General features: G+C 54.9%; 56 protein-coding genes, 3 tRNA genes, 1 other RNA gene and 1 other annotated feature (1 of these 61 cut by a window edge). Of the genes, 26 read left to right on the plus strand and 34 right to left on the minus strand.

Features of this window, described 5'->3' with window-relative positions; translation table 11 throughout:
* Window positions 1-9: 9 nt before the first annotated feature.
* Window positions 10-243, plus strand: coding sequence for a DUF4060 family protein (locus ACO6VX_RS05800; RefSeq protein ID WP_010245542.1), 234 nt, complete (start codon window positions 10-12; stop codon window positions 241-243).
* Between the two features lie 46 nt (window positions 244-289).
* Here ACO6VX_RS05800 and anmK read toward each other — a convergent pair whose 3' ends face one another.
* Window positions 290-1,411 (minus strand): anhydro-N-acetylmuramic acid kinase, encoded by a 1,122-nt coding sequence (gene anmK / locus ACO6VX_RS05805; RefSeq protein WP_033767108.1) that lies wholly within the window; start codon window positions 1,409-1,411, stop codon window positions 290-292.
* A gap of 282 nt (window positions 1,412-1,693) precedes the next feature.
* On the opposite strand from anmK, the gene slyB reads away from it, so the two are divergent.
* Window positions 1,694-2,161 (plus strand): outer membrane lipoprotein SlyB, encoded by a 468-nt coding sequence (slyB, locus tag ACO6VX_RS05810; protein WP_010245548.1) that lies wholly within the window; start codon window positions 1,694-1,696, stop codon window positions 2,159-2,161.
* 40 nt (window positions 2,162-2,201) lie between these two features.
* Here slyB and slyA read toward each other — a convergent pair whose 3' ends face one another.
* The gene (gene slyA, locus ACO6VX_RS05815) at window positions 2,202-2,639 is read right to left on the minus strand and encodes a transcriptional regulator SlyA (RefSeq protein ID WP_010245551.1); all 438 of its coding nucleotides are present in this window, start codon (window positions 2,637-2,639) and stop codon (window positions 2,202-2,204) included.
* Between the two features lie 150 nt (window positions 2,640-2,789).
* On the opposite strand from slyA, the gene ACO6VX_RS05820 reads away from it, so the two are divergent.
* Genes ACO6VX_RS05820 through ACO6VX_RS05830 form a run of 3 tightly spaced genes read left to right on the plus strand, consistent with a single transcriptional unit; the run spans window position 2,790 to window position 5,886 of the window.
* Entirely contained in the window at window positions 2,790-3,026 is a 237-nt protein-coding gene (locus tag ACO6VX_RS05820; protein ID WP_010245554.1) for a DUF1656 domain-containing protein, read from the plus strand.
* Between the two features lie 5 nt (window positions 3,027-3,031).
* Entirely contained in the window at window positions 3,032-3,889 is an 858-nt protein-coding gene (locus tag ACO6VX_RS05825) for an HlyD family secretion protein (RefSeq protein ID WP_033767106.1), read from the plus strand.
* Complete coding sequence (locus ACO6VX_RS05830) at window positions 3,886-5,886, plus strand: FUSC family protein (RefSeq protein ID WP_422457893.1); 2,001 nt, start codon at window positions 3,886-3,888, stop codon at window positions 5,884-5,886. Before ACO6VX_RS05825 ends, ACO6VX_RS05830 begins: the two co-directional genes overlap by 4 nt.
* Here ACO6VX_RS05830 and ACO6VX_RS05835 read toward each other — a convergent pair whose 3' ends face one another.
* The 4 genes from ACO6VX_RS05835 to ACO6VX_RS05850 all read right to left on the minus strand — a co-directional run bounded on the left by ACO6VX_RS05835 (window position 5,887) and on the right by ACO6VX_RS05850 (window position 8,292).
* The gene (locus ACO6VX_RS05835; RefSeq protein WP_010245563.1) at window positions 5,887-6,354 is read right to left on the minus strand and encodes a hypothetical protein; all 468 of its coding nucleotides are present in this window, start codon (window positions 6,352-6,354) and stop codon (window positions 5,887-5,889) included.
* A gap of 130 nt (window positions 6,355-6,484) precedes the next feature.
* Entirely contained in the window at window positions 6,485-7,003 is a 519-nt protein-coding gene (gene sodC / locus ACO6VX_RS05840) for a superoxide dismutase [Cu-Zn] SodC (RefSeq protein WP_256849310.1), read from the minus strand.
* Window positions 7,004-7,087: 84 nt separating this feature from the next.
* On the minus strand, window positions 7,088-7,984 hold the full coding sequence (locus ACO6VX_RS05845) for an aldo/keto reductase (protein WP_033757493.1): 897 nt from the start codon (window positions 7,982-7,984) through the stop codon (window positions 7,088-7,090).
* A gap of 68 nt (window positions 7,985-8,052) precedes the next feature.
* A complete protein-coding gene (locus tag ACO6VX_RS05850; protein WP_010245573.1) occupies window positions 8,053-8,292 on the minus strand; it encodes a DUF1289 domain-containing protein in 240 nt (79 codons plus the stop codon).
* Window positions 8,293-8,466: 174 nt separating this feature from the next.
* Between ACO6VX_RS05850 and ACO6VX_RS05855 the strand changes: the two genes are divergently transcribed.
* From ACO6VX_RS05855 to rnt, 4 genes are all read left to right on the plus strand, one after another.
* Window positions 8,467-9,063, plus strand: a complete 597-nt coding sequence (locus ACO6VX_RS05855) for a TetR/AcrR family transcriptional regulator (RefSeq protein ID WP_010245576.1) — start codon at window positions 8,467-8,469, stop codon at window positions 9,061-9,063.
* A gap of 49 nt (window positions 9,064-9,112) precedes the next feature.
* Entirely contained in the window at window positions 9,113-10,210 is a 1,098-nt protein-coding gene (locus ACO6VX_RS05860) for an alkene reductase (protein WP_010245578.1), read from the plus strand.
* Window positions 10,211-10,326: 116 nt separating this feature from the next.
* Window positions 10,327-10,734 carry a lactoylglutathione lyase gene (gene gloA, locus ACO6VX_RS05865; protein WP_010245580.1) on the plus strand — a complete coding sequence of 136 codons (408 nt, stop codon included), beginning with the start codon at window positions 10,327-10,329 and terminating at the stop codon, window positions 10,732-10,734.
* A gap of 120 nt (window positions 10,735-10,854) precedes the next feature.
* Window positions 10,855-11,523, plus strand: coding sequence for a ribonuclease T (gene rnt / locus ACO6VX_RS05870; protein WP_010245582.1), 669 nt, complete (start codon window positions 10,855-10,857; stop codon window positions 11,521-11,523).
* Window positions 11,524-11,566: 43 nt separating this feature from the next.
* Here the strand turns inward: rnt and ACO6VX_RS05875 are convergent, their stop codons facing one another.
* The gene (locus ACO6VX_RS05875) at window positions 11,567-11,902 is read right to left on the minus strand and encodes a Grx4 family monothiol glutaredoxin (protein WP_170933470.1); all 336 of its coding nucleotides are present in this window, start codon (window positions 11,900-11,902) and stop codon (window positions 11,567-11,569) included.
* A gap of 365 nt (window positions 11,903-12,267) precedes the next feature.
* Between ACO6VX_RS05875 and ACO6VX_RS05880 the strand changes: the two genes are divergently transcribed.
* Window positions 12,268-13,065, plus strand: a complete 798-nt coding sequence (locus ACO6VX_RS05880; RefSeq protein WP_010245589.1) for a C40 family peptidase — start codon at window positions 12,268-12,270, stop codon at window positions 13,063-13,065.
* Window positions 13,066-13,110: 45 nt separating this feature from the next.
* Here ACO6VX_RS05880 and ACO6VX_RS05885 read toward each other — a convergent pair whose 3' ends face one another.
* Window positions 13,111-13,200 carry a YnhF family membrane protein gene (locus tag ACO6VX_RS05885; protein WP_010245592.1) on the minus strand — a complete coding sequence of 30 codons (90 nt, stop codon included), beginning with the start codon at window positions 13,198-13,200 and terminating at the stop codon, window positions 13,111-13,113.
* 281 nt (window positions 13,201-13,481) lie between these two features.
* Between ACO6VX_RS05885 and purR the strand changes: the two genes are divergently transcribed.
* Complete coding sequence (gene purR / locus ACO6VX_RS05890) at window positions 13,482-14,507, plus strand: HTH-type transcriptional repressor PurR (RefSeq protein ID WP_010245595.1); 1,026 nt, start codon at window positions 13,482-13,484, stop codon at window positions 14,505-14,507.
* Here purR and punR read toward each other — a convergent pair.
* Window positions 14,504-15,409, minus strand: coding sequence for a DNA-binding transcriptional activator PunR (punR, locus tag ACO6VX_RS05895; RefSeq protein WP_010245598.1), 906 nt, complete (start codon window positions 15,407-15,409; stop codon window positions 14,504-14,506). The two genes, purR and punR, sit on opposite strands and share 4 nt — an antisense overlap.
* Window positions 15,410-15,516: 107 nt before the next feature.
* Here punR and punC point away from each other — a divergent pair, with 107 nt between their 5' ends.
* The gene (punC, locus tag ACO6VX_RS05900) at window positions 15,517-16,719 is read left to right on the plus strand and encodes a purine nucleoside transporter PunC (RefSeq protein ID WP_050680542.1); all 1,203 of its coding nucleotides are present in this window, start codon (window positions 15,517-15,519) and stop codon (window positions 16,717-16,719) included.
* Between the two features lie 310 nt (window positions 16,720-17,029).
* A complete protein-coding gene (cfa, locus tag ACO6VX_RS05905) occupies window positions 17,030-18,178 on the plus strand; it encodes a cyclopropane fatty acyl phospholipid synthase (RefSeq protein ID WP_418795663.1) in 1,149 nt (382 codons plus the stop codon).
* A gap of 336 nt (window positions 18,179-18,514) precedes the next feature.
* Here cfa and ACO6VX_RS05910 read toward each other — a convergent pair whose 3' ends face one another.
* Window positions 18,515-19,174, minus strand: coding sequence for a riboflavin synthase (locus tag ACO6VX_RS05910; protein ID WP_010245607.1), 660 nt, complete (start codon window positions 19,172-19,174; stop codon window positions 18,515-18,517).
* Window positions 19,175-19,376: 202 nt separating this feature from the next.
* Here ACO6VX_RS05910 and ACO6VX_RS05915 point away from each other — a divergent pair, with 202 nt between their 5' ends.
* The 6 genes from ACO6VX_RS05915 (at window position 19,377) to ACO6VX_RS05940 (ending at window position 23,445) form a co-directional block, all read left to right on the plus strand.
* Window positions 19,377-20,750, plus strand: coding sequence for an MATE family efflux transporter (locus tag ACO6VX_RS05915; protein WP_022625743.1), 1,374 nt, complete (start codon window positions 19,377-19,379; stop codon window positions 20,748-20,750).
* Between the two features lie 152 nt (window positions 20,751-20,902).
* A tRNA-Val gene (locus ACO6VX_RS05920) sits at window positions 20,903-20,979 on the plus strand.
* 3 nt (window positions 20,980-20,982) lie between these two features.
* Window positions 20,983-21,059: transfer RNA gene (locus ACO6VX_RS05925), tRNA-Val, on the plus strand.
* 11 nt (window positions 21,060-21,070) lie between these two features.
* Window positions 21,071-21,147, plus strand: a tRNA-Val gene (locus ACO6VX_RS05930).
* 344 nt (window positions 21,148-21,491) lie between these two features.
* Window positions 21,492-22,904, plus strand: a complete 1,413-nt coding sequence (pykF, locus tag ACO6VX_RS05935) for a pyruvate kinase PykF (protein ID WP_010245613.1) — start codon at window positions 21,492-21,494, stop codon at window positions 22,902-22,904.
* Window positions 22,905-23,208: 304 nt separating this feature from the next.
* On the plus strand, window positions 23,209-23,445 hold the full coding sequence (locus ACO6VX_RS05940) for a major outer membrane lipoprotein (protein ID WP_003853216.1): 237 nt from the start codon (window positions 23,209-23,211) through the stop codon (window positions 23,443-23,445).
* An 81-nt stretch (window positions 23,446-23,526) separates the two neighbouring features.
* Here ACO6VX_RS05940 and ACO6VX_RS05945 read toward each other — a convergent pair whose 3' ends face one another.
* The 7 genes from ACO6VX_RS05945 to sufA are packed head-to-tail and all read right to left on the minus strand — an operon-like array spanning window position 23,527 to window position 30,252.
* Complete coding sequence (locus ACO6VX_RS05945) at window positions 23,527-24,615, minus strand: L,D-transpeptidase family protein (RefSeq protein ID WP_422457901.1); 1,089 nt, start codon at window positions 24,613-24,615, stop codon at window positions 23,527-23,529.
* Window positions 24,616-24,671: 56 nt separating this feature from the next.
* Window positions 24,672-25,088, minus strand: coding sequence for a cysteine desulfuration protein SufE (gene sufE / locus ACO6VX_RS05950; RefSeq protein ID WP_010245623.1), 417 nt, complete (start codon window positions 25,086-25,088; stop codon window positions 24,672-24,674).
* Between the two features lie 21 nt (window positions 25,089-25,109).
* A complete protein-coding gene (gene sufS, locus ACO6VX_RS05955) occupies window positions 25,110-26,333 on the minus strand; it encodes a cysteine desulfurase SufS (RefSeq protein WP_163851868.1) in 1,224 nt (407 codons plus the stop codon).
* Window positions 26,333-27,613 (minus strand): Fe-S cluster assembly protein SufD, encoded by a 1,281-nt coding sequence (gene sufD / locus ACO6VX_RS05960; protein WP_033786191.1) that lies wholly within the window; start codon window positions 27,611-27,613, stop codon window positions 26,333-26,335. The genes sufS and sufD overlap by 1 nt, the downstream gene beginning before the upstream one ends.
* Window positions 27,588-28,334: a Fe-S cluster assembly ATPase SufC gene (sufC, locus tag ACO6VX_RS05965; protein WP_010245631.1), complete on the minus strand. Its 747-nt coding sequence runs from the start codon at window positions 28,332-28,334 to the stop codon at window positions 27,588-27,590. The genes sufD and sufC overlap by 26 nt, the downstream gene beginning before the upstream one ends.
* 42 nt (window positions 28,335-28,376) lie before the next feature.
* Window positions 28,377-29,870 carry a Fe-S cluster assembly protein SufB gene (gene sufB, locus ACO6VX_RS05970; protein WP_010245634.1) on the minus strand — a complete coding sequence of 498 codons (1,494 nt, stop codon included), beginning with the start codon at window positions 29,868-29,870 and terminating at the stop codon, window positions 28,377-28,379.
* Between the two features lie 7 nt (window positions 29,871-29,877).
* A complete protein-coding gene (gene sufA / locus ACO6VX_RS05975; RefSeq protein WP_010245637.1) occupies window positions 29,878-30,252 on the minus strand; it encodes a Fe-S cluster assembly scaffold SufA in 375 nt (124 codons plus the stop codon).
* A gap of 388 nt (window positions 30,253-30,640) precedes the next feature.
* Here sufA and ACO6VX_RS05980 point away from each other — a divergent pair, with 388 nt between their 5' ends.
* Window positions 30,641-31,045 carry a hypothetical protein gene (locus ACO6VX_RS05980; protein WP_010670035.1) on the plus strand — a complete coding sequence of 135 codons (405 nt, stop codon included), beginning with the start codon at window positions 30,641-30,643 and terminating at the stop codon, window positions 31,043-31,045.
* Window positions 31,046-31,078: 33 nt separating this feature from the next.
* Here ACO6VX_RS05980 and ydiJ read toward each other — a convergent pair whose 3' ends face one another.
* On the minus strand, window positions 31,079-34,132 hold the full coding sequence (gene ydiJ / locus ACO6VX_RS05985; RefSeq protein ID WP_010670034.1) for a D-2-hydroxyglutarate dehydrogenase YdiJ: 3,054 nt from the start codon (window positions 34,130-34,132) through the stop codon (window positions 31,079-31,081).
* Between the two features lie 205 nt (window positions 34,133-34,337).
* Between ydiJ and ydiK the strand changes: the two genes are divergently transcribed.
* Window positions 34,338-35,456, plus strand: a complete 1,119-nt coding sequence (gene ydiK / locus ACO6VX_RS05990; protein WP_010670033.1) for an AI-2E family transporter YdiK — start codon at window positions 34,338-34,340, stop codon at window positions 35,454-35,456.
* Window positions 35,457-35,748: 292 nt separating this feature from the next.
* Window positions 35,749-35,856, plus strand: an RNA gene (gene rprA, locus ACO6VX_RS05995) — antisense sRNA RprA.
* A gap of 69 nt (window positions 35,857-35,925) precedes the next feature.
* On the opposite strand, the gene ppsA is transcribed toward rprA, so the two are convergent.
* Window positions 35,926-38,310 (minus strand): phosphoenolpyruvate synthase, encoded by a 2,385-nt coding sequence (ppsA, locus tag ACO6VX_RS06000; RefSeq protein WP_346437283.1) that lies wholly within the window; start codon window positions 38,308-38,310, stop codon window positions 35,926-35,928.
* Between the two features lie 437 nt (window positions 38,311-38,747).
* Between ppsA and ppsR the strand changes: the two genes are divergently transcribed.
* Together ppsR and ACO6VX_RS06010 are read left to right on the plus strand one after the other, a co-directional pair.
* Window positions 38,748-39,575 carry a posphoenolpyruvate synthetase regulatory kinase/phosphorylase PpsR gene (gene ppsR, locus ACO6VX_RS06005; protein WP_010245652.1) on the plus strand — a complete coding sequence of 276 codons (828 nt, stop codon included), beginning with the start codon at window positions 38,748-38,750 and terminating at the stop codon, window positions 39,573-39,575.
* A 151-nt stretch (window positions 39,576-39,726) separates the two neighbouring features.
* Window positions 39,727-40,773: a 3-deoxy-7-phosphoheptulonate synthase gene (locus ACO6VX_RS06010; RefSeq protein WP_010670032.1), complete on the plus strand. Its 1,047-nt coding sequence runs from the start codon at window positions 39,727-39,729 to the stop codon at window positions 40,771-40,773.
* Between the two features lie 7 nt (window positions 40,774-40,780).
* Here ACO6VX_RS06010 and ACO6VX_RS06015 read toward each other — a convergent pair whose 3' ends face one another.
* The 15 genes from ACO6VX_RS06015 to ACO6VX_RS06085 all read right to left on the minus strand — a co-directional run bounded on the left by ACO6VX_RS06015 (window position 40,781) and on the right by ACO6VX_RS06085 (window position 54,585).
* Entirely contained in the window at window positions 40,781-42,232 is a 1,452-nt protein-coding gene (locus ACO6VX_RS06015) for a protein adenylyltransferase SelO (protein ID WP_418795669.1), read from the minus strand.
* Window positions 42,233-42,312: 80 nt separating this feature from the next.
* Window positions 42,313-43,059, minus strand: coding sequence for an EAL domain-containing protein (locus tag ACO6VX_RS06020; protein ID WP_033757480.1), 747 nt, complete (start codon window positions 43,057-43,059; stop codon window positions 42,313-42,315).
* 295 nt (window positions 43,060-43,354) lie between these two features.
* Window positions 43,355-43,813: a C40 family peptidase gene (locus tag ACO6VX_RS06025; RefSeq protein WP_010245666.1), complete on the minus strand. Its 459-nt coding sequence runs from the start codon at window positions 43,811-43,813 to the stop codon at window positions 43,355-43,357.
* 68 nt (window positions 43,814-43,881) lie between these two features.
* Window positions 43,882-44,631 (minus strand): vitamin B12 ABC transporter ATP-binding protein BtuD, encoded by a 750-nt coding sequence (gene btuD, locus ACO6VX_RS06030; protein WP_418795672.1) that lies wholly within the window; start codon window positions 44,629-44,631, stop codon window positions 43,882-43,884.
* A complete protein-coding gene (locus tag ACO6VX_RS06035; protein WP_010670029.1) occupies window positions 44,632-45,177 on the minus strand; it encodes a glutathione peroxidase in 546 nt (181 codons plus the stop codon).
* Window positions 45,178-45,227: 50 nt separating this feature from the next.
* Window positions 45,228-46,211, minus strand: a complete 984-nt coding sequence (gene btuC, locus ACO6VX_RS06040) for a vitamin B12 ABC transporter permease BtuC (protein WP_010670028.1) — start codon at window positions 46,209-46,211, stop codon at window positions 45,228-45,230.
* Window positions 46,212-46,390: 179 nt separating this feature from the next.
* The gene (gene ihfA, locus ACO6VX_RS06045; protein ID WP_003853259.1) at window positions 46,391-46,693 is read right to left on the minus strand and encodes an integration host factor subunit alpha; all 303 of its coding nucleotides are present in this window, start codon (window positions 46,691-46,693) and stop codon (window positions 46,391-46,393) included.
* 4 nt (window positions 46,694-46,697) lie between these two features.
* Window positions 46,698-49,085 carry a phenylalanine--tRNA ligase subunit beta gene (pheT, locus tag ACO6VX_RS06050; RefSeq protein ID WP_191919313.1) on the minus strand — a complete coding sequence of 796 codons (2,388 nt, stop codon included), beginning with the start codon at window positions 49,083-49,085 and terminating at the stop codon, window positions 46,698-46,700.
* A gap of 14 nt (window positions 49,086-49,099) precedes the next feature.
* A complete protein-coding gene (gene pheS / locus ACO6VX_RS06055; protein WP_010245680.1) occupies window positions 49,100-50,083 on the minus strand; it encodes a phenylalanine--tRNA ligase subunit alpha in 984 nt (327 codons plus the stop codon).
* A 71-nt stretch (window positions 50,084-50,154) separates the two neighbouring features.
* Window positions 50,155-50,280, minus strand: a sequence feature (Phe leader region).
* Window positions 50,231-50,275, minus strand: coding sequence for a pheST operon leader peptide PheM (gene pheM / locus ACO6VX_RS06060; RefSeq protein ID WP_106120997.1), 45 nt, complete (start codon window positions 50,273-50,275; stop codon window positions 50,231-50,233). (Overlaps the previous feature by 45 nt.)
* Before the next feature lie 117 nt (window positions 50,281-50,397).
* Window positions 50,398-50,754 (minus strand): 50S ribosomal protein L20, encoded by a 357-nt coding sequence (gene rplT / locus ACO6VX_RS06065; RefSeq protein WP_003853267.1) that lies wholly within the window; start codon window positions 50,752-50,754, stop codon window positions 50,398-50,400.
* Between the two features lie 42 nt (window positions 50,755-50,796).
* Entirely contained in the window at window positions 50,797-50,994 is a 198-nt protein-coding gene (gene rpmI / locus ACO6VX_RS06070) for a 50S ribosomal protein L35 (RefSeq protein WP_010245683.1), read from the minus strand.
* A 99-nt stretch (window positions 50,995-51,093) separates the two neighbouring features.
* On the minus strand, window positions 51,094-51,645 hold the full coding sequence (infC, locus tag ACO6VX_RS06075; RefSeq protein WP_029519030.1) for a translation initiation factor IF-3: 552 nt from the start codon (window positions 51,643-51,645) through the stop codon (window positions 51,094-51,096).
* A 3-nt stretch (window positions 51,646-51,648) separates the two neighbouring features.
* Window positions 51,649-53,577, minus strand: coding sequence for a threonine--tRNA ligase (gene thrS, locus ACO6VX_RS06080; protein WP_010245687.1), 1,929 nt, complete (start codon window positions 53,575-53,577; stop codon window positions 51,649-51,651).
* A gap of 246 nt (window positions 53,578-53,823) precedes the next feature.
* Window positions 53,824-54,585 carry a DUF481 domain-containing protein gene (locus ACO6VX_RS06085; RefSeq protein ID WP_010245689.1) on the minus strand — a complete coding sequence of 254 codons (762 nt, stop codon included), beginning with the start codon at window positions 54,583-54,585 and terminating at the stop codon, window positions 53,824-53,826.
* Window positions 54,586-54,935: 350 nt separating this feature from the next.
* Here ACO6VX_RS06085 and ghoS point away from each other — a divergent pair, with 350 nt between their 5' ends.
* On the plus strand, window positions 54,936-55,253 hold the full coding sequence (gene ghoS / locus ACO6VX_RS06090; protein ID WP_010670025.1) for a type V toxin-antitoxin system endoribonuclease antitoxin GhoS: 318 nt from the start codon (window positions 54,936-54,938) through the stop codon (window positions 55,251-55,253).
* Window positions 55,254-55,331: 78 nt separating this feature from the next.
* On the plus strand, window positions 55,332-55,925 hold the 5' portion of the coding sequence (locus ACO6VX_RS06095; protein WP_060680081.1) for a fructosamine kinase family protein. It continues 300 nt past the right edge of the window; the window shows 594 of its 894 coding nt (coding positions 1-594); the start codon lies at window positions 55,332-55,334; its stop codon lies beyond the right edge, outside the window.

Below are 55,925 nucleotides of genomic sequence, written 5' to 3' on the forward strand. Positions count from 1 at the left end.
AGGAACTGAATGAAGCAAATCATCCGCGGTGATAAAGAACCCTCCCATATTCTCGCAGCGACCCGTGCGCTTGAAGCGCACTACTCCCGCTACGGAGAAGGTAATAAGTACCATCCCGTTATCTATTCCATCGCCTACCGCAGCCGGTTTTATCAGGTTGAGGTGATTACCCGACGTGAAACCATGGTTGCCTCGGTGATTACTGGCGTTCGCAACCTGACGCATCTCTCCGGCGCCGCCTGACGGCCACCTGTCATCCTGCGGGGGCAGATTGCCCCCGACTCCCCGCTTAGCGTCGGTAGAGTGAATTCGCCGGAAAGATTGCGCCAATCACGCTTTTTTCCCGTGCGCCCGTTACCGCAGGCAGATTGCCCGGCAGGCCGGAGAGCGTGCGGAAAGCCAGCCAGGCAAACGCCAGCGCCTCCATATCGTCACCACTGACACCCGCCGCATCGGTAGTCGTTACTTCCGTTCCCGGAAGATGCGCTGCCAGTCGTGCCATCAGCAGCGGATTGCGGCTGCCGCCGCCACACACCAGCAGACGGTCGCAGCCATCATTGAGTAACACCTGCTGCGTGATGGTGATGGCGGTCAGCTCGACCAGCGTAGCCTGCACGTCCTGCGCAGCCAGACCCGGGAAATAGCGCAGATGCTGCTCCAGCCAGCTGAGGTTGAAGTGTTCGCGCCCGGTGCTTTTCGGCGGCGGCAACGCAAACCAGGGCTCACGTAGCAGCGCCTCCAGCAGTGCCGGAATCACCGACCCGCTGCGCGCCCACTGCGCATCTTTGTCATACGGCTGAGCCTGATTACGCCAGATCCAGGCGTCCAGTAGCATATTGCCGGGGCCGGTATCGAAGCCGCGCACCGGTTGACCCGGGATCAGCAGCGAGAGATTGGCGATGCCGCCAATATTCAGCACCATGCGGCGTTCCGTAGCATCCATCAGCAGCGCCTGATGAAAGGCAGGCACCAGCGGCGCGCCCTGCCCGCCCAGCGCCATGTCACGGCGGCGGAAATCTCCTACCACGGTGACGCCGGTGGCCGCCACGATCTGATTATGATCGCCAATCTGCAGCGTATTGGGTGCGTCACTCTGTGGCTCATGCCAGACGGTCTGACCATGACAGCCAATCGCCGTGATATCGCTGGCGTCAAGCGATTCGCGCTTCATTAATGTCACTACCGCTTCAGCAAACAGCTGGCCGAGGCGGGTATCAAGCTGGCCGAGCTGCGACAGCGTCAGGGACTGTCCCTGACATATCGCCAGAATCGCCTGACGCAGTTCTGGTGGCATCGGATGGCAGTAGCTCGCCTGCTGCGCCACCATATTTTCATCAATGGCAGCCAGCACCACATCCACTCCATCCAGGCTGGTGCCTGACATTACCCCAATATAGCGTCCTGATTTCATAGCCATTCCTTACTTCCGGCGGGAAGTGCGATTCATCTGCGGTTAGCCTGACAAATAATGATCGCTAATTCTATGATTAAATTCTTTTTATCCAATCGTGCTGACTGATAACGTAATGGGACTATTTTTAGTCCACGATTGAATTATTGTTGATCCTGCATAGTCTATGCTTCGTCCAGCCGTGTTTTATTCGGACAGGGATTAATTTGCCAGGTTTGTGTCTTATACTGTGAGCAGGATACAGCGGTAAACGTGGCACCTTCTCGACTAAAGGAGTTTCAAATGATTAAGCGTGTAATTGTGGTCGCTCTGGCCGGTGTGATGCTGGCAGGTTGTAGCAATACCAGTACGCTGTCGGGTGATACCTACAGTGCCAGTGAAGCTAAGCAGGTGCAGAGCGTTTCGTACGGTACCTTAGTCTCAGTACGTCCGGTGAAAATCCAGGGCGGCGATGAGAGCAATGTCATCGGTGCTATCGGTGGTGCGGTGCTGGGTGGCTTCCTGGGTAACACCATTGGTGGCGGCAGCGGACGTAGCCTGGCGACAGCCGGTGGTGCGGTTCTGGGTGGCGTAGCAGGCCAGGGCGTACAGGGCGCAGTCAATAAAACCGATGGCGTTGAGCTGGAAATCCGTAAGGATGATGGCAACACCATCATGGTGGTTCAGAAACAGGCCGCCACGCGTTACTCTGTTGGCCAGCGTGTTGTGATGGCATCCAACGGCAGCCAGGTGACGGTTTCACCTCGCTAATGAAGCTAAACAAAAAACCGACGCCTGGGCGTCGGTTTTTTTATTTCTCTTTATGCTGAAGTTCGAGAATGTTTTTCTCAAGCCGGGCGATCAGCGTCACCATCTGACTGATCTCTTCCCGACTGATGCCGGACAAAATGTCGTCCCGCGTCTCATCAATCACACTCTCAACCTGTTCGATTATCGGCTCGGCCTGCTGCGTCAGCTTAATGCGCTTGGCACGACGATCGTTGGCGCAGGTCGAACGGGTGATTAATCCTTTCTCTTCCAGCTGATCCAGCGTGCGCACCAGCGAAGGCTGTTCAATACCAATCGCCTTGGCTAACTGAATCTGCGACTGTTCGGGCGGCAGTTGATGAATATTGTGCAACGTCACCCAGTGAGTCTGAGTCAGCTCAAGCGGCTTCAGCCGCTGATCAATCAACGCGCGCCAGATGCGCACCAGGCGAGATAAATCCGTTCCGAGGGGCGTATCCATTTCATCTCCTTATAATTAGCTTGCTAGCTATCAAGCCAGATTTTACACTATTCTGCGAGTTTACAGGACAAATTACAAATCCCGGACCAGGCCACGATAACGTGGCAGCGCTTTCACTCTGACGTTTGGGTTAACGAAGGATGTTATCACGTGCTCACTCCTGCTTTTTCAGGTGCGAATCCGCTGACCGATCTGGTGGTGGGTGCCTCACTGTTTTTCCCGCCGATATTCAAAGCGGTGATCCTCGGCTTCTTTTTCTGGCTGCTGATCCACCCTCTGGTGCGTGGCTGGATCTACTCCGGCGATGTCTGGCATCCCACCCTGTTTGATCTCTCCCTGTTTGTGCTGTGCGTTACCGCCGCACTCTGGCTCATCGGTCACGGATAATCGATATGAAATTTAACGCGGTAAAATACTTCTCCACGCTGATTGTGTTTGCCCTGGCGCTGCTGGCCGGTGGCTGGCTCTGGAACTACTATATGCAGTCGCCCTGGACCCGTGACGGGAAAGTACGGGCAGAGCTGGTGGATATCACGCCTCAGGTGTCGGGACGAATTACGCAACTGAAGGTCAAAGACAATCAGTTTGTGCATCAGGGCCAGCAGCTGTTAACGCTGGACCCGGTGCCGTGGCAGATCGCGCTCGACAATGCCGCCGCCCAGCTCAGCAAAGCGCAGGCGGATCTCGCGAAAGCGCAGCATGAATTTAACCGTCGCAGCAGCCTGCCGCGCAACATCATCTCCGCAGAGGACCTTGATGCCGCGCGATTAAGCGCCGGCGCGGCGGCCGCCAGCACCAAAGCGGCACAGGCGGAGTGGGAACGGGCGCGCTGGAATCTGCAGCAGACGACGCTGACCGCACCGGCGGATGGCTGGATCACCAATCTGACGCTGCGTCCCGGCAACTATGCCACCGCGGGTTCGCCTCTGTTTGCTCTGGTCGACAGCCACTCTTACTACGTAATGGGCTACTTCGAAGAGACCAAACTGCGCCATATTCACCCAGGCGCAGCGGCCCAGGTGGTGCTCTACAGCAATGGCATGCGGCTGCAGGGTCAGGTGGATAGCATTGGCCGCGCCATCTATGACCAGAGCATTGAGACCGACAGCGGCCTGGTGCCCGATATCAAACCCAACGTGCCCTGGGTGCGGCTGGCGCAGCGGGTGCCGGTGCGTATTCGTCTCGACCCGCTTCCTGCCGATGCAGAGCTGGTTGCGGGAACCAGCTGCACCATCACCATCCAGCCATGAATTTTCAGTGGCTGGCCTGGGATCAACTGCCCTGGATTAAGGCGAACGCCGGCCAGTGGCGCTATGCGTTGCGCAACGCTATTGCGATGTGCCTGGCGCTGAGCATCGCCTACGCACTGGATCTGGATGAGCCGTACTGGGCAATGACCTCTGCTGCCGTGATTAGCTTTCCCACCGTCGGCGGCGCGATCAGTAAAAGTCTGGGGCGCATCGTTGGCAGTCTGATGGGGGCCAGCGCTGCGCTGCTGATCGCCGGACATACGCTTAATGAGCCGTGGCTGTTTACCTTTGCCATTGCCGGCTGGCTGGCGCTCTGTACCGGCATAGCGAACCACTACCAGAATAATGTTGCCTACGCCTTTTCGCTGGCGGGCTACACCGCCGCCATCATCGCCTTTAGCAGCGTTAACATCACCGATATCACCTCGCTATGGACCATCGCTCAGGCACGGGTTTGCGAGGTGATCTCCGGCATTCTCTGCGCCGGATTAATGATGATGGTACTGCCGAGTACCTCCGATGGTGAGACGCTGATTACCTCACTGAAACAGATGCATGCCAGGCTGCTGGAACATGCGGTATTACTGCTGCAGCCCTCAGCCAGCGAGACCATCCGGACCGCGCATGAAAATGTCATCAGCCAGATCCTGACCATGAATCTGCTGCGGATTCAGGCGTTCTGGAGCCACTACCGCTTTCGCCGACAGAACAACGTGCTGAACTATGTGCTGCACCAGCAGCTGCGACTCACCAGCGTGCTCTCCAGCCTGCGACGCATGCTGCTGAACTGGCCCGACGCGCCAGAGGCGCTGTTTGACGCGCTGCAACAACTGCTGGCGGAGCTGGCGAAACCGGCGTGTGATAAATATCGTCTGGCGCAAATCCTGCGCAGCGTGACCCCGGCAGCGGATGGCGACTACCGGCAGCGCGCTTTTTGTCAGCGGCTGCGCTACTTCTGCTGGATGTACCTCAACGTGCTGCGCTGGATCCGCCTGCTGGATCGCGCCGATGCCGACACCCGCTTTCAGCCACCGCCGGTTCCGGCGCTGGCGCGCGACAGTGACAGCGCCGAGGCGGGCTGGAGCGCCCTGCGTACCTTCTGCGTTATCGTGCTGGGCTGCGCCTTCTGGATCAATACGCAATGGTCTTCCGGTGCCGCCGCGCTCACCTTAACCGCCATTGCCTGTGTGCTCTACGCTTCATCACCCTCACCTGGCGGCAGCGTCACGCTGCTGCTGAAGACCCTGCTGTGGCTGTTTGCGTTTAGTTTTGTGATGAAGTTTGGGCTGATGGTGCAGATCAGTCAGCTGTGGCAGTTTTTACTGTTTCTGTTCCCGCTGCTGGTGACGCTGCAACTCTTTAAGCTGCAGCAGAAGCAGCGCGCCGGGATGTGGGGACAGTTCATCGTCTTTATGGGTTCGTTTATCGCGGTGACTAATCCGCCCACATGGGATTATCAGGACTTCTTTAACGATAACATCGCCAAAGTCTGCGGGGTGCTGCTCGCCTGGCTGGCGTTCCAGATTCTGCGACCCAGCTCCGATGCGCGGCGCAGCCGACGGCATATCCGGGCGCTGCGGCTGGCGTTTCTCGATCAGCTGCGGCAGCGGCCCCGGCTCAGCGAGAGCCGCTTCGAATCGCAGATTTACCACCGTATCAGCCAGCTCAGTCACAGCCGGGACGAGCAGGCACGCGTCTGGCTACTGCGCTGGGGCGTGGTGCTGCTCAACTGCTCGCATATCGTCTGGCAGCTGCGTGAATGGCGCGCCGGTTCAGCCGCACTGATGGGGTTTCGCGATCACTGCCTGCAAGACTTACAGCAGATTATCAGCAGCCGCGGCGTGCGCCACAGCTCGCTGGATCGAATTCTGACGCAACTGGAGGAGACCATCACCGCGTTACTGGCACTGGAAAGCAACGAGGCCAGCGAGCTGGCGGGGATTATCTGGCGGTTACGCTGTTCACTGGCACAGCTGAAGCAGGCGGTGCCGGAGTGATCACTGGCAATATTGCTGCTGTTGCCGGTTAAAATCATCCTGCAGCTGTTGCAGCGTTTTATGGCCTTCGAAGCGGGTTTTATCCATTTCGGTCATCGGTTCAATCACCAGCACTTTCTCATCGGGTGAGAAGATAAACCGGCGTGTCAGTTCGGTACCGGTAAAACTCTGACCATGAATGCCACCGCACACCATAGTCATGGTACGGCGATAAATAGTGCTATCCGTGAAATTGGTTTCGGTGGCGCTGCGAAAGACCTGATCGCAACCCTGCGCTTCCAGCTTACGCACCATGTTGCGGCTCAGCCATTCACGACCCTTCGCGATCTTTTCACAGGTGATACGCATTGGGTTGGTATCGATGGTGCGCTGCAGTTCGCGTCCGGTTTCGGTGACCAGTTGCGTATCATTGGGTTTATCGCATCCCACCAGCAGCAGACACAGCAGTAATGCGCCCTTGAATTTCATTTTCCTGCTCCTTTCCCCATCACGCTTTCTTACCTGAATCAATATCATAGGGGGGAAATGTCAGGGATGGTACAACAATTCATAAACAGGCAGGAGAAAAGCGGGCGGCCATCGCCTGCCGCCCGGAAACTCAGATTACACCGCAGGCGTAGCGTGCCCCGCCACCGCCCAGCGGTTTAGGATGGTCAGCATGATTGTCACCGCCGACGTGCACCATCAGCGCTTTGCCTTTGATCTCTTTTAACGATTTCAGACGCGGCGCCAGCACCGGATAAGTGGCGCTGCCTTTGTCATCGACATAGACCGCGGGCAGGTCGCCCAGGTGCCCCTCTGCATAAGGCCCCAGATGTTTGCCGCTGTTGGCTGGATCAAGGTGACCACCCGCCGCACCGGCGGCGACCACTTTGCCTTCAGACTCGCCCGGTTCACAGCTGCCTTTAGCATGAACATGGAAACCATGAATGCCCGGCTGAAGGCCCTGCAGATCCGGCGTGAACTGCAGACCATACTGTGTCTCGTCAATCTTAACGGTGCCCAGCGATTTCCCAATCCCTTCAGCGGTAACCTGATGGATCGTAACCTGCTCGCTGGCAGCCAGTGCTGAGCCGCAGGCGATCAGTGCGAATAGGGCAACTACTTTCATTTTCATGGTGACTCCATTTGCATACCAGGGTTTGAGATAAGTCTGGTCGCTGTTGCACTATTTTGCCGGAGATTGACGCAGTTTTACGCTTCAGGGCACATCAAATCCCAGCGCCGCCTTGCGAATACGGAACCACTGCTGACGCGAAAGGGATAAGTTCAGTGCTCCGGCGGCTTCGCTGACCCGCGCCGTTTTACCTGAGCCGATGATTGGCAGCGGGCGCGATGGCAGCATCAGTATCCAGGCATAGACCACCTGCTCAAGGCTGGTGGCACCGGTTTCCTGCCGCACGGCTTCCAGTTCGTCACGCAGCGGCTGGAAATGGGGATCGTTAAACAGGCGACCACCACCCAGACAGGACCAGGCCATCGGACGAATACGCAGCTGCTGACACTGATCCAGCGATCCATCCAGCAGCACACTTTGCTGCACCGGTGAGATCTCCAGCTGATTTGTCACCAGCGAGAACGGCAGACGGGATTGCAGCAGGGAAAACTGTGATGGTGTGAAGTTAGAGACGCCAAAATGCAGAACCTTGCCGCTGTGATGCAGCGCCATAAAGGCTTCGGCCACCTCGTCAGCCTCCATCAGCGGATCGGGACGATGGATCAGCAGCAGGTCGAGACGATCGGTGTGAATATGCCGCAGTGAGTTTTCAGCACTCTGCAGGATATGACGTTTGTCGGTAATGTAGTGGCCTATCTGATGCTCAGGCTGGGCGCGGGTGGCGATGCCGCACTTGGTGACAATCTGTAGCTGGTCGCGCAAACCGGGTGCCAGTTTCAGTGCCTCGCCAAACGCCGCCTCACACTGGTAGTCACCGTAGATGTCCGCATGGTCAACGGTAGTGATGCCGAGCCTCACGTGGTGCTCAATAAAGGCGACCCGTTCCTGTGGCGACATCCCCCACTCCATCAGACGCCAGTACCCCATGACCAGCGGTGAAAAATCGGGCCCCTGTGAAGCGATGGCTTGCGGTTCTAACATGACGTTCTCCCTGTTGCGCGTTGGCTGAAATTAGCGTGTCAGAGAGTATAACGGAAAGCGCAAAGTCGTCAGAATAACTCCGGCTGTTGTGGCGCGTGTGGCTCCTCACCTTTCTGTTGCCGTTGCAGACGCTGACGCCGCTGCTGACAAAGACGAATGACCTCACGCTTTTGCGCATCGCTGAAGCGCAGCCAGTTGAACCGCTCATCGCGGCTGCGTAAACATCCCAGGCAGTAGCCGCGCGCATCCGTCTGGCAGATGCCGCGACAGGGGCTGGGAACCGGGAAAAACTCAAGCTGCTCGGCCACCGCGCCTCCGGATTCACAGAATAAACAGTCCAGTAAAAAGCGTAGCCTGGTTGCGCAGGAAGTAAGCCCCACCCGGTCAGAATTATCCTGTTCTTTGACTCAGGAGTGAACACTCTGTGCCAAATAGAGAGGGTTGCGTTGCAATAGACCGACTGGTCTACTAATCTCACTGCCATGAATAAGACGCTACAACGCAACGAAACCCGCGAACACCTGCTCCAGACAGGTGAGCAACTCTGTCTGCAACGCGGCTTTACCGGAATGGGCCTCAGCGAACTGCTGACGCAGGCGGCGGTGCCGAAAGGCTCCTTCTACTACTACTTCCGTTCTAAAGAGGCGTTTGGCGTGGCGTTACTGGAGCGCTATTTTGCGCGTTTCCTGCAGGATGTGGCGTTGCAGCTTAACCAGACCGAAGGCACGCCGCGGGAGCGTCTGCTTAACCACTTTCGTGCTGCCGTTGATCTGTTTGTTCAGCAGGGCCACATCGTAGGCTGTCTGGGCGTCAAAGTCTCCGCGGAGGTGTGCGATCTCTCAGAGCCGATGCGTGATGCACTGCAGCAGGGTGCCGGAAAGATCACGGCACTCTACGCCCGGACCCTGATTGCCGCAGAGCAGCAGGAGTCGCTGAGCCTGCCGCAGCCCCCCGCGCAGATGGCGGAATTGCTGTCGCTGCTGTGGCTGGGTGCCAGCCTGCAGAGCAAAATTTCCCGCGAGGCGCAGCCACTGCGTCTGGCATTGAGTACCATCGAACAGTGGCTTGAACGCCGCTGATTTTAAAAAACATGTTTGTAGACGACTGGTCTACTAATCAGGAGCTATTATGGCGAGTACCCAGCTGTTTCGTCCGCTAAAAGTCGGTGCAATTACCGTCCCAAACCGCGTATTTATGGCACCGCTGACCCGTCTGCGCAGCATTGAGCCAGGCGACATCCCTACCCCGATGATGGCTGAATATTATCGTCAGCGCGCCAGCGCCGGTTTGATCATCACCGAAGCGACCCAGATCTCTTTCCAGGCGAAAGGCTATGCCGGTGCGCCAGGCTTACATACTCAGCCACAGATTGCAGCGTGGAAAGCGATTAACGAAGGCGTGCATCAGGCTGGCGGTCACACCGCAGTACAGTTATGGCACACCGGTCGTATCTCACATAACAGCGTGCAGCCGGAAGGCAAAGCACCGGTTGCGCCATCGGCGATTGCCGCTGGCACCCGTACCTCACTGCGTGCTGAAGATGGCAGCGTCTATCGCGAAGATACCTCAACGCCACGTGAGCTGACAGTGCCAGAGATTAAGCAGATTGTGGCAGATTTTGGCCAGGCTGCGGCCAACGCGCGTGAAGCGGACTTTGACCTGCTTGAGCTGCACTCGGCGCACGGTTACCTGATGCACCAGTTCCTGGCACCTGGCTCAAACCAGCGTACTGATGAATATGGCGGCAGCATCGAAAAACGCGGCCGCTTTGCGCTGGAAGTGGTTGATGCGGTGATCGCTAACTGGTCAGCCGATCGCATTGGTATTCGCGTCTCACCTATCGGCAGCTTCCAGAATCTGGACAACGGCCCGGATGAAGAGGAAGCGGCGCTGTGGTACATCGGCGAGCTGGCAAAACGCAACATCGCCTATCTGCACCTCTCTGAGCCAGACTGGGCGGGCGGTCAGCCTTACACCGACGCTTTCCGTCAGAAAGTGCGTGATCTCTTCCCGGGTGCCATCATTGGTGCCGGTGCCTATACCGTTGAGAAAGCGGATGACCTGATTGGTCGCGGTCTGATCGATGCGGTTGCGTTTGGTCGCGATTACATTGCTAACCCGGATCTGGTTGAGCGTCTGCAGCAGGATGCCCCACTCAATCCACAGCGTCCGGAAAGCTTCTACGGCGGCGGCGCGGAAGGTTATATCGACTACCCAACGCTGTAACCGGTTCGGGCTGCCGTCCGGGATGATGACGGCAGCCATTATTCAATAGCGATTTTCATCGCTATACTTAGCGCCTGAGTCATCGGGCGATGGCGTTTTATTTAAAAGAGGATGTTATGCGTTTACTTCATACCATGCTGCGCGTTGGCGATCTGCAACGTTCAATCGATTTCTACACCCGTGTGCTGGGCATGCGCGTGTTGCGTCAGAGCGAAAACACCGAATACAAATATACCCTGGCATTTGTGGGCTACACCGACGAGAGCGAAGGTGCGGTGATCGAACTGACCTACAACTGGGGCGTCGATAAGTATGACCTCGGTGATGCCTATGGTCATATTGCGCTGGGCGTTGATGACGCAGCAGCGGCCTGCGAACGTATCCGCAAAGATGGCGGCAATGTGACGCGTGAAGCTGGCCCGGTTAAAGGCGGCTCCACCATTATTGCCTTTGTTGAAGATCCCGATGGTTACAAAATCGAGCTGATCGAAAACAAAGATGCCGGTAACGGCCTCGGCAACTAAACCTGCCTGTCAGCCTGCCCGGTCGGGTGGGCTGAATCCCCTTCTCTGCGCTTCATCTGCTGCACCCGGCCCCGTTTTTTGCCATAATACGCGCTGCCCTTTTTCTGCAACGAGATCCTGATGTCTGAATCGAATTCCCCTAATGCACTCAATCAACGTTTCCGTGGCTTCTATCCGGTGGTGATCGACGTTGAAACCGCGGGTTTCAATGCGCAAACCGATGCGTTACTGGAGATTGCCGCTATCACGCTGAAGATGGATGAAGAGGGATGGATTCAGATTGACCAGACGCTGCATTTCAACGTCGAACCTTTTGTCGGATCGCTGCTGCATCCCGAAGCCCTGGCCTTTACCGGCATCGATCCCAGCAATCCGCTGCGCGGCGCGGTCAGTGAATATGAGGCGCTGCACGCCATTTTCAAAATGGTGCGCAAGGGCATTAAAGACAGCGGCTGCAATCGCGCCATTATGGTGGCGCACAATGCCACTTTCGACCTGAACTTTATGTCAGCGGCGGCGGAACGAGCCAGCCTGAAGCGCAATCCGTTTCACCCGTTTGCCACCTTTGACACCGCGGCCCTGAGTGGACTGGTATTGGGTCAGACGGTGCTGGCGAAGGCCTGTATTGCGGCGGGAATGGAGTTTGACAGCACGCAGGCGCATTCGGCGCTCTATGACACTCAGCAGACGGCAACGCTGTTCTGCGAGCTGGTGAACCGCTGGAAACGGTTAGGCGGCTGGCCACTGCCCTTCGCGGAAGGCGATGCAGAAGCCACGACATCCGCATAAGGGATGCCGCAATGAAAAAGGCCGACGTGATGTCGGCCTTTTTTTATTCTGCTTCTTTAAATTTTTCTGCAGTCTCTTTGATCAGCGTCTGCAGTTCACCACGTTGTAACATTTCAACGATGATGTCGCATCCACCGACCAGCTCGCCATCAACCCACAGCTGCGGGAAAGTTGGCCAGTTAGCGAATTTCGGCATCTCGGCACGAATGTCCGGGTTCTGCAGAATATCCACGTAAGCAAAACGCTCACCGCAGGCTGACAGCGCCTGCACCGCCTGTGCAGAGAAACCGCAGCTTGGCAGTTTCGGGGAACCTTTCATGTACAGCAGGATCGGGTTTTCTGCGATCTGGCGCTGAATTTTTTCTACAGTACTCATAATTGCCTTCCTTAATTCGTCACATCGTGTTTGTTTATTGTAGCGACTTCGCAGCGTGACTGAAAACGAGATTTTGATCGCTGCCCGATTAAATCGCCATCATTGTTAAGTCCTGCTCCGGGACACCTGAATTCCTGATTATTAACAGCAGGTAACAGATTAATAATTCGTAATAATTTCGTTGATATAAGACGCTGAAAATGTTCATTTTCAGCGCAATTGCGTGGGTTGCAAAGATTAATATTAAAAGGCATTACAGTTTTTAAAAGAACTGGACTAGAATGGCCTGGGCGCTGATCCTGGATCAGATTAATCTCAACTTTGTCGCGGTGCGTAGTGGCCCTGACAACTTAACTAATCAACGGACTATGCGTTTAATCATTACGTTTTTCATGCTGGCCTTTGCGCAACTGTTTTTCAACATCGCCGCTGCGTCGCCTCACGCGCCGGTGAACGTCAGTACGCATAAAGCAGAGAAAAAGAGTGCGCGCGACGATGAGCGTCGCAAGCGTCGCCCGGTCAAAACGGTGACGAAAAAGACTCGCCTCAGCCCGGTTCAAAAACTAAAAACAAAAAAACTGAAAAAAGTCGAACTCACCGCAAAACAGACGCCTGCTAAAAAGACCTCGCTAAAAACCGCCCGTCTCAGTAAGAACAAAGAGAAGAAACGCTATGGTCATCAGCGCCTGCTGAAAACCGCTGAGGTCACCACCAGCGAGACCGGCACGATTAAGATGAGCAAATCTCACCGTCAGCGCTATCAGAAGGCCCGCGAAACCGCGATGACCAAGCTGATGGGTCAGTTGGGTAAACCCTATCAGTGGGGCGGCACCTCTCCCCATACCGGTTTCGATTGCAGCGGCCTGGTCTGGTACGCCTATAAAGATCTGGTGAAGTTTAAGATCCCACGTACCGCTAACGAGATGTACCACCTGCGTGACGCCGCCCCGATCAAGCGTGAGTCGCTGGAGAAAGGCGATCTGGTCTTCTTCCGTATCAATGGACGCGGTACTGCGGACCATGTCGGCGTTTACCTGGGTGATGGCAAGTTTATCCAGTCGCCACGCACCGGCAAAGATATTCAGATCAGCGCGTTAGGAGAAGATTACTGGCAGCGCCACTATATTGGTGCACGTCGGGTGATGACGCCAAAAACCATACGCTGAGCAGCAGAACAACCAGAAGAGAGCCGGGATAATCCCGGCTTTTTTTTAGTGCAGAATAGCGGTAAAACTAAAGGCCACAATCATCAGCAGACAGCCCGCGGTGGTCATTAATGCCAGTTTAAGATCGGTACTCATTGCTTGCTCCTTAGTCACACAATCAGTAGGGGTATCGCATTTTCCCACAGGGCCCGGTAAAAATCTCGTTTTATCCGTTCAGCCTTGTTAGAATCCCGCCTTTGTTGCGCAACGCGCGCAACCCTGATTCCGTTTGCGCACGTTTTCAGGCGCTTTTACGCCGCCAGCGGCCTGTTTCCTGGCCATGAATGCTGCATTTTTGCGGAAAAAACCCTGAGCAGACGCAAACGTTTAACACTACGCTTATCATAGAGTTAGATAAGCACTGGAGTCCGATTTTCATGGCAACAATTAAAGATGTGGCGAAACGCGCTGGCGTCTCAACGACCACCGTTTCGCACGTCATCAATAAAACCCGCTTTGTGGCTGAAGAGACGCGCAACGCGGTCTGGCAGGCGATTAAAGAACTGCACTACTCGCCGAGCGCCGTGGCGCGCAGCCTGAAAGTGAACCACACCAAAACGCTGGGCCTGCTTGCCACCTCCAGCGAAGCGCCCTATTTCGCTGAAATTATCGAAGCGGTTGAAAATCACTGCTTTGACAAAGGCTATACGCTGATTCTGGGTAATGCGCATAACGATCTGCAAAAACAGCGCGCCTATCTCAGCATGATGGCGCAGAAACGCGTCGATGGGCTGCTGGTGATGTGCTCTGAATATCCGGACGATCTGCTGCAGATGCTGGAAGAGAACCGCAATATCCCGATGGTGGTGATGGACTGGGGCGAGTCGCGCGCCGACTTCACCGACACGGTACTGGATAATGCTTTCCAGGGCGGCTATCTGGCGGGACGCTATCTGATTGAACGCGGACACCGGGATATTGGTGCTATCCCCGGTCAGATGGAGCGTAACACCGGTGGCGGACGTCATGCCGGTTTCCTGAAGGCGATGGAAGAAGCGGGTATTCAGCCACGCGCCGAGTGGATTGTGCAGGGTGACTTTGAGCCGGAGTCGGGCTATCAGGCGATGCAGCAGATCCTGTCGCAGAAGCAGCGTCCGACGGCGGTGTTCTGTGGCGGTGACATCATGGCGATGGGCGCGATTTGCGCCGCCGACGAGATGGGTTTACGCGTCCCCCAGGATATTTCGGTGATCGGCTATGACAATGTGCGCAACGCCCGCTATTTTGCACCGGCCCTGACCACGGTGCATCAGCCTAAAGCCCAGCTGGGTGAGAAAGCGCTGGAAATGCTGCTGGACCGCATTACCAGTAAGCGCGAAGTGTCACAAACGATTGAGGTCCATCCCACGCTGATTGAGCGCCGTTCCGTGGCCGATGGCCCGTTCCGCGACTATCGCCGTTAATGCTCGCTTAACCACTCCTGATTAAGCGTTTGCGCATCACCCAGATAGCTGAGCAACCAGCCTGTCGCCGGTGATGCGCGATCCTCTGCCCAGCTGACGCAACATGGGCTGTCCGGAAACGCCACCGGCAGCGTCAGTTCAACCAGCTCGCCACTGTCGAGCAGCGGCCTGGCCAGGTGACCGGGCACCATCGCCACACACAATCCCGCCTGCACGCACTCCAGCCCGGTTTGCCACTCCGGCACCACCAGCCGGCGCTGGTTATCCAGCGTCCATGTCATACGACGCGGCAGTGCGCGAGAAGTATCTTCCAGCACCAGGGATGGCCAGCTCCGCAGCGTGTCATCATCTATCTGGCTCGCCTGCGTCAGAGGATGGTCGGGCGCAACCACGCAGCGCCAGTTAAGCGTGCCCATATCGCGAAAAGCAAAACGTCCGCCCACCGGTATCGCCTGAGTGGCACCAATCGCTACCTCCACCCGGCCATCGGCCAGCGCATCCCAGACGCCGTTAAAGACTTCATAGCTGATGATCAGCTCCATATCAGGAAAGTGGCGATAGAAATCTTTGACCAGCTGCCGGGTGCGCTGAGGTTTAGCGATACGGTCAACGGCAATGCTTAGCTGGCCGCGCCAGCCGTTAGCCAGCTGCTGACACTGTCGCCGGGTGGCAAGCATTTTTTTGATGACGCTGCGCCCTTCCCGGACAAAATGCTCACCCGCCGGGGTCAGAACCACTTCGCGATGCTGCCGTTCAAATAGCGGTACCGCCAGCCAGTTTTCCAGCTGACGCACCGTATAGCTGATGGCAGAGGGCACCCGATGTAACTCCTGCGCGGCGGCGCTGAAGCTCCCCCCACGGGCGACAGCGTCAACCACTTCTAATGCATATTCTGACCACATAATCTGCCTTCAAAAATTTTAACAGCAATCGGCAAATATTACCGTTTCACAGCAGCAAACGCACCTTTTACACTCTGCCGCGTTTATCCTGCAAAAATGAGAATCAGATGCTGTCGAATAAAGGGTTTATGCCCTACCTTGCCCTGCTGAGCATGCTGGGCTTTTTAGCCACTGATATGTACCTGCCCGCCTTTGGTGCGATGCAGCAAACCTTTAACACTTCACCCGGTCTGATCAGCGCCAGTATGAGTCTCTTCCTGGGCGGCTTCGCCGTGGGTCAGCTCTTCTGGGGACCGCTTTCCGATCGCATCGGTCGTAAACCGGTGCTGCTGTCCGGACTGGCCATGTTTGGCGCTGGCTGCGCAGGCATGCTGTGGGTGAATGATATCTATCTGATGCTGGCGCTGCGTTTTGTCCAGGCGATTGGCGTCTGTGCCGCTGCCGTAAGCTGGCAGGCGCTGGTGGTGGATCGCTATCCTGCAGCGCGCGCTAACAAAGTCTTTGCCACCATTATGCCGCTGGTTGCGCTCTCTCCGGCGCTGGCTCCGCTGCTGGGTGCCTGGCTGATCGGCCACTTCCACTGGCGTTCGATTTTCCTGGTGCTGACGCTGATTGCGGTGGCGTTGATTCTGGCCACGCTGCGTCTGCCCACCGTGCGCAAGGCCGCGGGAGAAAAAGGTGCGCAGCCGGGCTTTTTCACGCTGCTTAAATCCCGGGTCTACAGCGGCAACGTGCTGATCTACTCCGCCTGCTCCGCCAGCTTCTTTGCCTGGCTGACCGGATCGCCCTTTATTCTGGCGGATCTAGGTCTGTCGCCCGCCGATATCGGTCTGAGTTATGTGCCCCAGACGCTCGCCTTTTTAATTGGCGGCTTCGGCTGTCGCACCCTGCTCAACCGCTTTAACGGCGCACAATTGCTGCCCTGGCTGCTGGCCGTCTACAGCCTGAGCATTCTGGCGCTGTTTGCTGTTGCGCTTGCTGGCAGCAGCACGCTGGTGAGTCTGATGGTACCGTTCTGCGGTATGGCGCTGGCTAACGGCGCGATCTATCCGATTGTGGTGTCCAGTGCGCTGATGCCCTTTCCGACCGCTACCGGTAAAGCCGCCGCGTTGCAGAATACACTGCAGTTAGGACTCTGTTTCGCTGCCAGTTTGGCGGTGTCGGCCGGCTTAACTCAGGCGCTATTTACCACCACACTGATGATGACGGTGACAATTGTGCTGGCGCTGATGGGTTACGCCATGCAGCGAGCCGCAAGCGCACAAACTGTTGTTGCCTCTGCGCAAACTGCCTGCCAGGATAATCAGTGACACACTGACTTTTTAGTTAGCGCCCTAACAATAAGTTATTGAATATTGACCCGCGTGAGAATATACTCATCCGGGTCAACAAATCTGTAATAAATCAACAATATAATAACGTAATAATCTGATTGGCACCCTGCTGCCGGGATGGTATTCGCGCGCGTTATTCTCACCTTACCCGACCTGCTGCAGGCTGTTCCAGTCCTCTGTATCACACAGATAACCGGTTTGCGGAGCCATCCGCATCGTTTCTCATTGCCTGAATAAATTGGCTACTCTTTGTTCAGGTTCAGATTGGACAGGTGGTGGAAAATCTATGAGTTCATCTTATGCAGAAGAAGTGAGCCTCGAAGAAAACCATTGGTATCGCATCGTTCATGAACTGCTGGAAAAAGCGGATATCGAAATTAATGGTTCACGTCCCTGGGATATTCATATTAATCATCCTGGTTTTTTTAAACGTGTTCTGCAGGAGGGCTCTCTTGGGCTCGGTGAGAGCTATATGGATGGATGGTGGGAGTGTGACCGGCTGGATATTTTCTTCCACCAGGTACTTAAACATAAACTCGATCAGCAGCTGCCTCATCACTTCAAAGATACGCTGCGCATTGCCGCCGCACGCTTAACCAATCTGCAGTCAAAAAGACGGGCGTGGATTGTCGGTAAAGAGCATTACGACCTGGGCAACGACCTCTTTTCACTGATGCTCGATCCCTATATGCAATACTCCTGTGGCTACTGGAAAGAGGCGACGACACTGGCGACGGCGCAGGAAGCCAAGCTGGATATGATCTGCCGTAAATTAGCGCTGGAACCCGGAATGTCACTGCTGGATATCGGCTGTGGCTGGGGCGGACTCGCGGAATTTGCCGCACGTTATTATGGCGTTAAAGTGCATGGCGTGACGATTTCCGCCGAACAACAGAAACTGGCGCAGCAGCGCTGCAGCGGATTAGACGTCACGATTCTGTTGCAGGATTATCGCGATCTGAATGAGCAGTTTGATCGTATTGTGTCGGTGGGTATGTTTGAACATGTCGGACCGAAAAATTACGCGACCTATTTTGACGTGGTCGATCGTAATTTAAAGCCTGACGGTATTTTCCTGCTTCACACCATCGGCGCGATTAAAACCGATATGAGTGTCGATCCCTGGATCGATAAATATATCTTCCCCAACGGCTGCCTGCCTTCGGTGCGCCATGTGGCCGATGCCAGCGAACCCCATTTTATTCTGGAAGACTGGCACAACTTCGGCGCAGACTACGATAAAACACTGATGGCCTGGCATGAACGCTTTTTGCAGGCCTGGCCAGAGCTGGCCGATAAATATGGCGAACGCTTTAAACGGATGTTCTCCTATTATCTGAATGCCTGTGCCGGTGCCTTCCGGGCGCGTGATATTCAGCTGTGGCAGATCGTGTTCAGTCGCGGTGTTGAGGGGGGATTACGGGTGGCGCGGTAGGGGTTAAAAAGCGGGCAATTAAGAAGGCGCTGCCCCGGCTGAACACTTGAAAAGAAGGGCCTGTTTTGCTTTAACAGGGAGCGTTGCGCAAGGAACGGGGTCAGATCGGAAAGTCGCAAAACCCGTCATCCCTGACACGCCCGGCCCACGCGATTACGCACCTCATCCCTGAGGTACGCCCGTTGCCGGGCCAACGCTTTGCGTTGTTCAAAAACGCTCCCGGCGTTTTTATCCGGGCGGCGGGACGCTTTCCTCTTCTGAGCCGGTGCCCTGCGCTTTTATAATGCTGACAGAGTAAAACCGATTGGGCTGTCAGCGGTGCTTACGCGCCTTTTATTAACTCTCTGTCTTTGACTGGCCGGTCAGCATGCTCATCGCCGCCGCGGCATCGCGCTGTGCTAACACCCGCTCAACGGTCTCCACGATTGCCTGCGTGTGCGGATCGATTTCAATATTCACCCGATCGCCAAAGGTCTTCGCCCCCAGCGTGGTACGCTCCAGCGTTTCCGGGATCAGATAGACGCAGAACTTAGTCTTAGTCACATCGCCTACCGTCAGGCTGATACCGTCGATGCCGACAAACCCTTTATGCAGAATATATTTCATCTGCGCCGCATCCTGGATTTTAAACCAGACCTCGCGGTTATGTTCTGACTGGATAATCTTGCAGATTTCAGCGGTGGTCATAATATGACCAGACATCAGATGTCCGCCTATTTCATCGCTGAATTTCGCTGCACGCTCAATATTGACCACATCGCCCTGACGTAAATCGCCAAGGTTAGTCACCCGCAATGTCTCTTTAATTAAATCAAAACTGACGCGGTCGCCTTCAATTGCCGTTACGGTTAAACAGCAACCGTTATGGGCTACGGATGCGCCCAGCGCCAGACCCGGTAAGAGCTCTTCCGGCAGGCGGACAGTGTGGGTGCGAAACAGTTCTTTCTCTTCAATGGACACGATTTCTGCGGTGCCCTGCACAATACCGGTAAACATAGTCTTTGCCTCTGCGAAGTTTACGCTAGTTTATCACAGCTCAGGTCGGCTGTTAGATTTCAGCCCGCACCGCCGCTTTATAGCGGAGCAAATCGCATTGTGTGACAAAGATTGGCGAATTCTGTTACGCCAGTTACACTAACTCGCGAAATTCCCCGGGCTTACTGCCCCTTTTAATTCATTCAATAAGTCAGGTGTTAACGTGCAGAAGTATTTAACAGAAGCGCGTCAATTGCTGGCCCTTGCGATTCCGGTCATCCTTGCTCAGGTGGCTCAAACCGCAATGGGATTTGTGGATACCATTATGGCCGGCGCAGTCAGCGCCACGGATATGGCCGCCGTTGCTGTCGGCACCTCTGTCTGGCTACCGGCCATCCTGTTTGGTCATGGTCTTCTGCTTGCATTGACGCCCACCGTTGCGCAACTCAATGGTTCTGGCCGCCGCGAACGCATCGGTGAACAGATCCGCCAGGGATACTGGCTCGCCTTTTTCGTCTCCCTGCTGATTATGGTGCTGTTGTGGCATGCCGGTTATCTTATCCGGGCGATGCATGACATCGATCCAGTGCTGGCGCTGAAGGCAGAAGGCTATCTGCATGCCCTGCTGTTCGGCGCGCCTGGCTACCTCTTCTTCCAGGTGCTCCGCAATCAATGCGAGGGGCTGTCGAAAACCAAACCCGGCATGGTGCTGGGCTTTTTAGGCCTGATGTTCAACATCCCGCTTAACTATGTCTTTATCTATGGCCACTTCGGCATGCCAGCCCTGGGCGGTGTCGGCTGCGGCGTGGCGACCGCCTCGGTCTACTGGGTGATGTTTATCTGCATGCGCTTCTGGGTGCGCCGGATGGGTAGCATGCGCGATATCCGTATGGAGAGCCGCTGGTCACCCCCTTCCCGTCCGATTCTGAGCCGCCTGATGACGCTGGGATTGCCGGTGGCGCTGGCACTCTTCTTTGAGGTCACGTTGTTCGCCGTGGTCGCCCTGCTGGTTTCGCCACTGGGCATCGTTAACGTGGCCGGTCACCAGATTGCGCTGAATTTCAGTTCACTGATGTTCGTATTGCCGCTGTCGCTGGGTGTCGCGACCACCATCCGCGTCGGTTATCGTCTGGGCCAGGGCTCCACCGAGCAGGCACGGGTCGCGGCCTGGACCGCACAGGGTGTAGGCATCAGCATGGCGGCGCTAACCGCCATTTTTACCGTGACGTTCCGTCATCAGATTGCCCTGCTCTATAACGACAACCCTGAAGTGGTGACGCTGGCGGCACAGCTGATGTTGCTGGCGGCAATTTATCAGTTCTCAGACTCGATACAGGTGATTGGCAGCGGGATCCTGCGCGGCTATAAAGATACGCGGTCGATTTTCTTTATTACCTTTATCGCTTACTGGCTGCTGGGGCTGCCAGCCGGTTATCTGCTGGCGCTGACCGACTGGGTGGTGCCGCGCATGGGACCTGCGGGCTTCTGGTGCGGCTTTATTATCGGCCTGACCTCGGCTGCGGTGATGATGATATGGCGCATCAGACGGTTACAGCAATCACCGGCGGAAATTATCCTGACGCGTGCAGCGCGATAACGTTCGAGGCGGGTCATTCATGGCCCGCAATGACGAAAAAAACGACGGTTAGCACAGTTGCTGTGCAGTCATGGCGAAAAAACTATTTTCCCCTTGCCAGCCTCACACGCTGCCGTTAATATTCGTCCCCGCTGTCGCCCTGACAGCATGTTGCGCTCTTAGCTCAGTTGGTTAGAGCACCACCTTGACATGGTGGGGGTCGATGGTTCGAGTCCATTAGAGCGCACCAAGTGCGTCCGTAGCTCAGTTGGTTAGAGCACCACCTTGACATGGTGGGGGTCGGTGGTTCGAGTCCACTCGGACGCACCAATATTCAGTATGCGCTCTTAGCTCAGTTGGTTAGAGCACCACCTTGACATGGTGGGGGTCGATGGTTCGAGTCCATTAGAGCGCACCACTTTCAGAATTCCTTCAGCTTGCGCAACTCCACTTTTATTGATCTGCATCGCTTCCCCCTTCTGCTTTTTGATTGGTTTTCGCATACTTAGCGTCTATACTGTCCCGCGTTGCTTACTTGAAAGGTTTCAGCGATCACGTGCTTACTGCGATAACTCAAATGATTTGCGCAACAACAGCGTGGTGGTTACCAACCGTAACCGCACAACTTCCCTGCACGCCTGGCCTTCGTCACCTATTCTTACTCAGTACTGCCCATTTCAGTCTCAATCAGAAATTTCACTTCGATGCGCTGCCATCGGATTCCGCCCTTATTCATCCATCACAACTTACAGAAAATCCGTCATGAAAAAGACTAAAATCGTTTGTACAATCGGCCCGAAAACCGAATCCGAAGAGATGCTGACTCAGCTGCTTGAAGCTGGCATGAATGTTATGCGTCTTAACTTCTCTCACGGCGACTACGCTGAGCATGGCCAACGCATCACCAACATGCGTGCCGTTATGCAGAAAACCGGCCGTCAGGCCGCTATCCTGCTGGATACCAAAGGCCCTGAAATCCGCACCATGAAACTGGAAGGCGGCAACGATGCGGCTCTGAAAGCGGGTCAGACCTTTACCTTTACTACAGACCAGAGCGTGATTGGCAACAGCGAGCGCGTTGCGGTGACCTACCCGGGCTTCACTGCTGACCTGAAAATCGGCAACACGGTGCTGGTCGATGATGGCCTGATTGGTATGGAAGTGACCGAAGTCACTGAAAATACCGTGGTGTGTAAAGTCCTGAACAATGGCGATCTGGGCGAAAACAAAGGCGTTAACCTGCCAGGCGTCTCTATCCAGCTGCCAGCACTGGCCGAAAAAGATAAACGCGACCTGATTTTTGGTTGTGAGCAGGGCGTAGACTTCGTCGCCGCCTCTTTCATCCGTAAACGTTCAGACGTGCTGGAAATTCGCGAGCACCTGAAACAGAACGGCGGCGAGCATATCCAGATCATCTCCAAAATCGAAAACCAGGAAGGCCTGAACAACTTCGACGAAATCCTCGAAGCGTCAGACGGCATCATGGTTGCGCGTGGCGACCTGGGCGTTGAGATCCCGGTTGAAGAAGTGATCTTCGCACAGAAGATGATGATCAAAAAATGTAATAAAGCACGCAAAGTGGTCATCACGGCTACCCAGATGCTCGATTCCATGATCAAGAACCCGCGCCCTACCCGCGCAGAAGCCGGTGACGTGGCAAACGCCATTCTTGACGGTACCGATGCTGTCATGCTGTCAGGTGAGAGTGCCAAAGGCCGTTATCCGCTGGAGTCGGTCACCATCATGGCGACCATCTGTGAGCGTACCGATCGCGTGATGAAGTCCCGCATCGACAGCCAGAGTGATAACCGCAAAATGCGTATCACAGAAGCCGTCTGCCGTGGTGCGGTAGAGACCGCTGAGAAGCTGGAAGCGCCACTGATTGTGGTTGCTACCGAAGGGGGTAAGTCTGCTAAAGCCGTGCGTAAATACTTCCCGAACGCGACCATCCTGGCGCTGACCACCAATCCGATGACTGCCCGTCAGCTGATCCTGAGCAAAGGGATTGAGACACGTCTGGTGACTGAGATCGCTTCAACCGACGATTTCTATCGTCTGGGTAAAGAAGCGGCGCTGGAAAGTGGCTACGGCCAGAAAGGCGATGTCGTGGTGCTGGTGTCAGGTGCATTAGTACCAAGCGGAACTACCAACACCGCTTCTGTACACGTTCTGTAAAACTCTCTCTGACCATTATTTTGAAGCGCCTTTATCGGGCGCTTTTTTTTATTTCTACTTAAACCAAATGTCAGAAAATTCCAATCGAAAATAACTATTCAAATACTCTTAATATTAAGGTTAATCCGATTAAATCTCTCTGTTTTCGCTAAATTTTTTTATCATATTCTGTGATTCGCTGCTTCTTTGAGCGAACGATCAAATTTAAGCATCTTCTCATCAAAAATTTATTCTCAACTTAAAAAGCTTTGTGTAATACTTGTAACGCTACATGGAGATTAACTCAATCTAGAGGGTATAAATAATGAATCGTACTAAACTGGTACTGGGCGCGGTAGTTCTGGCTTCAACTATGCTGGCTGGTTGCTCAAGCAACGCTAAAATCGACCAGCTGTCTTCAGACGTTCAGACTCTGAACGCTAAAGTTGACCAGCTGAGCAACGACGTGAACGCAGTGCGTTCAGACGTTCAGGCTGCTAAAGATGACGCAGCACGCGCTAACCAGCGTCTGGACAACCAGGCTCACTCTTACCGTAAGTAAGAGTTCTGGTTTAAAAATGGCGCCTTTATGGCGCCATTTTTTTTGCTCCGAATTCAGTGCCCTTCACAGGCACTTATCCGGTCAGGGCTGAACCGCGTTGCCCTCAGCCTGTGTCACCGGGCTATCAGCCTGTGTCACCGGGCTATCAGCCTGTGTCACCGGGCTATCAGCCTGTGTCACCGGGCTATCAGCCCCCACAGACGCGCTCTCCAGCCCTGCAGGCGGCACCGTATCACTCTGCACCGGCTCCCCACTGCTGACCAGCACAGGCATGCCTGAGCGTCGCGCTAAGCTGGCTTTAATCAGCGCGCTATCACTCTTCTCACTTTTCATAAACTGCTTCACTCCGGCAGTGAGTGCAATCGGCATGGTCTGCGGATCGTCTTTGTCGTTGCGTGACAGCGGCTGATGCACTTCCACGTAGCGTTTCCCATCCGGCTCTACAGCGTATTTCACCGGCTGATTGATGATCTGTACCCGCGTCCCTTTCGGGGCTGAGTTAAACAGCGCTTCGATATCTTCTGAACGCAGACGTATACAGCCTGAACTGACGCGCATGCCGATGCCGAATTTCGCATTAGTGCCATGGATCAGATACTGGCCGGTGCCGCGCGCCAGACGCATGGCAAACTGCCCCATCGGGTTATCCGGTCCGGCGGGGACCACGCCAGGCAGCGTAATGCCCTCTTTAGCGTAGCGTTTGCGGATGTTCGCCGTGGGCGTCCAGGTGGGATTAGGGATCTTCTGGCTGATCTGCGTCACCATCACTGGCGTGGCTGCACCCAGCTGGCCAATACCGATGGGATAGACAATGACCTTATCCTCCCCTTTGGGATAGTAGTAGAGACGCAGCTCGGCCAGATTCACCACAATCCCTTCGCGCGGCGTATCGGGCAGGATCATCTGCAGTGGAACCGTCAGCTGGGTGCCCGCTTTGGGCAGCCAGGGATCGGTACCGGGATTTGCCTCCAGCATGCTCAGCAGGCCGACCTGGTAGCGCGCCGCAATCGCTTCCAGAGGTTGTTTATTGTCAGGAACCTGAGTCAGGACGTTTTCGCCAATCAGGCGACTGTCAGGTGGTGGCAGCGGATATTCGGTGGCGAACGCGGGTGCAGAGAGCCCAAAGCAGGTCAGCAGCAATGCACCGGCTAAACGTAAAGCAGGTTTCATGCAATTTTCTCGTCAGATAAAAAAACAGACGCCGGATGGCGTCTGTGGAGTGTAACTTAGCTGAGGTTCTGAGCGGTATGGCGAATAGACCGAATCATCGCCTCCAGCCCCTGCGACCGGGTGGGCGTCAGGTGCTGCATCAGTGCCAGTTCGCCAAACCAGTGGCGCACATCCAGCGCCAGGATATCGGCGGGCGGCAGGTTCTGATAGAGGCTAAATACGATAGCAATCAAACCTTTAACGATAGCGGCATCGCTGTCGCCTTCAAACGCAATGGAACCATCCGCCTGCGGGGTCATTCTGATCCACACCTGACTCTGACAACCCGAAATCACGTTCTCCGGCTGGTGTAAGGTTTCAGAAGATTCCGGAAGCTTTGAACCCAGCTCAATAATGTAGAGGTACTTCTCTTCCCAGTTAGCGCAACGGTTGAAGTTGCGAACCAGTTTCTCTTTTTCAGGCAAATTCGCCATCAGGGACTCCGTTAAAACTGTTCAGCCGCCCAGCAGACGATGAATGCGCGTCAAACCGGCAGCCAGACGATCCACTTCCTCTTCACTGTTATAGAACGTGAAGGAGGCACGGCACATCGCCGGTACATTGTAATGCTGCATCAGCGGCATCGCGCAGTGATGTCCGGTGCGGATGGCAATACCATATTGATCCAGGAAGCTGCCAACATCGTAGGCGTGGTGTTTACCGAGATTGAAGGCGATAACGCCAGCTCGTGACTGCGGACCGTAGATCTGGATATCCGGAACGGTACCCAGCTTATCGAGCGCATAGTTCATCAGTGCCGTCTCGCGCTGATGAATCGTATCCAGTCCCAGCGCCTGCACATAGGCCATCGCCGCACCAAAGCCGATAATGCCGCCGGTATTCGGCGTACCCGCTTCAAAGCGCCACGGCGCACTGTTCCAGGTGGTGCCGGTAGGCAGCATGACGCGCTCAATCATTGAACCGCCCCCTTCCCATGGTGGCATCTCATCCAGCAGCGCTTTACGGCCGTAGAGGATACCCACGCCGTTCGGGCCATAGAGTTTATGGCTGGAGAAGGCGTAGAAGTCGCAGCCGATATCCTGCACATCAACCTTGTCATGCATCACCGCCTGGGCACCATCCACCAGCGTGATGACGCCAGCCGCTTTTGCATGAGCAACGATCGCTTTAACCGGGTTAACCGTGCCGAGCACATTTGAAACATGCGTCACCGCCAGCAACCGCGTACGGCTGTCGATCAGCCCCGCCAGTTGCTCCAGGGCCAGCTCACCGTTGTCATTTAATGGCAGGACGCGCACTTCTGCGCCGGTGCGCTGGGCCAGCATCTGCCATGGAACGATATTGGCGTGATGCTCCATCTCAGTGATGATCAGGTTATCGCCAGCCTGGAGGTTACTGCTGCCCCAGGTGTTCGCCACCAGATTGATGCCTTCGGTGGTGCCTTTGACGAAGACAATCTCTTCCTGTGACTGCGCATTGATAAAACGGGCAGCCTGATCGCGCACGTTCTCCATGTCGCTGGTCGCCTGCTGGCTCAGCGTATGGATACCACGATGCACGGCCGCATAGCCGTGCTGATAGAAATGACTCTCGGCGTTAATCACCGAGAGTGGACGCTGTGCGCTGGCCGCACTGTCAAGATAGGCCAGCGGATGACCGTTGACCTCACGCTTCAGGATAGGAAAATCAGCCCTGACGCGTTCGAGATCGAAGTTCATCATATGTCGCCTCCGGGAAAACGTTGCGCGATACGCTGCAGCACGGCCTGACGCATCACCTCATTTTCCAGTGTTTCGGTCAGTTCTGCGGCAAACGCATGAATAATCATGGTCTGTGCAGCATCCTGCTCAATACCGCGCGAACGCAGGTAGAACATCTGCTCATCATCAATACGACCAATGGTGGCACCGTGGCTGCACTTGACGTCATCCGCATAAATTTCCAGCTGCGGTTTGGTATCGACTTCTGAGAGCTTGCCCAGCAACAGGTTGTTGTTGGTCATCTGCCCGTCGGTCTTCAGCGCATGCTGTGCCACTTTAATGTGGCCGTTAAACACCGCACGGCCTTTGTCACGCACGATGGTTTTATGCATCTGGCGGCTGACGCAGTGGCCCTTGTTGTGCTCCAGGTAAGTACGGGTATCCGCCACTTCCTGTTTCACCGGCAGCACCAGGCTATTGATTGCCAGCGTGGTGTTTTCACCGTTCAGCTGGGTACTGGTGTTGTGACGCGACAGTCCGGCACCCAGCAGGAAGCTGGTGCTGCTGACCTGGCCATCGTTGCCAATGACCAGATCGTTATGCGCAAAGTGATAGCTGGCGCTGCTTTCAAAGGCCAGCTTCGTGTGCGTCAGTTTTGCATTGTCGCCTACCGCAAAGGTAAAGCGCGTGCCGGTGAAATGGGCGCGCTCATCCAGTGAAACGTAGTGCTCAATCACTTCCGCTTCGGCACTCTCTTCCAGCTGCAGGTGATGACGATAGTGAACCGTGTTCATACCCGTCTGCTGACCGCTGGTGATGTGCAGCAGATAGACCGGACGCGCTGCGGATTTACCGCGCGCCAGACGCAGGGTCGTCACCTCTTCTGCCAGACTCTCTGTCAGATGCAGGAAGACTTCAGGCTGAACCGCAGCAGGCAGCGGACGGCGCTCGGCGGCCACACTGTGCTGAACCTCAAACAGTTCGCAGTCGCGACTGCTGAAGGCTGGCTGGAAATGACCGTCAACATAGACCAGACGGATCGCATCCAGCGGCAGCGCCAGTGCATCAACCTGTTCAGCGCTCAGGGTCTGCGGCGCGTCAGGCAGTACAAACTGCTGTGACAGTAAGGTGTCCAGCGGCGTATACTTCCAGTTTTCGTGCTTGCGGGTTGGCAGGCCAACGCGCATCAGTTGCTGCCAGTGCTGCTGTGCCTGCAGAGAACGCACGTCGCCACGCGACTCAAACAGGTGATGCCACTGTTGCAGCGCAGAATCACTCTTCGTCGGTAAGCCAGCCATAACCTTGCTCCTCCAGCTGTTTCACCAGCGAGAAGTCGCCAGATTTCACGATTTTGCCCTGATACAGAACATGAACGAAGTCTGGCTTGATGTAATCCAGAATACGCTGGTAGTGGGTCACGATGATAAAGGCACGCTTCTCGTCGCGCAGGCTGTTTACGCCATTCGCCACGATTTTCAGCGCATCGATATCCAGGCCTGAGTCGGTCTCATCCAGGATGCAGAGTTCTGGCTCCAGTGCCGCCATCTGCAGGATGTCGTTACGCTTCTTCTCACCGCCGGAGAAGCCAACGTTGACTGAGCGGGTCAGCAGATCTGCCGGCATCTTCAGCAGCTCAATTTTCTCTTCAATGAAGTCCTGGAAATCGAAGCGATCCAGCTCTTCCTGCTGACGATATTTGCGTACCGCATTGACCGAGGTCTGCAAAAAGAACTGGTTGCTGACGCCCGGAATTTCTACCGGATACTGGAATGCCATAAAGATGCCTTCACCGGCGCGCTCTTCAGGGGCCAGTTCCAGCAGATCTTTACCTTTGAAGCTGACCGAACCGCCGGTTACTTCATAATCTTCACGGCCTGCCAGCGTCGCTGACAGGGTGCTTTTACCTGAGCCGTTCGGGCCCATGATGGCATGCACTTCGCCGGGTTTAATTTCGAGATTCAGGCCACGCAGAATGGCTTTATCTTCAACACTGACCTGCAAATCTTTAATGCTTAACATACTTATTCCTTCACATTGCTTCCGGCAACGCGTGTGACGGCATCAGCCCACACTGTGCTCAAGGCTGATGGCTAACAATTTCTGGGCTTCCACAGCAAATTCCAGTGGCAACTCCGAGAATACGTCTTTACAGAAGCCGTTCACGATCATCGAGATGGCGTCTTCTTCACTGATACCGCGTTGCAGACAGTAGAACATCTGATCTTCGCCGATACGTGATGTCGTGGCTTCATGCTCAAGCTGAGCGGTATTGTTGCGGGTCTCCACATACGGGAAAGTATGTGCGCCGCAATCAGGACCGATCAGCATCGAGTCACACTGCGTAAAGTTACGGGCATTGGTCGCGGTTGGCATGATTTTCACCAGCCCGCGATAGGTGTTCTGACTTTTACCGGCCGAAATCCCTTTGGAGATGATGGTCGATTTGGTGTTTTTACCAATGTGGATCATCTTGGTGCCGGTATCGGCCTGCTGACGACCACTGGTCAGTGCCACTGAGTAGAATTCACCCACTGAATAGTCCCCGCGCAGAATGCAGCTTGGGTATTTCCAGGTGATAGCAGAGCCGGTTTCAGACTGTGTCCAGGACATCTTGCTATGGTCGCCTTCACACAGCGCGCGCTTGGTTACGAAGTTCAGGATACCCCCCTCACCTTCGCCGCCCGGGAACCAGTTCTGAACCGTCGAATATTTCACTTCGGCATTTTTGTGGATGATGACTTCCACCACGGCCGCGTGCAGCTGATAGGTGTCACGCACTGGCGCTGAACAGCCTTCGATGTAGCTGACGTAGCTGTCTTCATCGGCAATCAGGATGGTGCGTTCGAACTGACCGGTTTTCGCTGCGTTGATGCGGAAATAGGTCGACAACTCCATCGGGCAACGCACCCCTTTCGGGATATAAACGAAGGTGCCGTCAGAGGCGACCGCCGAGTTCAGCGCCGCAAAGAAGTTATCGTTCGCCGGAACAACCGTGCCGAGATACTGCTTCACCAGCTCCGGGTGCTCCTGGATCGCTTCGCCAAAGGAACAGAAGATAATCCCCTGCTCCGCCAGCTTGCCGCGATAGGTGGTCGCCACCGAAACGGAGTCAAAAATGGCGTCAACCGCCACTTCACGGCCTTCACGCACCGGGACACCCAGCTGATTAAAGGCGTTTTCCACTTCCTGCGTCAGATAATCGCTGGCTGGCGCGCTGCCTGAAGCCTGCAGTGCACCGGGTTCTGATGCGCAGCTGTCATCACAGTTGCCGCAGGAAGGCGCGGAGTAGTAGCTGTAATCCTGGTAGTCGAGTTTTTCGTAGTGCGCTTTCAGCCAGTGTGGCTCTTCCATTTCAAGCCAGGCACGAAACGCTTTAAGACGAAACTCCAGCATCCACTCTGGCTCGTTACGCTTGGCCGAGATCGCCCGCACCACATCTTCATTGATGCCGTTGGCAAATTCTTCGGTTTGCAGTTGGGTAAAGAAGCCCTCTTTGTAGTTGAGCTTGCCTTCCCAGATTTGTACATCGTCAGATGTTTCGCTGTGTCGTGACATATTTCACTTACTCGACGCCAAAGCTCTCACCGCACCCGCAGGCGTGCTGAGCTTTAGGGTTATTGAATTTAAAAATCTGATTCAGGCCTTCACGAACGTAGTCCAGTTCGGTGCCATCAACGAATGGCATCGCCTGTAGCGGCACAAACAGCGTTGCGCCATGGAATGAGAACTGCAAATCATCCTCGACTGGCTCTTTCACTAGATCCATGACGTAACCAAACCCGGCGCAGCCGGATTGTTTTACGCCGAGCCGCAGACCCTTGACATCGGGGTCCTGAGCCGCCAGATTGAGAATTTGTTGCGCTGCGGTTTCAGTCAGCGTCAGCCCTTTCCAGACAAAATCGTCGGGTGAGAAAGAGTCTGTATTAACGGATGCCATGTTGATACCTCTTGAGTCCGGACCTTTTCAGGCTATCCCCCTATGGTAGTGATCTGACCAATCACTTCAACCTCTTGTTTTGCAGGGATAATCATCTTGTGCGGTTTTATTTGCTTAATTATTAAGCATAGCCTCTTCAGCTCACCTTGTGGTGAGCGCGTCAGCATAAATAAGCCAGTGTTAACCTATTAATAAATCACTCTTTTTTAAATAACCATTTTTGATAAAAATGCTTATTGATAGGTTACGCCTTTCTGCGATGTAAACAGATTGTTATTTCCGATTATACCGACAGGCAGGATAAATCGATAAATTTTTCTGCCCGCCAATTGCAATCACAGCTCAATTGAATATGATAATTATTATCATTCACATTCAGGGTGGCGTTATGACGCTTTCTGTCTCAGCCTGGCTGCAGCACAAAATCGACGAATATCAGTTTGCGGTGCGTGATATCACCGTCGACTTTTATATGGCGCAGGCAAAGCTCGACCGGGCCGACTGCACGATTCATCAGCTACGTCAGTTTAACGATGCCTGTCAGGATATGGCAGAAATCTGCCAGTTGAACGGTGACGACCAGAGTTACCTGCATGCCATGGGTAAACTGCATCACCGACTGGTGCAGGAGATGGGAAACAGCGATCGCGATCGCCTGTTTCGCCTTCAGGCTTATCAACTGGCGCGATTGTCCCTGACCCGCCTCTGCCATCAACTGGCAATGGTCGGGGAGTGGAACCAGGCCACTGCGCTGCAAAGTGACTTCATGCGTCACGCAGGCTGGATATTCTAATCCAGCCAGGGCGTGACGTCGCGCACAATTTTTTTACATTAGCTCTAACAATGCCTGAAGCGGATGACGCATTCCGTTGCCCTCTACACGCTTGACCTGACTGCGGCACGAATAGCCAGTGGCCAGGCAGCGCTGGCGTGGCAGTCGCTGAAGCTGGGGATGCCAGGAGAGCGCGTAGATCCCCAGCGAGTTTTCAAGGTTCTTACTTTCGTGACCGTAGGTGCCAGCCATACCGCAGCAGCCAACATTGATGTTCTCCAGCTTCGCGCCAAAACGGGAGAAGATCGCCTGCCACTGATTCGGTGTGGAGGGCAGCGCGGTCACCTCGGTGCAGTGTGCAAACAGATACCAGGATTCTCCGCCCGTGGCCTGCACGTCACGCTCTGCCAGTGCACGCTCTAACCACTCATGTACCAGCAGGACGTTAAAGTCGCCGCGTGATTCGCCCAGCGTCTGACGATACTCATCGCGATAGCAGAGCACCGTGGCCGGATCGACGCCGACCATGGGCAACCCCAGTTTTGCCACCCGATTCAGGAAATCGGCGGTGCGGGATGCCGTGCGGGCGAAACGGTGCAGGAAACCTTTCACATGTTGCGCTTTGCCATTTGGCGAGAATGGCAGGAGCACGGGCCGGTAGCCCAGTTTCTCAATCAGCCTGACAAAATCGTTAACCAGCTGCGCCTCATAGAAGCTGGTAAAAGGATCCTGCACCACCAGCACACAGTTTGCGCGTTCAGCGGCTGACAGCCCTTCCAGCTGCTCCAGCGTCATGTTCATGGCGGGATGACCACTGAGCTGCTGTTTCAGATTTGGGGCCGAAAGCAGCGGCAGATCGACCATACCGATATGGGTTTTACTTATCTCTTTCAGCCACGGCTGGCGCAGAAAGAAGTTAAACACTTTCGGTGCTTTTGCCATCAGCGGCGCGTAGCCCTCCACTGCAGCCACCAGGTGATCGCTGACCGGACGCAGATAACGGGTGTGGTAGAGCTGTAAGAAGCGCGAGCGGAAAGCGGGCACGTCAATTTTAATCGGACACTGGGTAGAGCAGGCTTTGCAGGCCAGACAGCCCGACATCGCCTCTTTCACCTCGTGCGAGAAGTCATACTCCCCTTTGCTGGCGTGCCAGCTATTGCGGGTACGGGCAATCAGGGTGCGAAGCGACAGCCGATTTTCAGGCAGCTGCTTTTCCAGGGTGAGCGGATCGACGCCCTGCCCGGCCAGCAGCCGCAGCCACTCCCGCGTCAGCGTTGCCCGCCCTTTGGGCGAGTGAATGCGGTTGCGGGTGATTTTCATGGAGGGACACATCGGGCTGCGGGCATCAAAGTTAAAACATAACCCGTTGCCGTTACACTCCATCGCGCCTCGCCATTCATCCCGGACCGTTAACGGGATCTGACGATCATAGGTTCCGCGCTTCACCGCATCGACCTGCATCATTTCATCATTACTGTTGTATGGCGTACAGATCTTGCCCGGGTTCAGGCGATTGAGCGGATCAAAGGCCGCTTTGATGCGGCGCAATTCGTTAAACAGCGTCTCACCGAAGAATGCCGGACTGTACTGGGCACGAAATCCTTTGCCATGTTCACCCCACAGCAGGCCGCCGTAGCGCGCTGTCAGCGCTACGACTTCGTCGGAGATCTGTTTCATCATCATCTCCTGCTGCGGATCGCACATATCCAGCGCCGGACGCACATGCAGTACACCTGCATCGACATGGCCAAACATGCCGTAGCTCAGCCCGTGGCTGTCGAGCAGCGCGCGAAACTCGACGATGTAGTCCGCCAGTTTTTCCGGCGGGACCGCGGTATCTTCCACAAAGGGAATCGGTTTAGCCCGGCCTTTGGCATTTCCCAACAGACCCACCGCTTTTTTACGCATGTTATAGATGCGTTCAATGCCATCCAGGTCGTTACAGAACTGATAGCCAATCACACCGCCCTGCTGCTGCGCCATCAGTGCGTCAAGGCGGCCACAAAGCTGTTCAATCTGCTGATCGATCAGCGCGGCGTTGTCACCGGCAAACTCAACAATATTCAGACCCAGCATCTCTTTGTCGGGTACATCGGCGATCAATTCGCGCACCGAGTGCCAGACAATATCTTCGCGCGCCAGGTTCAGCACCTTAGAGTCAACGGTCTCTACCGAGAGCGCCTGCGCTTCCACCATAAAAGGCGCATTGCGCAGGGCGGAGTCAAAGGAGTCATATTTGATATTCACCAGTCGGCGCACTTTAGGCAGCGGCGTGATATCAAGCCGCGCTTCCGTGACGAAGGCCAGCGTTCCCTCTGCACCACACAGCAGGCGCGTCAGGTCAAAGGTTTGCATATCGTCGCTGAATACATGGCGCAGGTCATATCCGGTCAGGAACCGATTCAGCTTTGGAAACTTTTCCAGAATCAGCGCACGATGCTCGCGGCAGCGCGTCAGCACCTGCTGATAGAGCCGGCCTTCGGGCGTCGCCGTCTGCGCCAGGGTTTCAGCCAGCGCGGTGGCCATTGGACGCGTATCAAGGATATCGCCGCCCAGCAGCACGGCGCGCAGGCCCAGCACATGGTCCGAGGTTTTGCCATAGACCAGTGAGCCCTGGCCGGACGCATCGGTATTAATCATGCCGCCCAGCGTGGCACGGTTACTGGTGGATAACTCCGGCGAGAAGAAAAAGCCGAATGGCTTCAGCCAGGCGTTAAGCTGATCTTTGATCACCCCCGCTTCAACCCGCACCCAGCCCTCATCGGTATTGATCTCCAGGATACGGTTCATGTAGCGCGACATATCCACCACAATCCCCTGATTCAGCGACTGACCGTTGGTGCCGGTACCGCCGCCGCGCGGGGTAAATACCAGACTGGCAAAGCGCGCTTCTCCGGCCACGCGGGCGAGCAGCGCAACATCCGCAGTCGAGCGCGGAAAGAGCGCGGCGTCGGGCAGCAATTGATAGATGCTGTTATCGGTGGAGAGTGAGAGACGGTCGGCATAGCTGGTTGCCATGTCACCGGTAAAACCCTGCTCTTTCAACGACTCAAGGAACGTCAGCACCAGTTGAACGAGGCCCGGTGCCTGCGAAATCTGTGGGATCATGATTGTCTGACCGAAGGTGTTGTAAACGTTTGCGTTTATAGATTAGCGATTTCTCGTTTTATCATATTTTTCCTGCGCCTGCCCTTTTTTCAGAAAAGGCAAAAACCTTTCTCCGCAACTCTGTTTAAACCTCAGCAAATAGATCATGATAAAAACGGGCATCCGAATGCCTGAAAATGAAGGATTAAGACGAGGTTATGAGTCAATGATGAAAAGCCAGTACCGGGATATGGATTTACCGCAAATACTCTTCACCCTGATGTTCATCTTGCTGCTGATTGTCGCCTGTTTATGGGTCGTGCAGCCGTTTATTCTGGGCTTTGCCTGGGCCAGCATGGTGGTGATTGCCACCTGGCCATTGATGCTGAAATTCCAGCGACTGTTATGGGGACGCCGTTCCCTGGCGGTGATCGTGATGACACTGCTTCTGCTGCTGCTGTTTATTATCCCTATCGCCCTGCTGGTCAGCAGCCTGATTGATAACAGCGCGCCGGTGATTGCCTGGGTTACCCAGGGGCATATGATGCCGCGACTGTTATGGCTCAACGATGTCCCGATGGTCGGCAAGAAGCTTTATGTCAGTTATGACACGCTGGTGGCGAGCGGCGGTGCCGGCGTCATGGCGAAAATACAGCCCTATATCGGCCGTACCACCGGCTTTTTTGTCGCGCAGGCCGGTCATTTCGGACGCTTTATGATCCATCTGGGCGTGATGTTACTGTTCAGCGTGCTGCTTTACTGGCGTGGCGAACAGGCTGCCCAGGGCATTCGTCACTTTGCTTTCCGCATGGCGGGACGGCGCGGTGATGCCGCCGTACTGCTGGCGGCGCAGTCCATTCGTGCCGTGGCGCTTGGCGTAGTGGTGACGGCGCTGGTGCAGGGCGTGCTGGGCGGTATCGGTCTGGCGATCTCCGGCATTCCTTACGCCACGCTGTTGACGGTACTGATGATCCTCTGCTGTCTGGTACAGCTCGGCCCGCTGCTGGTGCTGGTTCCCGCCATTATCTACCTCTACTGGAGCGGAGATACGACATGGGGAACGGTGCTGCTGGTCTGGAGCTGTGTGGTCGGCACGATGGATAACGTGCTGCGCCCGATGCTGATCCGTATGGGTGCCGATCTGCCGATGATCCTGATTCTTTCTGGTGTTATTGGTGGACTGTTTGCGTTCGGGATGATTGGTCTGTTTATCGGGCCAGTGGTTCTGGCGGTCTCTTATCGTCTGGTTTCCGTCTGGGTTCATGAAGCGCCTGCCCCGGATAGTGACCAACTGGCCGTGGCTGATGCCCTGGCGGATCACGATGATACCCCGCCTGCTGTATGATGAGATGCAATAACCCGCTGCGCCGCTAGCCCCCATAAGCATTGATTAGTGCGGTTAATGATGATTAACCGCACCCCTTCTCTCAGATCAGATAAATTCTGTTTTCCATTAGCGATTTTTAAGAAAAAAGCCACCTTTGGCCTGAAAGTGACCTTTTCGGGCCAAAAAAGATTACTTTCTGCACTGTTTCTTAAGCCAAATGGCGAAGTAAAGGTCACAAAAGATTATTGGCTTTAAACTAATAAGAGGATTCTTAAAGACGTCAGCCAGCCGTATGAATAACATGTTTCCTATGTTCGAAATCAACCTGATGATTTTCAGACAATCTCATTCCCCTGAGTAGAGTAAAGAATTGCTGTGTGTAGTCTTTGCCCATCCCCTGTGATGGGCTTTTTTTTTGCCTGAATCTGACCAGATATAAACAGAAAAGGCCCGCATAGCGGGCCCTGAAGAGTGCTAACAACCCGTATCAGGCTGTTTTATGTAACTGTGCCAGACTCACCCAGGTCTCCACCACCGTGTCCGGGTTCAGTGACAGACTGTCGATGCCCTCTTCCATCAGCCATGCGGCGAAATCCTGATGGTCTGACGGTCCCTGCCCGCAGATTCCGACATATTTCCCCTTCTGCTTCGCCGCCCTTATCGCCATTGAAAGCAGCATCTTCACGGCTTCGTTACGTTCGTCAAACAGCGCGGAGACGACGCCAGAGTCGCGGTCCAGCCCCAGCGTCAGCTGAGTCATGTCGTTTGAGCCAATAGAGAAGCCATCGAAATGCTCCAGGAACTGATCCGCCAGCAGGGCATTGGACGGGATCTCGCACATCATAATGATCTTCAGCCCGTTCTCGCCGCGCTTCAGTCCCTGACGCCCCAGCTCTTCCACCACAGCCTTCGCCTGCTCAACGGTGCGCACAAACGGAACCATAATCTCGACGTTTGTCAGGCCCATCTCGTTGCGAACACGTTTCACCGCTTCGCACTCCAGTGCAAAGCAGTCCCGGAAGCTGTCAGCGACATAGCGACCCGCACCCCGGAATCCCAGCATCGGGTTTTCCTCTTCCGGCTCGTAGCGTTCTCCACCCACCAGGTTGGCATATTCATTGGTTTTAAAGTCAGAAAGTCGGACAATTACGCGTTTCGGCGCAAAAGCGGCGCCAAGCGTGGCAATTCCTTCAGTCAGGCGAGCGATGTAAAACTCCACCGGATCATCAAATCCTTTCATCATTTTACGGATCTGCTGCTGCAGCTCCGGCGTCTGTTGGTCAAACTCCAGCAGCGCTTTAGGGTGGACGCCGATCATACGGTTAATGATAAATTCCAGCCGCGCCAGACCCACGCCTTCGTTAGGCAGACAGGCGAAATCAAAGGCGCGATCGGGGTTCCCCACGTTCATCATGATCTTCAGCGGCAGTTCAGGCAGTGAATCGACCTGCGAACTGGTGACGTCGAAGTCGAGCAGTTGATCATAAACGTAGCCGGTATCACCTTCGGCACATGAGACCGTGACGTTATGCCCCTCTTTCAGCCGATCAGTGGCATCGCCACAGCCCACCACTGCCGGAATGCCCAGCTCACGCGCGATGATCGCAGCATGACAGGTCCGTCCGCCACGGTTAGTCACAATCGCTGATGCTTTTTTCATGATCGGTTCCCAGTCCGGGTCGGTCATGTCGGTCACCAGCACATCGCCTTTTTCAATGCGATTCATTTCGCTGATATCGTGGATGACCTTCACCACGCCTGCGCCAATACGATGACCGATAGCACGACCTTCCACGACGACGCTGCCCTGCCCCTGCAGCGTGTAACGCTCCATTACCTGACCATTTGAGCGTACGGTTTCAGGGCGCGCCTGAACAATAAACAGTTTGCCGGTGTGCCCATCTTTGGCCCACTCAATATCCATCGGGCGCTGATAATGCTGTTCAATCAGCACCGCCTGCTTCGCCAGCGCCTGCACTTCCTCATCGCTCAGGCAGAAACGGTCGCGTTCGGCCTCAGGCACATCTTCGATCCGCACCTGCTCGCCATGCGCCTGGGAATCGGCATAGACCATGCGAACCTTTTTCGAGCCCATATTGCGGCGCACAATCGACGGACGATCGGCTGCCAGGGTTGGCTTGTGCACATAGAACTCATCCGGGTTAACGGCACCCTGCACCACCATTTCCCCCAGCCCCAGTGCAGCGGTGATAAAGACCACCTGATCAAAGCCGGACTCGGTATCAATGGTGAACATCACACCCGAGGCGGCCAGGTCTGAACGCACCATGCGCTGTATTCCCGCTGAGAGCGCAACACCACGATGGTCATAGCCCTGATGCACACGGTAGGAGATAGCGCGGTCATTAAACAGCGAGGCGAAGACATGCTTTACCGCCACCATGACGGCGTCGATGCCCTGTACATTCAGGAAGGTTTCCTGCTGGCCGGCAAAAGAGGCATCAGGCATATCTTCTGCGGTTGCAGAGGAGCGCACGGCAAACGACGCGGCATCATCATCAGCAGAAAGCTGCTTATAGGCGTCCAGAATGGCGGACTCCAGCTCGGGCAGGAACGGTGTCTCCACGACCCACTGACGAATCTGCTTACCCGCTTTTGCCAGCGCATCAACGTCATCAATATCGGTCTCATCCAGCAGCGCATAAATACGCTGATTCAGCCCGCTTTGATCGAGGAACAGGTTAAAGGCGTAGGATGTGGTCGCGAAACCATTGGGCACGGAAACGCCCAGCGACGACAGATTAGTAATCATTTCACCCAGAGAGGCATTTTTGCCCCCCACCCGGTCAACATCATGCATGCCAAGCTGGTTATACCAGAGCACGAGTGGCTGTTCGCCTTTACTGGACATTGAGCTTATCCTTTATCAATTATCAATGAATGGACACAGGGAGTAATCTGTCTTCAGCCTGGCATATCACCCTCTCAATAACGATCTGTTGAATCGTTAAAGCAGAATTTCAGCCACAGTTTCGGAATTGTGAGCGCATTATTTTGCTGTTGCGCAAAGTCGCCTTTTTTCTCTAAATGATTGATGCCACAGGAAATGGCAGATTTTCAGCCACTTAAGCATTCATTTTTGTTGCGCAACAACTGCGTGGCTATTTGCGGCTTAACGACGGATTAAAAAGAATGCTGGCTCAACGAGCCACCCTTTCATTTTTAGTATCGTGATGAAACGACAGACAAATAATCCGGACAGACATTCCAGAAATTAAAATCAGAGATGATTTATTTAATCGCATGGCCCATGCTGAATGCTCACTCTTGTCTGAGGCTGATTTCGTTATGACAACTGACAGAAGCGTTTTTTATATCTCCGATGGTACGGCCATTACGGCTGAGGTGCTGGGTCATGCGGTGCTGTCGCAGTTTCCGGTCAATATCACCAGCCTGACGCTGCCGTTTGTGGAAAATGTTCAGCGGGCGCTGGCGGTTAAAGCCCAGATTAACGCGCTCTATCAGCAGAGCGGTGTCCGGCCGCTGGTCTTTTTCTCCATCGTGACGCCGGAAGTGCGCGACATCATCGTACAGAGTGACGGCTTTTGTCAGGATATCGTCCAGGCGCTGGTCGCCCCGCTTCAGCAGGAGCTGGGGTTATCGCCCGCGCCGGTGGCACACCGTACCCATGGACTGGATGCCAGTAACCTGGGTAAATATGACGCACGTATCGCGGCCATCGATTACACCCTGGCGCATGATGACGGCATCTCGCTGCGCGGACTGGAAGATGCGCAGGTGATTCTGTTAGGCGTCTCACGCTGTGGCAAAACCCCCACCAGCCTCTATCTGGCAATGCAGTTTGGTATTCGCGCCGCCAACTATCCATTCATTGCCGACGATATGGATAACCTTAAACTCCCGCCCGCGCTGCGCGCGCATCAGAATAAACTGTTCGGGCTGACCATCGACCCGGAACGGCTGGCTGCGATACGTCAGGAGCGGGCGGAAAATACCCGTTACGCCTCGATGCGTCAGTGCCGGCTGGAGGTGGGCGAAGTGGAAGCGCTGTTTCGCACTCATCAGATCCGCTATCTCAACAGCACCAACTACTCCGTGGAGGAGATTGCGACCAAAATTCTCGACATTATGGGCCTGACTCGCCGCATGTACTGATGGGTAACCGGCGCTGAACTGTAAAGCGGCGCTGCCGTCGCTTTTGATTTCATTATTAAATTCCGGGTTGAATTCGCAGACTAATGGTTTATTGTGACCACCATCACTTCCCGGTATTTCACCGCTGCGAAGAACCGTTTTCGAGAAACCCATGAACAAAACCGACGAACTGCGTACCGCACGCATTGGTAGTCTGATTACCCCCGCCAGCCTGGCGGCTGAGCATCCTGTCTCTCCGGCAATTGCCGACAATGTCACCGCTGCCCGTAAACGTATTGCCCGTATTCTGACTGGTGAAGATCCCCGCCTGCTGGTGGTGATTGGCCCCTGCTCGCTGCACGACCCGAAAGCGGCACTGGAATATGCTGAGCGTCTGAACGCGTTACGCCGCCGCTATGAAGATCGGCTGGAGATTGTGATGCGTGCCTACTTTGAAAAGCCGCGCACCGTAGTGGGCTGGAAAGGCTTAATCTCCGATCCGGATCTGGATGGGAGCTACGATGTGAACCGCGGCATAGGCATCGCCCGCCAGCTGCTGATTGATATCAACGCGCTGGGCCTGCCTACCGCCACGGAATTCCTGGATATGGTGATCGGCCAGTTTATTGCCGATCTGATTAGCTGGGGCGCGATTGGCGCACGCACCACCGAAAGCCAGATCCACCGCGAAATGGCATCGGCCCTCTCCTGCCCGGTCGGCTTTAAAAACGGCACCGATGGTAACGTACAGATTGCCGTGGATGCGATTCGCGCCGCGCGCGCCAGCCACATGTTCCTTTCGCCCGATAAGCTGGGCCAGATGACTATCTATCAGACCAGCGGCAACCCGCATGGTCATGTGATCCTGCGTGGCGGCAAACAGCCTAACTATCATGCCAGTGATGTCGCCGCCGCAGCCGAAAGTCTGTCGGCATTTAATCTGCCACAGCAGCTGGTGATCGACTTCAGTCACGGTAACTGCCTGAAGCAGCATCGTCGTCAGATGGATGTCGCGGCAGAGGTGGCAGAACAGATTAAAGCGGGATCGCAGGCCGTTGCTGGTGTGATGATTGAAAGCTTCCTGGAAGAGGGCAATCAGAAAGTCGTCAGCGGCGAACCGCTGGTCTATGGCAAGTCGATTACCGATCCCTGCCTCGGCTGGCAGGAGAGCGAAAAGGTGCTCGCCCTGCTGGCCGAGGCGGTTTCTCACCGCCTCTGAGTCTGCATCAGCTGGAGCAGCTCACTTCCAGGGTTTTGCCCCAGTCTGGCGGCCGCTGACGATATTCAGCGGCTGTCTGATCGCTAAAGGGTTGCTGTAACGCCTGATGCAGACGTGCCAGCGCCCCCTGCTCTCCCCGCTCCGCCTCTTCAATCGCCTGCTGCGCCAGATAGTTGCGCAGAATCACCGCCGGATTGGCCGCCTTCATCACGGCCTGACGTTCTGCATCGCTGACCTGCTCATCCATCAGACGGCTGCGGTAGCGCTGATACCAGCTATCAAACGCCTCACGATCGATAAACTCATCCCGCAGCGGTGAACGGCTGTCAGCCTGTTGCGTCTCACTAAGCAGGCGGAACGTCAGGGTGTAATCGCTATGCTCCTGCGTCATCAGTGCCAGCAGATCGGTCAGAATCTCATTATCGCTGCTCTGCTGCGTCAGCAGACCGAGTTTCGCCCGCATCCGTTCGCCCCAGACCCGCATCAGTTCAGGTTCGTAGGCGCTCAGTGCCGTCCGCAACTGCTCGGTGGTCAGCAGACCCGACAGCGCATGTGCCAGCCGGTTAAGATTCCACATACCGATCATTGGCTGATTTTCAAAGCTGTAGCGCCCCTGATAGTCGCTGTGATTACAGATGAAGTCAGGCTGATAATCATCCAGAAAACCAAAGGGGCCATAGTCGATGGTCAGACCCAGAATCGACATGTTGTCCGTGTTCATCACTCCATGAGCAAAGCCCACGCTCTGCCACAGCGCAATCAGACTCGCAGTGCGTAACACAATGTCGGTAAACCACTGTTGATAGCGGTCTGCTTCAGCGTCCAGATGCGGCCAGTGATGGCGAATGGCGTAGTCGGCCAGTTGCTGCACTTTCTCCTGCTGCTGGCTGTAAAAGAAATGCTCGAAATGACCGAAACGCAGATGACTCGGTGAAATGCGCATCAGCATCGCGCCACGCTCTGTTGTTTCGCGGTAGACCGGTTCATCACCTATCGACAGGGTCAGCGCACGCGTGGTGGGAATGCCCAGATGATGCAGCGCTTCCGAGGCGAGAAACTCACGCACGCTGGAACGGATCACGGCACGACCATCCCCCATGCGGGAATAAGGCGTCAGGCCTGCGCCCTTGAGATGCCAGTCCAGCTTGCTGCCATCCTCCAGACGCTGCTCACCCAGCAGAATGCCGCGCCCGTCGCCAAGCTGGCCCGCCCAGACGCCAAACTGATGGCCGCTGTAGACCTGCGCCAGCGGCTGCATGCCGGGCAGCAGTGCGGCACCGTGCCAGACGGCATGACCCTTATCGGCAAAGAGCGCGCTATCCAGCCCCATTGAGGCTGCAAGCGGTGCGTTATGATACAGCAGGCGTCCGCCTGCCAGTGGCGTGGGGTTCAGCGCGGTGTAACACCCGGTAAGTTCACGGAACCAGGTGTTGTCGAAAGAGGCCTTGCCTGAGGACATTGTTTCTCCCATGCGATGCTCAGCGTTACTTAAGGTTAGTCCTCTAGTGTAACGCTGATAGCGGGGATTAACAGGAAGTATCAGCCGGGATGCTGCGCGGATGGCACACGATCGTCGGCGCAGATCAGTGAATGCAGCGCGTCAGATTTTACCACCGGGAAGAGCGCACCCTGAAACTCGGCACCGCTCAGCTGGCTGACTTTATCCAGCAGCACGTCGTCATCAATGCCACAAATAATGAGCCGGTCACAATGGGCGCGGAAATTATCGATAATGCTCTGAATAAATGGCACGAATGAAGCGCGCTTTGCCAGCGAATGAATAAACTCTTTGTCCAGGCAGATGCAGCTGAATAAATTATCGTAGACCGCATTAGAGGGGGTCTTACCCGCGCCGAAATGAGAAATCGCTAAATTAAACTCAGCATGCAGGCTTGCCAGCAGGGGATTATTTTTTCCCAGTTTTAGTTGCGGAAACGTTTCAGTGATATTCAACAGAATGAATGGCAACTGCTTTATTTTGCGCATCACTAATTCGCTGGCCAGCAGCGTCCGGGCCATGCCTTCATCAATACGTATAAATGCTGACACGGAATGCGCTTCAAAAAAGCCGCGATTCTGCTCCAGCAATCCAATCTGACTTTGCAGCAGGCGCAGCTGCTGCGACTCATCGAGCTGCGGCAGCAACAGATCCTGCGGCAGGGTGATGGGGGCACTTTCATGCACAAACTGCGTGACCAGCTCGACAGCGGTCAGTCGCCCATTAACATCACAGACAGGATAAAACCAGATTTCCGACTGATAGTCGGCCGAAAGATGAATTTTCATTTTAATGCCAGAATATGCGGCGATGGGGATATCGTATAGTAATGGTCAGGCGCAGGCAATAGTGCCAAATCATTGAAGAGACGAACTTCTTTACTCTTCCATTGCCGTTTGGCAGCAGGCGATCACCCTTAAGCCAAATAGTAGCGATAAAACAGCGGTTATTAGTGGAATTAAATAAGCGTTTATTATGTTTATTAAAACCCACGCTCAATAACTGTCATTTAAAATAAACCTTTTACTCTCTGTTTTAACTCTATTTAAAATTGGACTTAAGTCTGATTCCCCGGACCTGCGTTTAAATACGACGGGCCTGCCAGAACACTTTTCGCCAGTAGACATTGTCGAGCGAGGAGCGGATGACGCCCTGGCTGGTTGAGGCATGAATAAAGGCGTTATCGGTGTCATAAATGCCCACATGCAGGCCATTCTCCCCGCGACCGGTTTTGAAGAAGACCAGATCGCCTGGCAGCAGCTCGTCTTTGCTGATTCGGGTGCCGATATCGCTTTGAGCTGAGGTGGTGCGCGGCAGTTGCAGCGCAAATTTATCGCGGAAAGTCAGATAGACAAAGCCGGAGCAGTCAACCCCGTTACGACTCATGCCGCCATAGCGATAAGGCGTCCCACGCCAGTTACCGAGCTGATCGTTCAGTTCCGCAATCACGGTGATCGAATCGGAAAGACGGCCATTAATCGGCGGAGCGTGATGACTGCATCCCGTCAGCAGCAGAACTAAAATCAGCAAACCCAGGCGCATCGCCAAATGTCCTTATCAGAAGTTGCAACCGGCTTAATGTAGCGGTAAAGCCCGCCGGGTAGCAAGTGTCAGGGCAATACGGTCAGCAGCGTGCGTCCTTCAAGTTCAAGCTGCCGGAAAGCAATCTGGTAAATCGGTGTCAGGCGCTGCGGCGTCAGAACCTCAGCCGGTTCACCCTGCGCAATCAACGCTCCCTTATCCATCAGCCAGACCCGATCCGCCTGTTGCAGGCTGTGGTTGAGGTCGTGACTGCTGGCGATAACGCTGATGCCCGCCGCGCACAGGTCGGCAATCAGATCGTCCACCGCTTTTTGCTGGGCGATATCCAGCGCGGTCATGGGCTCATCAAGGATCAGCAGCCGCCCGTGTGGATTGATGTGAGGATCAATCTGCATAAAGACCGCCGCCAGCCTGACGCGCTGCCATTCACCACCGGAGAGCCGGGTCAGTGAACGCGATAACTTATCCTGCAGCTGAAGCCGTTTCAGCAGCGTGCTGAGGCGATCGTCTGTCTGCCCCGCCGCCTGTTTCAGATGCAGACGCAAATAGTGCCAGACCGGCATCTGGCTTAGCGGTGCCTGCAGCTGAGGCAGCCAGCCGCGAACCCGGGCCATCGCTGCGCCATTCCAGTCACTCAGCGGCTGTTCGTCCAGCAGCACCGTGCCGGAGGCGGGCTGCAGTCCCGCAATCACACTGAGTAATGTGCTTTTGCCTGCACCGTTCGGGCCTGCCACGTGCAGCAGCTGACCGGCGGCAAGCTCACCGGTCAGTGGCAGCAGCCGTCCGGGGACGGCGGCCTGTTGCAGGCGCAACAGCATCTATTTTGCCAGCGCCTGCTTAATGGTTTCCAGAATGATCGGATCTTCCGGCGTCATGTCAGGTGCAAAACGCTGGATCACGCTGCCGTCACGGCCAATAAGGAATTTTTCGAAGTTCCACAGAATGTCGCCCTGCTCTTTCGGCGCGCGTCCTTTGCTCTCCATACGCTCGTAAAAGCCGCTGCCTTCCGGGCGCACCGCGTCAGGTCGGGCAGCGATCAGCTGAGCATAGAGCGGATGACGGCCTGCGCCATTCACCTCGGTTTTGGCAAACATCGGGAACGTGACGCCATACGTGGTGCTGCAGAAGGTTTTAATCTCCTCACTGCTGCCCGGCTCCTGCTCCAGAAACTGGTTGCAGGGAAAACCGAGTACGCTGAAGCCCTGATCCTGCCAGGCTTTCTGCAGGTTCTCCAGCTCTTCATATTGCGGCGTCAGACCACATTTCGAGGCAACATTGACCACCAGCAGTACCTTGCCCTGCCATTGTGACAGCGTGGTTTTTTCCCCATCGAGCGTAACCAGTTCAGTTTGATAAATGTTCATGCTGTTTCCTGTTGTGGATGCTGTTGTGGATGCAGAGTCGCCAGCCGAAGCTAGCGTGAAGATTTCACCAGTAAAATAATAAACAGCGGCGCGCCCAGTGTCGCCGTCACGACGCCTATCGGTAATTCCGCCGACGTCAGCGCCAGACGAGCCACAATATCGGCTGCCAGTAATACACCGGCGCCAGCCAGCGCCGATGCCGGCAGCAGATAACGGTGATCGCTGATGCCGCTCATACGCAGCAGATGCGGGATCACCAGTCCGACAAAGCCAATAGCACCGGCCATCGCGACGCTGATGCCGACCAGCCAGCCCATGGCGAGCACCAGCAGGTTACGCCAGTAGAAGAGAGACAGTCCGAGCTGGCGGGCAGATGTCTCGCCCAGCGCCAGCAGATTAAGAATCTGCCCGGTCGCCCCCAGGGCCAGCATCACCGGCAGCAGCGCCAGCATCATCCAGCCATAGCGCCAGTCAATCCCGCTGAATCCGCCCATCATCCAGTACATCAACTGACGCAGATCGAGGCTGGTGCTGAAGTAGACCGCCCAGGTCATGATGGCACTACAGATAATCCCCAGCGCCACGCCGGTAAGCAACAGTCGGGTGACCGAGAGCTGACGATGGGCAAAATGCAGCAGGATGAGCGTAATAATCAGCGCACCGGCCATCGCCGCCAGCCCAAGGCTCCACAGCGAGCCGCTGCCCAGCAGCACGCCGAGCACCAGGCCAATACCGGCACCATTTGAGACGCCGAGCAGGCCGGGCTCCGCCAGCGGATTCGTAAACAGCGCCTGCATCACCACACCGCATACCGCCAGCGATGCCCCGACCAGCACCACCGCCAGACTACGGGGCAGCCGCAACTGCCAGACAAAGAGCCTGCCGCTTTCCGTGAACCAGTCTGAGGGCGCGATCCAGCTGTCACCGGCACACAGGCTGAGACAGAGCAGTGCAGAGAGCATAAGTGCTAACACAATAAGCCATTTCTGGCCGCGCTGGTCGGCCTGGCGCGCGAGCTGGTCGAGCAGAGACATAAGCGGGATTAGCTGAGAAAACAGAGATTTGATTGTAGAGGGATTGCAGAAAAAAGAAAGGCAGATGAGGCGGTTTGCTCTTTGCCGTCAGGGAGATTAACGGGCGCGGGAAGCGGGATTACTGCGTACTGAAACCATGAAAAAAGGCCGCTTGCGCGGCCTTTTTGAAACGCTGAAATTCAGTCAGTCTCTTTGGGTGTAGCGTTCTCTACGCGGCTTTTCAGCTTCTGTCCTGGGCGGAACGTTACTACGCGACGCGCAGTAATCGGAATATCTTCACCCGTTTTCGGGTTTCTGCCAGGACGCTGGTTTTTGTCACGCAGGTCAAAATTACCAAACCCAGACAGTTTTACCTGTTCTCCATTCTCCAAAGCGCGACGTACCTCTTCGAAAAACAGCTCTACTAACTCTTTGGCATCGCGTTTGCTCAGCCCGAGTTTCTCAAACAGGTACTCTGACATCTCAGCTTTTGTAAGCGCCATAGGTTCAATCCCTCAAGGTTGCCTGGAATCGCTCTTTTAATGCCGCAACGCATTTGCCAACGGTCGCGGCAATCTCCTCTTCTTCGAGTGTCCGGCTGGTATCCTGCAAAATCAGGCTGATTGCGAGGCTCTTGTAGCCCTCAGAAACGCCCTTACCGCGGTACACGTCAAACAAGTTTACGCCAACTACCTGATTTACGCCAACTTTCTTACACTCCGCGATGATATCTGCTGCGGGGACGTTTTCAGCCACCACAACGGCAATATCACGACGGTTCGCCGGGAAGCGAGAAATCTCGCGCGCGTCAGGCAGGACGCGGTCTGCGACCTTATTCCAAAGCAGTTCAAAGACTAAGGTGCGGCCATTGAGATCAAGCTTACGTTCCAGCTCAGGATGAACCACGCCGATAAATCCGATATGTTCATCATGCAAATAAATCGCCGCGCTCTGTCCTGGATGCAACGCCGGATTCGCTTCAGCACGGAAGCTGATGTCATCCAGTTTGCCGGTTAAATCGAGCAGCGATTCTAAATCGCCTTTCAAATCATAGAAGTCAACTGTCTGACGCGCCAGATCCCAGTGCTCTTCAACGCGGTTACCGCTGATGACGCCAGCCAGCATAAGATCCTGACGGATGCCCAAATCTGCCTGGGTATCCGGCACAAAACGTAAGCCGCTCTCAAACAGGCGCACGCGGCTCTGCTGACGGTTCTGGTTGTAGACTACCGCGCTAAGCAGGCCGGTCCAGAGTGAGAGACGCATGGTCGACATATCGCTGGAGATTGGGCTCGGCAGCAACAGCGCCTCTTCACCCGGGTGCAGCAGCTGCTGAATTTTCGGATCGACGAAGCTATAGGTAATCGCTTCCTGATAGCCCTTGTCCACCAGCAGGTTTTTCGCGCGCTTCAGCGACAGATTCGCTTCGCGATGCTGAGTCATCACCAGACCCGCCTGTACCGGCACATCCGGAATGTTGTTGTAGCCGTAAATACGGGCCACTTCTTCAACCAGATCTTCTTCAATCGCCATATCGAAGCGCCAGCTCGGGGCGACGGCCTGCCACTGCCCTTCACCCACGGTCACTTCACAGCCGAGGCGCGTCAGAATGTCAGTCACCTGCACATCTGCGATCACGTGGCCAATCAGACGGTCCAGCTTTTCACGACGCAGCGTGATCGTCGCTGGCACAGGCAGGGCTGCCTGATGAGTCTGATCGATGATCGGGCCCGCTTCACCGCCGCAGATTGACAGCAGCAGCTGGGTAGCACGCTCCAGTGCGGTGTGTTGCAGCGCCGGATCAACACCACGCTCGTAGCGATGTGACGCGTCGGTATGCAGACCATGACGACGGGCGCGGCCGGTAATAGAGAGCGGATCAAAGTAAGCACACTCGAACAGGATATTCTGCGTTTCGCCGTTCACGCCCGAATGTTCGCCACCAAAGATACCAGCCATCGCCAGCGCTTTCTGATGATCGGCGATCACTAAGGTATCACTCTGCAGGCTGGCTTCAGTGCCATCCAGCAGCGTCAGCTTTTCGCCTTCTTTCGCCATACGCACCACGATACCGCCGTCGATGCGGTCGAGATCGAAGGCGTGCATCGGCTGACCCAGCTCCAGCAGAACGTAGTTAGTGATATCCACCACCGGATCGATAGAACGAATACCACAACGACGCAGCTTCTCTTTCATCCACAATGGCGTTGACGCCTTTACGTTAATCCCTTTTACTACACGGCCCAGATAGCGTGGACAGGCTTCTGTCGCGTCAACCTGAATCGGGAAAGTGTCGTTCAGCGTCGCAGCGACCGGCTGCATCTCCGGCACGTTCAGTGGCAAACCATTGAGGACGGCGACATCACGGGCGATACCGATAAGACCCAGACAGTCAGCGCGGTTAGGCGTGACGCTGATTTCGATGGTGTTGTCATCAAGCTGCAGGTAGGCGCGGATGTCGGTGCCAATCGGCGCATCGGCTGGCAGTTCGATGATGCCGTTGTGGTCGTCGGAAATCCCCAGCTCGGAGAAAGAGCAGAGCATGCCTTCAGACGGCTCGCCACGCAGTTTGGCCGCTTTGATTTTGAAATCACCTGGCAGCACGGCTCCGACGGTGGCGACGGCGACTTTCAGTCCCTGACGGCAGTTCGGCGCGCCACAGACGATATCCAGCAGGCGATCGCCGCCCACATTGATTTTGGTCACACGCAGCTTGTCTGCATTCGGGTGCTGGCCGCACTCCACCACTTCCCCGACCACGACGCCGTGGAACGCACCGGCAACCGGATCAACGCCGTCGACTTCCAGACCGGCCATAGTGATTTGTTCAGACAGCGCAGCGCTGTCCAGGGCTGGATTTACCCATTCGCGTAACCAGAGTTCACTGAATTTCATTGGATATCCTGCCCTTACTTAAATTGTTTGAGGAAACGTAAATCATTTTCAAAGAAGGCACGCAGATCGGTCACGCCGTAGCGCAACATGGTCAGACGCTCCATGCCCATACCAAAGGCGAAACCGGAGTAGACTTCCGGATCGATGCCGACATTGCGCAGCACGTTAGGGTGAACCATGCCGCAACCCAGCACTTCCAGCCACTTGCCGTTTTTACCCATGACGTCAACTTCTGCTGATGGCTCAGTAAACGGGAAATAGGAGGGACGGAAACGAATCTGCAGATCTTCTTCGAAGAAGTTGTTCAGGAAATCGTGCAGCGTGCCTTTCAGGTTGGTAAAGCTGATGTTTTTATCCACAATCAGCCCTTCCATCTGATGGAACATCGGGGTATGGGTCTGATCGTAATCGTTACGGTAAACGCGGCCCGGCGCAATAATGCGAATCGGCGGCTGCTGAGCCTTCATGGTACGGATCTGCACGCCGGACGTCTGGGTACGCAGCAGGCGCGTGGCGTCAAACCAGAAGGTGTCATGATCGGCACGGGCCGGGTGATGGGCAGGAATATTCAGCGCATCGAAGTTATGGTAATCATCTTCAATTTCTGGACCGGTTACGACGCCAAAGCCTAACTCACCAAAGAAGGTCTCAATGCGATCCATGGTGCGGGTTACCGGATGCAGGCCGCCATTCTCAATGCGACGACCTGGCAGAGAGACATCAATGGTCTCTTCAGCCAGACGGGCATTCAGCACCGCAGCTTCCAGGGCATCTTTGCGCGCATTCAGACGCTCAGTCACCTGCTGCTTCGCTTCATTGATTACCGCACCCGCTGCCGGGCGCTCTTCGGCTGGCAGCTCGCGTAACGTAGTCATCTGCAGTGTCAGATGTCCTTTCTTACCCAGGTATTCGACGCGCACCGCGTCAAGGGCGGCGATATCCGTCGCCCCGTCGATGGCCGCCGTGGCGCTGGCCACCAGTTCTGCGAGTTGGGACATAGTTTCCTCTTTTTCCAGTCAGGCTGGTCAGTTCTCGTTGGGACCTGCCGGTCCAATATGCTAGCGCCAGAAACAAAAAAGCCTCCACGAGGGAGGCTTTTAGCGCGATTTTTCGTTTCTTTTCTTATGCGCAAAAGCCCCTGGATGTCAGGCGCTAAAGTAAAAAAAGAAACGGAAAATAGCAGCGTTCATGCTTGCGGTTACCTTGTCATGCGATACAGGGGGTCTATTGAAATGCTCAGCGCCGGAAATGTCAATCTTTTGCGTAAGTTACAGGCAATAAAAAAGGGAGCAAGCTCCCTTTTCCATCTGACTTACGCCAGGGCTGATTTCGCTTTTTCGACCAGTGCAGAGAATGCCACTTTATCGAATACCGCGATGTCGGCCAGGATCTTACGGTCAATCTCAATGGCTGCTTTTTTCAGACCATTGATGAAACGGCTGTAAGACATGCCGTTCTGACGAGCCGCTGCGTTGATACGCGCGATCCACAGCTGACGGAACTGACGCTTACGTTGACGACGGTCACGGTAAGCATACTGACCAGCTTTGATAACAGCCTGGAAGGCAACGCGGTAAACACGTGAACGTGCACCGTAATAGCCTTTAGCTTGTTTTAAGATTTTTTTGTGACGTGCGCGAGCAACTACACCACGTTTTACACGAGCCATTTAGCTCTCCTGTTTAATATTCTGATTTAATGAAAAAATTACTTATGCGTACGGCAGGCAGGCAATTACCAGACCCAGATCGCCTTTTGACACCATGCCTTTAGGGCGCAGGTGACGTTTACGCTTAGTAGATTTTTTGGTCAGAATATGACGCAGGTTTGCGTGTTTACGCTTGAAGCCGCCAGAAGCGGTCTTGCGGAAACGCTTAGCCGCACCACGTACAGTTTTAATCTTTGGCATTTTAAAAATATCCACTTCGCATTGTTAATAACATGACCCAGACAGGCGAACAGTTAACCGCACAGCGCGAACGCTGCGCGGTTAGTGTTACTTGAAAGCCTACTGTTTCTTCTTAGGAGCGAGCACCATGATCATCTGGCGGCCTTCGATCTTCGAAGGGAAGGATTCGACAATGGCCAAATCCAGATCTTCACACAGGTCTTTACGGACGCGGTTAAGCACTTCCATACCGATCTGCTGGTGCGCCATCTCACGACCGCGGAAACGCAGCGTGATTTTGGCTTTATCGCCTTCTTCCAGAAAGCGAATCAGGTTGCGTAGTTTGACCTGATAGTCGCCATCATCGGTTCCAGGACGGAATTTGATTTCCTTAACCTGAATAACTTTTTGCTTCTTCTTCTGTTCCTTAGAAGATTTGCTTTTTTCATAGAGGAACTTGCCGTAATCCATGATGCGGCAGACCGGCGGTTCGGCATTCGGGCTGATTTCGACTAAGTCGCCGCCCGCTTCCTCGGCTTTTTCCAAAGCTTCGCGTAATGTGACAATGCCAATCGGCTCGCCATCCATGCCTGTTAAGCGCACTTCAGTTGCGCGGATTTCACTGTTGATTTTGTTCGGACGCGTCGGTAGTACTCGTTTTCCGCCTTTAATACTTTATTCCTCCAATTGTTGAAGATTTCGGCTGCGAATCTCTTGTTGAAGTTTCTCAACAAACACATCGACATCCATCGACCCAAGGTCTTTACCACGGCGGGTGCGAACGGCAACTTTGCCAGATTCCACCTCTTTATCACCGCAGACCAACATATAAGGGACGCGACGTAATGTGTGCTCGCGGATTTTAAAGCCTATCTTCTCATTTCTCAAGTCTGCCTTCACACGAATGCCAGCATTCTGCAGCTTACGCGTCAAAGACTCAACATATTCTGCTTGTCCGTCGGTAATATTCATTACCACGACTTGCAGCGGTGCCAGCCAGGTTGGGAAGAAACCGGCGAATTCTTCGGTCAGAATACCGATGAAACGCTCCATTGACCCCAGAATCGCACGGTGAATCATCACTGGCGTCTGACGATCATTGTTTTCACCCACGTAGGTTGCTTCAAGGCGTTTTGGCAGGGAGAAGTCTAGCTGAACTGTTCCGCACTGCCAGGCGCGATCAAGACAATCGTACAAAGTAAACTCAATTTTAGGACCGTAGAACGCGCCTTCGCCTGGCTGGAACTCAAACTCAATATTGTTTTCGTTCAGCGCCGCAGCCAGATCTTCCTCGGCACGATCCCACATCTCATCCGTACCGATGCGCTTCTCAGGACGGGTGGATAACTTCACCACAATCTTTTCAAAACCGAAGGTGCTGTACATGTCATAAACCATGCGGATACAGCTGTTCACTTCGTCACGCACCTGCTCTTCAGTACAGAAGACGTGTGCATCATCCTGGGTAAAGCCACGAACACGCATCAGGCCGTGCAGTGCGCCTGAGGGTTCATTACGGTGACAGCTGCCGAACTCTGCCATACGCAGCGGCAGGTCACGGTAGGATTTCAGACCCTGATTAAAGATCTGAACATGCCCAGGACAGTTCATCGGTTTGATGCAATATTCACGGTTCTCAGATGAGGTGGTGAACATTGCTTCTTTATAGTTTTCCCAGTGCCCGGTTTTTTCCCACAGGACGCGATCCATCATGAATGGACCTTTAACTTCCTGGTACTGGTACTCTTTTAACTTGCTGCGGACAAACACTTCCAGCTCGCGGAAGATGGTCCAGCCGTCATTATGCCAGAAGACCATGCCTGGTGCTTCTTCCTGCATGTGATAGAGATCCAGCTGCTTACCAATCTTACGATGGTCACGCTTCGCCGCCTCTTCCAGACGCTGCAGATAGGCTGCCAGCTGCTTTTTGTCTGCCCATGCGGTGCCATAAATACGCTGCAGCATTTTGTTGTTGCTGTCGCCGCGCCAGTAGGCACCGGAGATCTTCTGCAGTTTAAAATGATGGCAGAACCGCATGTTCGGCACGTGCGGACCGCGGCACATGTCGACATATTCTTCGTGATGATACAGGCCAGGCTTATCGTCATGGCTGATGTTTTCATCAAGAATGGTGGTCTTGTAAATTTCGCCGCGCGCCGCAAAGACGTCGCGAGCTTCCTGCCAGCTGACCTTCTTTTTCACCACATCGTAGTTGGTTTCAGCCAACTGATGCATGCGTTTTTCCAGCAGGTCGATATCTTCCTGGGTCAGGGTACGATCGATGTCGACATCATAATAGAAGCCGTTATCAATGACCGGGCCAATCGCCATTTTGGTATCCGGCCACAGCTGTTTAATCGCATGCCCTAACAGGTGCGCACAGGAGTGACGGATGATTTCCAGACCCGCTTCATCTTTAGCGGTAATGATCGCTACGGCGGCATCTTCAGTGATGGGATCAACAGCATCAACCAGTTCACCGTTAACACGGCCAGCGATACAGGCTTTCGCCAGACCAGGACCGATGTCCAGCGCAATATCCATCACACTGACAGGGCGGTCAAACACGCGCTGGCTGCCATCAGGAAGCGTAATTACAGGCATTTCATATCCTTATTTGCAGTGGTAAGCCACACGAAAGCCTACATGCAACGTAATGTAAAATTAGTGACCCGGCGTGATATCAGACCCACATTGTCGGAATGTCGCCAGGATTTCAGTGCGGGGCCGATGATAGCAGTTTTCCCTGGCGAGAAAAACCCATGCCTTTTTCGCTAAGCCCTGGAGAAATCAAAAAAAAGCGGCCTGACACACTGTCAGGCCGCTGTGAATGCTGCTGCAAAAATGCGCTTACATAGCGTAAGAGAGCATGATTGAGGTTTTGGTATCGGTGCGATCAGGCGCAGATTCCGCCGGATTGTTGTTCCAGCTGACGTTGTAAGCCAGCTTCAGCGCGAAGTGGCTGTTGATAGCCACCTGCAGACCAGTTTCGGAGTTCACCGTGGTGTCTTCTCCGAAGCTGCTCAGCACTGACACGCCCTGAATAAATTTAGTGGTGTCGGTCAGCTGCCACTGATAGCTGACTGCGCCATAGCCCAGCGCTTTGGTCTGATGACCACCCGCGTGATAATCGTCATAACGTACACCCGGACCCAATTCCGCACGCAGCGAGTGCACCGGTCCATTCAGAATCTGACGACCGTAACCGGCTGTCAGCACGTCGCGTGAATCGTAGCCATTGAAACGATCGCTTAACCAGCTCGCCTGTCCAAACAGGTAGTCATACGAGTTGAGGTTGTAACGTGAACGACCACCGATGTTGTAAGTTTCAGAAGAGCGCTCATCGTTTGACGAGGTGTTGGCTGCGTTACCCCACAAGCTGTAAGCCATAGATGACTGATACCAGGTCATATTGGTCTGAGCCGTCATTGATGAACTGGTGGTGTTACCGGTTTGCGCCAGATATCCCGCAGCAGCAGAACCTTCAAACGGCTTTTTAGCTGTTGAAGGGTCATCCATTGACGTAAATACGGCGTTATCGGCCATTGCCTGGTGACAAAAAGCTCCGGCGGAGAGCAAAAGAACAGCAGACAGCTTGTTATAGGCTTTCATTAAATGTGATCCGTGCGACTGTTTAAAAAACGGAGAGTCTGAAGCGTTTTGCCGGGCATTCAATGCAATTTACGGTAAGTTTTGTAAAAAATTATTAACTTACACAAAATGCCTGGAATCGCCCTGACAACCCCTGTTAATTGGGACTCATCTTATTAACGTGGCGCATTATAGTGCTGCCCAAATGAAAAGCCAGACGCAACGGCAGAAGATTTTTACGTTATGCTGCTGGCTCCTGACACGAATTTACGCTATGCATCACGTCACACACACGGCATCTCCTTCATAATTCGCCTGATTTTTCACCATGGTCTACGCTCAGTTCAGTTTCCCTTCCCCGGAGGTGCCTCATGAGCAACACCTTAACCCGCTATATCGTGACCTTTCACTATCAGGAGTCGGGTTTAAGTGACATCCTGGAGTTGACCAGCGCAATGACCGCCGCAGGTTTCACGACCACGATGACAGATGACGACGGCCATCCGCATGAACTCGGTACGAACAGCTATGGCATCGTCAGCACGCTGGAGGCTGAGGATCTGCGGCAACAGGTCACTACGGCCGGTGAAAGCGCGCTGGGTCAGGAACCCGAGGTGACCGTCACGACCTTCGAAGAGTATCTGCGCGATGCTGCCGATCATCGCCCTGCCACCTCAGCGCCAGAATAAAGGGTGCAATTGCGCGGTTTTTGGTGAATATTTACGCAATACAATCGAACTTACGCAGCGAATAACGAGGATAGCCCAATGTGGTCAGCCATTAGTCGTCTGTTAAGCGAGCAGTTAGGCAACGCCGAAATCACTCACCGTCACGCCCTCGCGGGGGGTGATATCCATCCCACCTGGCAGATCCGCTACGGTGATCACGACGTCTTCGTCAAAAGTAACAGCCGCGATATGCTGTCGCTCTTTACCTGGGAAGCAGACCAGCTGGATTTGCTGGCGCGCACCGGCACGGTTCGGGTGCCTAAAGTCTATGGTGTGGGTCATCATCGCGAGGAGAGCTTTCTGCTGCTGGAATATATCAGGCCACAGCCGCTTGATGAGCAGAGTGCATATCAGCTCGGTCAGCAACTGGCGCATCTGCATCAGTGGAGCGAGCAGACGCAGTTCGGCCTCGATTTCGACAATAACATCACCACGACGCCCCAACCCAATAGCTGGCTGCGACGCTGGTCGGTTTTTTTTGCTGAACAGCGCATTGGCTGGCAGCTGCAGCTGGCGGCAGAAAAGGGAATTCAGTACGGGGATACAGAGCTGATCGTTGCCTGCGTGCAGCGGGTACTCGCGTCACATCATCCGCAACCGTCGCTGCTGCATGGCGATCTCTGGCCGGCTAAC

The organism is Pantoea sp. BJFS-204, from assembly GCF_049310725.1.
GTDB lineage: Bacteria > Pseudomonadota > Gammaproteobacteria > Enterobacterales > Enterobacteriaceae > Pantoea > Pantoea agglomerans.

What these genes read in the sequence shown, in the direction of transcription:
- ppsA (WP_346437283.1), bottom strand. Translation starts at nt 38,310, where the DNA reads ATGTCCAGTAAAGGCGAACAGCCACTCGTGCTCTGGTATAACCAGCTT.
- purR (WP_010245595.1), top strand. Translation starts at nt 13,482, where the DNA reads ATGGCAACAATTAAAGATGTGGCGAAACGCGCTGGCGTCTCAACGACC.
- ACO6VX_RS05945 (WP_422457901.1), bottom strand. Translation starts at nt 24,615, where the DNA reads ATGAAACCTGCTTTACGTTTAGCCGGTGCATTGCTGCTGACCTGCTTT.
- btuC (WP_010670028.1), bottom strand. Translation starts at nt 46,211, where the DNA reads ATGTCTCTGCTCGACCAGCTCGCGCGCCAGGCCGACCAGCGCGGCCAG.
- ACO6VX_RS06035 (WP_010670029.1), bottom strand. Translation starts at nt 45,177, where the DNA reads ATGAACATTTATCAAACTGAACTGGTTACGCTCGATGGGGAAAAAACC.
- sufA (WP_010245637.1), bottom strand. Translation starts at nt 30,252, where the DNA reads ATGGCATCCGTTAATACAGACTCTTTCTCACCCGACGATTTTGTCTGG.
- cfa (WP_418795663.1), top strand. Translation starts at nt 17,030, where the DNA reads ATGAGTTCATCTTATGCAGAAGAAGTGAGCCTCGAAGAAAACCATTGG.
- ACO6VX_RS05860 (WP_010245578.1), top strand. Translation starts at nt 9,113, where the DNA reads ATGGCGAGTACCCAGCTGTTTCGTCCGCTAAAAGTCGGTGCAATTACC.
- punC (WP_050680542.1), top strand. Translation starts at nt 15,517, where the DNA reads ATGCTGTCGAATAAAGGGTTTATGCCCTACCTTGCCCTGCTGAGCATG.
- ACO6VX_RS05855 (WP_010245576.1), top strand. Translation starts at nt 8,467, where the DNA reads ATGAATAAGACGCTACAACGCAACGAAACCCGCGAACACCTGCTCCAG.
- ACO6VX_RS05835 (WP_010245563.1), bottom strand. Translation starts at nt 6,354, where the DNA reads ATGAAATTCAAGGGCGCATTACTGCTGTGTCTGCTGCTGGTGGGATGC.
- sufE (WP_010245623.1), bottom strand. Translation starts at nt 25,088, where the DNA reads ATGGCGAATTTGCCTGAAAAAGAGAAACTGGTTCGCAACTTCAACCGT.
- gloA (WP_010245580.1), top strand. Translation starts at nt 10,327, where the DNA reads ATGCGTTTACTTCATACCATGCTGCGCGTTGGCGATCTGCAACGTTCA.
- thrS (WP_010245687.1), bottom strand. Translation starts at nt 53,577, where the DNA reads ATGCCTGTAATTACGCTTCCTGATGGCAGCCAGCGCGTGTTTGACCGC.
- pheS (WP_010245680.1), bottom strand. Translation starts at nt 50,083, where the DNA reads ATGTCCCAACTCGCAGAACTGGTGGCCAGCGCCACGGCGGCCATCGAC.
- sufB (WP_010245634.1), bottom strand. Translation starts at nt 29,870, where the DNA reads ATGTCACGACACAGCGAAACATCTGACGATGTACAAATCTGGGAAGGC.
- ACO6VX_RS05980 (WP_010670035.1), top strand. Translation starts at nt 30,641, where the DNA reads ATGACGCTTTCTGTCTCAGCCTGGCTGCAGCACAAAATCGACGAATAT.
- ACO6VX_RS06025 (WP_010245666.1), bottom strand. Translation starts at nt 43,813, where the DNA reads ATGCGCCTGGGTTTGCTGATTTTAGTTCTGCTGCTGACGGGATGCAGT.
- sufC (WP_010245631.1), bottom strand. Translation starts at nt 28,334, where the DNA reads ATGTTAAGCATTAAAGATTTGCAGGTCAGTGTTGAAGATAAAGCCATT.
- rplT (WP_003853267.1), bottom strand. Translation starts at nt 50,754, where the DNA reads ATGGCTCGTGTAAAACGTGGTGTAGTTGCTCGCGCACGTCACAAAAAA.
- ydiK (WP_010670033.1), top strand. Translation starts at nt 34,338, where the DNA reads ATGATGAAAAGCCAGTACCGGGATATGGATTTACCGCAAATACTCTTC.
- sufD (WP_033786191.1), bottom strand. Translation starts at nt 27,613, where the DNA reads ATGGCTGGCTTACCGACGAAGAGTGATTCTGCGCTGCAACAGTGGCAT.
- ACO6VX_RS06010 (WP_010670032.1), top strand. Translation starts at nt 39,727, where the DNA reads ATGAACAAAACCGACGAACTGCGTACCGCACGCATTGGTAGTCTGATT.
- ghoS (WP_010670025.1), top strand. Translation starts at nt 54,936, where the DNA reads ATGAGCAACACCTTAACCCGCTATATCGTGACCTTTCACTATCAGGAG.
- rnt (WP_010245582.1), top strand. Translation starts at nt 10,855, where the DNA reads ATGTCTGAATCGAATTCCCCTAATGCACTCAATCAACGTTTCCGTGGC.
- rpmI (WP_010245683.1), bottom strand. Translation starts at nt 50,994, where the DNA reads ATGCCAAAGATTAAAACTGTACGTGGTGCGGCTAAGCGTTTCCGCAAG.
- sodC (WP_256849310.1), bottom strand. Translation starts at nt 7,003, where the DNA reads ATGAAAATGAAAGTAGTTGCCCTATTCGCACTGATCGCCTGCGGCTCA.
- slyA (WP_010245551.1), bottom strand. Translation starts at nt 2,639, where the DNA reads ATGGATACGCCCCTCGGAACGGATTTATCTCGCCTGGTGCGCATCTGG.
- pykF (WP_010245613.1), top strand. Translation starts at nt 21,492, where the DNA reads ATGAAAAAGACTAAAATCGTTTGTACAATCGGCCCGAAAACCGAATCC.
- ACO6VX_RS05825 (WP_033767106.1), top strand. Translation starts at nt 3,032, where the DNA reads ATGAAATTTAACGCGGTAAAATACTTCTCCACGCTGATTGTGTTTGCC.
- ACO6VX_RS05940 (WP_003853216.1), top strand. Translation starts at nt 23,209, where the DNA reads ATGAATCGTACTAAACTGGTACTGGGCGCGGTAGTTCTGGCTTCAACT.
- sufS (WP_163851868.1), bottom strand. Translation starts at nt 26,333, where the DNA reads ATGAACTTCGATCTCGAACGCGTCAGGGCTGATTTTCCTATCCTGAAG.
- ACO6VX_RS05800 (WP_010245542.1), top strand. Translation starts at nt 10, where the DNA reads ATGAAGCAAATCATCCGCGGTGATAAAGAACCCTCCCATATTCTCGCA.
- ACO6VX_RS05885 (WP_010245592.1), bottom strand. Translation starts at nt 13,200, where the DNA reads ATGAGTACCGATCTTAAACTGGCATTAATGACCACCGCGGGCTGTCTG.
- ihfA (WP_003853259.1), bottom strand. Translation starts at nt 46,693, where the DNA reads ATGGCGCTTACAAAAGCTGAGATGTCAGAGTACCTGTTTGAGAAACTC.
- pheT (WP_191919313.1), bottom strand. Translation starts at nt 49,085, where the DNA reads ATGAAATTCAGTGAACTCTGGTTACGCGAATGGGTAAATCCAGCCCTG.
- slyB (WP_010245548.1), top strand. Translation starts at nt 1,694, where the DNA reads ATGATTAAGCGTGTAATTGTGGTCGCTCTGGCCGGTGTGATGCTGGCA.
- ppsR (WP_010245652.1), top strand. Translation starts at nt 38,748, where the DNA reads ATGACAACTGACAGAAGCGTTTTTTATATCTCCGATGGTACGGCCATT.
- ydiJ (WP_010670034.1), bottom strand. Translation starts at nt 34,132, where the DNA reads ATGATCCCACAGATTTCGCAGGCACCGGGCCTCGTTCAACTGGTGCTG.
- ACO6VX_RS06015 (WP_418795669.1), bottom strand. Translation starts at nt 42,232, where the DNA reads ATGTCCTCAGGCAAGGCCTCTTTCGACAACACCTGGTTCCGTGAACTT.
- ACO6VX_RS05880 (WP_010245589.1), top strand. Translation starts at nt 12,268, where the DNA reads ATGCGTTTAATCATTACGTTTTTCATGCTGGCCTTTGCGCAACTGTTT.
- ACO6VX_RS05845 (WP_033757493.1), bottom strand. Translation starts at nt 7,984, where the DNA reads ATGTTAGAACCGCAAGCCATCGCTTCACAGGGGCCCGATTTTTCACCG.
- ACO6VX_RS06085 (WP_010245689.1), bottom strand. Translation starts at nt 54,585, where the DNA reads ATGAAAGCCTATAACAAGCTGTCTGCTGTTCTTTTGCTCTCCGCCGGA.
- anmK (WP_033767108.1), bottom strand. Translation starts at nt 1,411, where the DNA reads ATGAAATCAGGACGCTATATTGGGGTAATGTCAGGCACCAGCCTGGAT.
- ACO6VX_RS05910 (WP_010245607.1), bottom strand. Translation starts at nt 19,174, where the DNA reads ATGTTTACCGGTATTGTGCAGGGCACCGCAGAAATCGTGTCCATTGAA.
- punR (WP_010245598.1), bottom strand. Translation starts at nt 15,409, where the DNA reads ATGTGGTCAGAATATGCATTAGAAGTGGTTGACGCTGTCGCCCGTGGG.
- btuD (WP_418795672.1), bottom strand. Translation starts at nt 44,631, where the DNA reads ATGCTGTTGCGCCTGCAACAGGCCGCCGTCCCCGGACGGCTGCTGCCA.
- ACO6VX_RS06020 (WP_033757480.1), bottom strand. Translation starts at nt 43,059, where the DNA reads ATGAAAATTCATCTTTCGGCCGACTATCAGTCGGAAATCTGGTTTTAT.
- ACO6VX_RS05830 (WP_422457893.1), top strand. Translation starts at nt 3,886, where the DNA reads ATGAATTTTCAGTGGCTGGCCTGGGATCAACTGCCCTGGATTAAGGCG.